The sequence below is a fragment of the Nocardiopsis sinuspersici genome (assembly GCF_001998325.1).
GTDB classification, from domain to species: Bacteria; Actinomycetota; Actinomycetes; order Streptosporangiales; family Streptosporangiaceae; genus Nocardiopsis; species Nocardiopsis sinuspersici.
Genome location: NZ_MCOK01000001.1, coordinates 2,064,690 through 2,120,223, shown reverse-complemented (window position 1 = coordinate 2,120,223; position 55,534 = coordinate 2,064,690). Strand labels below are relative to the sequence as shown.

General features: G+C 72.4%; 56 protein-coding genes (2 of these 56 only partly in view). 31 read left to right on the top strand and 25 right to left on the bottom strand.

Annotated elements, in window-relative coordinates; translation table 11 throughout:
* A protein-coding gene (locus NOSIN_RS08985) for a (2Fe-2S)-binding protein (protein ID WP_170293591.1) crosses the window boundary here: on the bottom strand, positions 1-10 show its 5' portion. 674 nt of this gene lie to the left of the window's left edge; the window shows 10 of its 684 coding nt (coding positions 1-10); it begins with the start codon at positions 8-10; its stop codon lies beyond the left edge, outside the window.
* A gap of 252 nt (positions 11-262) precedes the next feature.
* Here NOSIN_RS08985 and NOSIN_RS08980 point away from each other — a divergent pair, with 252 nt between their 5' ends.
* The 3 genes from NOSIN_RS08980 to NOSIN_RS08970 are packed head-to-tail and all read left to right on the top strand — an operon-like array spanning position 263 to position 3,307.
* Complete coding sequence (locus NOSIN_RS08980) at positions 263-1,591, top strand: sensor histidine kinase (RefSeq protein WP_077690291.1); 1,329 nt, start codon at positions 263-265, stop codon at positions 1,589-1,591.
* Positions 1,588-2,292: a response regulator transcription factor gene (locus tag NOSIN_RS08975; protein WP_077690290.1), complete on the top strand. Its 705-nt coding sequence runs from the start codon at positions 1,588-1,590 to the stop codon at positions 2,290-2,292. The genes NOSIN_RS08980 and NOSIN_RS08975 overlap by 4 nt, the downstream gene beginning before the upstream one ends.
* Positions 2,293-2,335: 43 nt before the next feature.
* Positions 2,336-3,307 carry a DUF4097 family beta strand repeat-containing protein gene (locus tag NOSIN_RS08970; protein WP_077690289.1) on the top strand — a complete coding sequence of 324 codons (972 nt, stop codon included), beginning with the start codon at positions 2,336-2,338 and terminating at the stop codon, positions 3,305-3,307.
* On the opposite strand, the gene NOSIN_RS08965 is transcribed toward NOSIN_RS08970, so the two are convergent.
* Positions 3,304-3,696 (bottom strand): hypothetical protein, encoded by a 393-nt coding sequence (locus NOSIN_RS08965; protein ID WP_077690288.1) that lies wholly within the window; start codon positions 3,694-3,696, stop codon positions 3,304-3,306. The two genes, NOSIN_RS08970 and NOSIN_RS08965, sit on opposite strands and share 4 nt — an antisense overlap.
* A gap of 129 nt (positions 3,697-3,825) precedes the next feature.
* On the opposite strand from NOSIN_RS08965, the gene NOSIN_RS08960 reads away from it, so the two are divergent.
* A complete protein-coding gene (locus tag NOSIN_RS08960) occupies positions 3,826-4,842 on the top strand; it encodes a Gfo/Idh/MocA family protein (RefSeq protein WP_077690287.1) in 1,017 nt (338 codons plus the stop codon).
* Here the strand turns inward: NOSIN_RS08960 and NOSIN_RS08955 are convergent.
* Entirely contained in the window at positions 4,820-5,734 is a 915-nt protein-coding gene (locus NOSIN_RS08955; protein WP_077690286.1) for a GNAT family N-acetyltransferase, read from the bottom strand. The two genes, NOSIN_RS08960 and NOSIN_RS08955, sit on opposite strands and share 23 nt — an antisense overlap.
* A 144-nt stretch (positions 5,735-5,878) precedes the next feature.
* Between NOSIN_RS08955 and NOSIN_RS08950 the strand changes: the two genes are divergently transcribed.
* Positions 5,879-6,454 carry a Uma2 family endonuclease gene (locus tag NOSIN_RS08950; protein ID WP_077690285.1) on the top strand — a complete coding sequence of 192 codons (576 nt, stop codon included), beginning with the start codon at positions 5,879-5,881 and terminating at the stop codon, positions 6,452-6,454.
* A 7-nt stretch (positions 6,455-6,461) separates the two neighbouring features.
* Here NOSIN_RS08950 and NOSIN_RS08945 read toward each other — a convergent pair whose 3' ends face one another.
* Together NOSIN_RS08945 and NOSIN_RS08940 are read right to left on the bottom strand one after the other, a co-directional pair.
* Complete coding sequence (locus NOSIN_RS08945; RefSeq protein WP_077690284.1) at positions 6,462-7,418, bottom strand: helix-turn-helix transcriptional regulator; 957 nt, start codon at positions 7,416-7,418, stop codon at positions 6,462-6,464.
* Positions 7,415-8,626: an MFS transporter gene (locus tag NOSIN_RS08940; protein ID WP_077690283.1), complete on the bottom strand. Its 1,212-nt coding sequence runs from the start codon at positions 8,624-8,626 to the stop codon at positions 7,415-7,417. The genes NOSIN_RS08945 and NOSIN_RS08940 overlap by 4 nt, the downstream gene beginning before the upstream one ends.
* Before the next feature lie 56 nt (positions 8,627-8,682).
* On the opposite strand from NOSIN_RS08940, the gene NOSIN_RS08935 reads away from it, so the two are divergent.
* On the top strand, positions 8,683-9,252 hold the full coding sequence (locus NOSIN_RS08935; RefSeq protein WP_077693504.1) for a CGNR zinc finger domain-containing protein: 570 nt from the start codon (positions 8,683-8,685) through the stop codon (positions 9,250-9,252).
* Here NOSIN_RS08935 and NOSIN_RS08930 read toward each other — a convergent pair.
* Positions 9,233-9,643, bottom strand: coding sequence for a RidA family protein (locus NOSIN_RS08930; protein ID WP_077690282.1), 411 nt, complete (start codon positions 9,641-9,643; stop codon positions 9,233-9,235). The genes NOSIN_RS08935 and NOSIN_RS08930 overlap by 20 nt on opposite strands.
* 259 nt (positions 9,644-9,902) lie before the next feature.
* Between NOSIN_RS08930 and NOSIN_RS08925 the strand changes: the two genes are divergently transcribed.
* Genes NOSIN_RS08925 through NOSIN_RS08915 form a run of 3 tightly spaced genes read left to right on the top strand, consistent with a single transcriptional unit; the run spans position 9,903 to position 12,586 of the window.
* Positions 9,903-10,733, top strand: a complete 831-nt coding sequence (locus NOSIN_RS08925; protein WP_077690281.1) for an ATP-binding cassette domain-containing protein — start codon at positions 9,903-9,905, stop codon at positions 10,731-10,733.
* On the top strand, positions 10,730-11,710 hold the full coding sequence (locus NOSIN_RS08920) for an ABC transporter permease (protein ID WP_236743332.1): 981 nt from the start codon (positions 10,730-10,732) through the stop codon (positions 11,708-11,710). Before NOSIN_RS08925 ends, NOSIN_RS08920 begins: the two co-directional genes overlap by 4 nt.
* Before the next feature lie 12 nt (positions 11,711-11,722).
* A complete protein-coding gene (locus tag NOSIN_RS08915) occupies positions 11,723-12,586 on the top strand; it encodes an inositol monophosphatase family protein (RefSeq protein ID WP_077690279.1) in 864 nt (287 codons plus the stop codon).
* A gap of 161 nt (positions 12,587-12,747) precedes the next feature.
* Here the strand turns inward: NOSIN_RS08915 and ddaH are convergent, their stop codons facing one another.
* Positions 12,748-13,539: a dimethylargininase gene (gene ddaH, locus NOSIN_RS08910; RefSeq protein ID WP_077693503.1), complete on the bottom strand. Its 792-nt coding sequence runs from the start codon at positions 13,537-13,539 to the stop codon at positions 12,748-12,750.
* 136 nt (positions 13,540-13,675) lie between these two features.
* On the opposite strand from ddaH, the gene NOSIN_RS08905 reads away from it, so the two are divergent.
* Both NOSIN_RS08905 and NOSIN_RS08900 read left to right on the top strand, forming a co-directional pair.
* Positions 13,676-14,854 carry an NAD(P)/FAD-dependent oxidoreductase gene (locus NOSIN_RS08905; RefSeq protein ID WP_077693502.1) on the top strand — a complete coding sequence of 393 codons (1,179 nt, stop codon included), beginning with the start codon at positions 13,676-13,678 and terminating at the stop codon, positions 14,852-14,854.
* 71 nt (positions 14,855-14,925) lie between these two features.
* The gene (locus NOSIN_RS08900) at positions 14,926-15,216 is read left to right on the top strand and encodes a YiaA/YiaB family inner membrane protein (RefSeq protein ID WP_077690278.1); all 291 of its coding nucleotides are present in this window, start codon (positions 14,926-14,928) and stop codon (positions 15,214-15,216) included.
* 71 nt (positions 15,217-15,287) lie between these two features.
* Here NOSIN_RS08900 and bioB read toward each other — a convergent pair whose 3' ends face one another.
* Both bioB and NOSIN_RS08890 read right to left on the bottom strand, forming a co-directional pair.
* Positions 15,288-16,349, bottom strand: a complete 1,062-nt coding sequence (bioB, locus tag NOSIN_RS08895) for a biotin synthase BioB (RefSeq protein WP_077690277.1) — start codon at positions 16,347-16,349, stop codon at positions 15,288-15,290.
* A 192-nt stretch (positions 16,350-16,541) separates the two neighbouring features.
* Positions 16,542-17,153 (bottom strand): HAD family hydrolase, encoded by a 612-nt coding sequence (locus tag NOSIN_RS08890; RefSeq protein ID WP_077690276.1) that lies wholly within the window; start codon positions 17,151-17,153, stop codon positions 16,542-16,544.
* Between the two features lie 247 nt (positions 17,154-17,400).
* Here NOSIN_RS08890 and NOSIN_RS08885 point away from each other — a divergent pair, with 247 nt between their 5' ends.
* Positions 17,401-18,828 (top strand): sugar porter family MFS transporter, encoded by a 1,428-nt coding sequence (locus NOSIN_RS08885; protein WP_077690275.1) that lies wholly within the window; start codon positions 17,401-17,403, stop codon positions 18,826-18,828.
* 70 nt (positions 18,829-18,898) lie between these two features.
* Here the strand turns inward: NOSIN_RS08885 and NOSIN_RS08880 are convergent, their stop codons facing one another.
* Positions 18,899-19,147 carry an SHOCT domain-containing protein gene (locus NOSIN_RS08880; RefSeq protein ID WP_077690274.1) on the bottom strand — a complete coding sequence of 83 codons (249 nt, stop codon included), beginning with the start codon at positions 19,145-19,147 and terminating at the stop codon, positions 18,899-18,901.
* Between the two features lie 147 nt (positions 19,148-19,294).
* Between NOSIN_RS08880 and pabB the strand changes: the two genes are divergently transcribed.
* A complete protein-coding gene (gene pabB, locus NOSIN_RS08875; RefSeq protein WP_077690273.1) occupies positions 19,295-21,433 on the top strand; it encodes an aminodeoxychorismate synthase component I in 2,139 nt (712 codons plus the stop codon).
* A gap of 62 nt (positions 21,434-21,495) precedes the next feature.
* Positions 21,496-22,119: a DUF4291 domain-containing protein gene (locus tag NOSIN_RS08870; protein ID WP_077690272.1), complete on the top strand. Its 624-nt coding sequence runs from the start codon at positions 21,496-21,498 to the stop codon at positions 22,117-22,119.
* A gap of 183 nt (positions 22,120-22,302) precedes the next feature.
* On the opposite strand, the gene NOSIN_RS08865 is transcribed toward NOSIN_RS08870, so the two are convergent.
* Positions 22,303-24,102, bottom strand: coding sequence for a bifunctional metallophosphatase/5'-nucleotidase (locus NOSIN_RS08865; protein WP_077690271.1), 1,800 nt, complete (start codon positions 24,100-24,102; stop codon positions 22,303-22,305).
* A gap of 138 nt (positions 24,103-24,240) precedes the next feature.
* On the opposite strand from NOSIN_RS08865, the gene NOSIN_RS08860 reads away from it, so the two are divergent.
* From NOSIN_RS08860 to NOSIN_RS08845, 4 genes are all read left to right on the top strand, one after another.
* A complete protein-coding gene (locus NOSIN_RS08860; protein WP_077690270.1) occupies positions 24,241-24,663 on the top strand; it encodes a nuclear transport factor 2 family protein in 423 nt (140 codons plus the stop codon).
* Positions 24,664-24,865: 202 nt separating this feature from the next.
* Positions 24,866-25,816: an ABC transporter substrate-binding protein gene (locus NOSIN_RS08855; protein WP_077690269.1), complete on the top strand. Its 951-nt coding sequence runs from the start codon at positions 24,866-24,868 to the stop codon at positions 25,814-25,816.
* Positions 25,817-25,874: 58 nt separating this feature from the next.
* A complete protein-coding gene (locus tag NOSIN_RS08850; RefSeq protein WP_236743331.1) occupies positions 25,875-27,518 on the top strand; it encodes a thiamine pyrophosphate-dependent enzyme in 1,644 nt (547 codons plus the stop codon).
* A 123-nt stretch (positions 27,519-27,641) separates the two neighbouring features.
* A complete protein-coding gene (locus NOSIN_RS08845) occupies positions 27,642-28,760 on the top strand; it encodes a 5-methyltetrahydropteroyltriglutamate--homocysteine S-methyltransferase (protein WP_077690268.1) in 1,119 nt (372 codons plus the stop codon).
* Between the two features lie 161 nt (positions 28,761-28,921).
* Here the strand turns inward: NOSIN_RS08845 and NOSIN_RS08840 are convergent, their stop codons facing one another.
* The 6 genes from NOSIN_RS08840 to NOSIN_RS08815 form a co-directional block, all read right to left on the bottom strand.
* The gene (locus NOSIN_RS08840) at positions 28,922-29,170 is read right to left on the bottom strand and encodes a hypothetical protein (protein WP_077690267.1); all 249 of its coding nucleotides are present in this window, start codon (positions 29,168-29,170) and stop codon (positions 28,922-28,924) included.
* Positions 29,167-29,415, bottom strand: coding sequence for a hypothetical protein (locus NOSIN_RS08835; protein WP_143832894.1), 249 nt, complete (start codon positions 29,413-29,415; stop codon positions 29,167-29,169). Before NOSIN_RS08835 ends, NOSIN_RS08840 begins: the two co-directional genes overlap by 4 nt.
* Positions 29,416-29,535: 120 nt before the next feature.
* A complete protein-coding gene (locus tag NOSIN_RS08830; RefSeq protein ID WP_077690265.1) occupies positions 29,536-30,042 on the bottom strand; it encodes a flavoprotein in 507 nt (168 codons plus the stop codon).
* Between the two features lie 16 nt (positions 30,043-30,058).
* Positions 30,059-31,213 (bottom strand): helix-turn-helix transcriptional regulator, encoded by a 1,155-nt coding sequence (locus NOSIN_RS08825; protein ID WP_236743330.1) that lies wholly within the window; start codon positions 31,211-31,213, stop codon positions 30,059-30,061.
* Positions 31,214-31,399: 186 nt separating this feature from the next.
* Positions 31,400-32,158 (bottom strand): class I SAM-dependent methyltransferase, encoded by a 759-nt coding sequence (locus NOSIN_RS08820; protein ID WP_077690263.1) that lies wholly within the window; start codon positions 32,156-32,158, stop codon positions 31,400-31,402.
* A 55-nt stretch (positions 32,159-32,213) separates the two neighbouring features.
* Positions 32,214-33,026: a potassium channel family protein gene (locus NOSIN_RS08815; protein WP_206057585.1), complete on the bottom strand. Its 813-nt coding sequence runs from the start codon at positions 33,024-33,026 to the stop codon at positions 32,214-32,216.
* A 124-nt stretch (positions 33,027-33,150) separates the two neighbouring features.
* Between NOSIN_RS08815 and NOSIN_RS08810 the strand changes: the two genes are divergently transcribed.
* Complete coding sequence (locus tag NOSIN_RS08810; RefSeq protein ID WP_077693500.1) at positions 33,151-33,852, top strand: metal-dependent transcriptional regulator; 702 nt, start codon at positions 33,151-33,153, stop codon at positions 33,850-33,852.
* Between the two features lie 378 nt (positions 33,853-34,230).
* Here NOSIN_RS08810 and NOSIN_RS08805 read toward each other — a convergent pair whose 3' ends face one another.
* The 3 genes from NOSIN_RS08805 to NOSIN_RS08795 form a co-directional block, all read right to left on the bottom strand.
* Complete coding sequence (locus tag NOSIN_RS08805; RefSeq protein ID WP_077690261.1) at positions 34,231-34,923, bottom strand: SDR family oxidoreductase; 693 nt, start codon at positions 34,921-34,923, stop codon at positions 34,231-34,233.
* Positions 34,924-35,004: 81 nt separating this feature from the next.
* The gene (locus NOSIN_RS08800; RefSeq protein ID WP_077690260.1) at positions 35,005-35,730 is read right to left on the bottom strand and encodes a VOC family protein; all 726 of its coding nucleotides are present in this window, start codon (positions 35,728-35,730) and stop codon (positions 35,005-35,007) included.
* Positions 35,731-36,039: 309 nt separating this feature from the next.
* Positions 36,040-37,650 carry an alkaline phosphatase D family protein gene (locus NOSIN_RS08795; RefSeq protein ID WP_077690259.1) on the bottom strand — a complete coding sequence of 537 codons (1,611 nt, stop codon included), beginning with the start codon at positions 37,648-37,650 and terminating at the stop codon, positions 36,040-36,042.
* 328 nt (positions 37,651-37,978) lie between these two features.
* Here NOSIN_RS08795 and NOSIN_RS08790 point away from each other — a divergent pair, with 328 nt between their 5' ends.
* The 7 genes from NOSIN_RS08790 (at position 37,979) to NOSIN_RS08760 (ending at position 45,391) form a co-directional block, all read left to right on the top strand.
* Complete coding sequence (locus NOSIN_RS08790; RefSeq protein ID WP_077690258.1) at positions 37,979-39,964, top strand: GTP-binding protein; 1,986 nt, start codon at positions 37,979-37,981, stop codon at positions 39,962-39,964.
* A 134-nt stretch (positions 39,965-40,098) separates the two neighbouring features.
* The gene (locus NOSIN_RS08785; protein WP_077690257.1) at positions 40,099-40,776 is read left to right on the top strand and encodes a hypothetical protein; all 678 of its coding nucleotides are present in this window, start codon (positions 40,099-40,101) and stop codon (positions 40,774-40,776) included.
* A gap of 162 nt (positions 40,777-40,938) precedes the next feature.
* A complete protein-coding gene (locus NOSIN_RS08780; RefSeq protein ID WP_077690256.1) occupies positions 40,939-41,430 on the top strand; it encodes a MarR family winged helix-turn-helix transcriptional regulator in 492 nt (163 codons plus the stop codon).
* Between the two features lie 169 nt (positions 41,431-41,599).
* Positions 41,600-42,088, top strand: a complete 489-nt coding sequence (locus tag NOSIN_RS08775) for a DUF2243 domain-containing protein (protein WP_143832893.1) — start codon at positions 41,600-41,602, stop codon at positions 42,086-42,088.
* Positions 42,043-42,945, top strand: a complete 903-nt coding sequence (locus NOSIN_RS08770; protein WP_170293584.1) for a cytochrome c oxidase assembly protein — start codon at positions 42,043-42,045, stop codon at positions 42,943-42,945. The genes NOSIN_RS08775 and NOSIN_RS08770 overlap by 46 nt, the downstream gene beginning before the upstream one ends.
* 87 nt (positions 42,946-43,032) lie before the next feature.
* Positions 43,033-44,268, top strand: a complete 1,236-nt coding sequence (locus tag NOSIN_RS08765; protein ID WP_077690255.1) for an MFS transporter — start codon at positions 43,033-43,035, stop codon at positions 44,266-44,268.
* A gap of 277 nt (positions 44,269-44,545) precedes the next feature.
* A complete protein-coding gene (locus NOSIN_RS08760) occupies positions 44,546-45,391 on the top strand; it encodes an alpha/beta fold hydrolase (protein ID WP_269087585.1) in 846 nt (281 codons plus the stop codon).
* Here the strand turns inward: NOSIN_RS08760 and NOSIN_RS08755 are convergent.
* Both NOSIN_RS08755 and NOSIN_RS08750 read right to left on the bottom strand, forming a co-directional pair.
* Entirely contained in the window at positions 45,388-45,777 is a 390-nt protein-coding gene (locus tag NOSIN_RS08755; protein ID WP_077690254.1) for a VOC family protein, read from the bottom strand. The two genes, NOSIN_RS08760 and NOSIN_RS08755, sit on opposite strands and share 4 nt — an antisense overlap.
* Positions 45,778-45,936: 159 nt before the next feature.
* Positions 45,937-46,809 carry a helix-turn-helix domain-containing protein gene (locus NOSIN_RS08750; RefSeq protein WP_077690253.1) on the bottom strand — a complete coding sequence of 291 codons (873 nt, stop codon included), beginning with the start codon at positions 46,807-46,809 and terminating at the stop codon, positions 45,937-45,939.
* A gap of 263 nt (positions 46,810-47,072) precedes the next feature.
* On the opposite strand from NOSIN_RS08750, the gene NOSIN_RS08745 reads away from it, so the two are divergent.
* Positions 47,073-48,221: a baeRF2 domain-containing protein gene (locus tag NOSIN_RS08745; protein WP_077690252.1), complete on the top strand. Its 1,149-nt coding sequence runs from the start codon at positions 47,073-47,075 to the stop codon at positions 48,219-48,221.
* Between the two features lie 112 nt (positions 48,222-48,333).
* On the opposite strand, the gene NOSIN_RS08740 is transcribed toward NOSIN_RS08745, so the two are convergent.
* The gene (locus tag NOSIN_RS08740; protein ID WP_077690251.1) at positions 48,334-49,323 is read right to left on the bottom strand and encodes an exonuclease domain-containing protein; all 990 of its coding nucleotides are present in this window, start codon (positions 49,321-49,323) and stop codon (positions 48,334-48,336) included.
* A 311-nt stretch (positions 49,324-49,634) separates the two neighbouring features.
* Here NOSIN_RS08740 and NOSIN_RS08735 point away from each other — a divergent pair, with 311 nt between their 5' ends.
* From NOSIN_RS08735 to NOSIN_RS08720, 4 genes are all read left to right on the top strand, one after another.
* Positions 49,635-50,552: an ABC transporter ATP-binding protein gene (locus NOSIN_RS08735; protein ID WP_077690250.1), complete on the top strand. Its 918-nt coding sequence runs from the start codon at positions 49,635-49,637 to the stop codon at positions 50,550-50,552.
* The gene (locus NOSIN_RS08730) at positions 50,549-51,415 is read left to right on the top strand and encodes an ABC transporter permease (protein ID WP_077690249.1); all 867 of its coding nucleotides are present in this window, start codon (positions 50,549-50,551) and stop codon (positions 51,413-51,415) included. The genes NOSIN_RS08735 and NOSIN_RS08730 overlap by 4 nt, the downstream gene beginning before the upstream one ends.
* Positions 51,416-51,477: 62 nt before the next feature.
* Complete coding sequence (locus NOSIN_RS08725; protein WP_077690248.1) at positions 51,478-52,749, top strand: sensor histidine kinase; 1,272 nt, start codon at positions 51,478-51,480, stop codon at positions 52,747-52,749.
* The gene (locus NOSIN_RS08720; protein ID WP_077690247.1) at positions 52,727-53,371 is read left to right on the top strand and encodes a response regulator; all 645 of its coding nucleotides are present in this window, start codon (positions 52,727-52,729) and stop codon (positions 53,369-53,371) included. Before NOSIN_RS08725 ends, NOSIN_RS08720 begins: the two co-directional genes overlap by 23 nt.
* A gap of 104 nt (positions 53,372-53,475) precedes the next feature.
* Here NOSIN_RS08720 and NOSIN_RS08715 read toward each other — a convergent pair whose 3' ends face one another.
* The gene (locus NOSIN_RS08715) at positions 53,476-54,552 is read right to left on the bottom strand and encodes a tyrosine-type recombinase/integrase (RefSeq protein WP_236743329.1); all 1,077 of its coding nucleotides are present in this window, start codon (positions 54,550-54,552) and stop codon (positions 53,476-53,478) included.
* Between the two features lie 285 nt (positions 54,553-54,837).
* Positions 54,838-55,534 carry the 3' portion of an alpha/beta fold hydrolase gene (locus NOSIN_RS08710; RefSeq protein WP_077690246.1) on the bottom strand. 158 nt of this gene lie beyond the right edge of the window, so 697 of the gene's 855 nt are visible here — the last part of the coding sequence; the start codon falls outside the window, past its right edge; its stop codon occupies positions 54,838-54,840.

The following is a 55,534-nucleotide window of genomic DNA, read 5'->3' as shown; positions in this document are numbered from 1 at the left end:
CGAAGAGCATGTTGATCCCGCCGACGTCGGCCAGCACCGGCCGCACCGCCACACCCCTGTCGTCCACTCCCGCATCCGCCCTCTCGGCTCCCGGGGGAGGGCGCCGGTAGTGGCAGCACCACCCCCACCTCACGTGCTGATGGTCTCGTGCCGACAGGGCCGTGAAACCTAGATTGGTTCCGTGACCGGTCAGAGCACACACGACAGCGCGGGCGGAGGCGGGGACGGAGCTTCCCTGTCCTCCCCCGCCGGCCTGCCCCGTGTGGCCGAAGCCTACGGGGCCACCTGGCGGGTGCGCCTGGTCGAGGTCCTGTATCTGATGACCTCCCTGGCCCTGGCCCTGTTCTACCTGGTGCCCGCGTTCACGCTCATCGTCTCGGCCACCTGGGTCGGCTCCGCGCTCACCGCCCCGTGGCTGCCCGACGTACCCCGGCGAGAACCCCTCCACCTGGCTGAGGACGCGGTCACCTTCCTCCTGGGGTTCCCGGCCGCCGCGACCCTGCTGGCCCGCCTGGCCTGCCGGGTCCAGCGCAACCGGTTGGACCACGTGTTCGGGATCGTGGAGACCAGCCCGCCCGACCCCCTGGCCGACGACAACCCGCTCCTGCGCGCCTCGCGGTTCCTGCTCGGACGCGACGCCTGGTCTGCGGTCGTCTACAGCACCGTCGCCGGGGTCCACGGCCTCCTGGCCGCGGGCGCGGTGGTGGTGCTGGTGGTGTGCGGCGGAGCGACCGCCGTCGGCGCCCTGATCGGCATCGTGTTCGTACTGGTCCAGGGCGCCCCCGGTGACCTGGTCGGTCCGCTGGTCCTGGTCGTGGCCGGCCCGCTGTGCGCCCTGGTGGGCCTGCGCCTGGCCCCCACCATCGTCGCGACCGAGGTCCTGCTGCACCGCATGCTGCTGTTCGAGGCCCCCGAGGTGCGCATCCGCCGCCGCCTGGTCCACGTCCAGGACAGCCGCCTGCGCATGGTCGACGCCGCCGAGTCCGAGCGGCGCCGCATCGAGCGCGACCTGCACGACGGCGCCCAACAGCGGCTCCTCGCCCTGTCCATGACCCTGACCCGGGCCCGTTCACGTGTGGGCACCGATCCCGATACGGCTCTGGAGCTGATCACCGAGGCCCAGCGCGAGTCCCGGGAGGTCATGGACGAGCTGCGTCAGGTCGCGCGCGGACTCCACCCCCGTGTCCTGACCGACCACGGACTGGGCGCGGCCCTGCCCGTGGCCGCCGGACGCGCCCCGGTGCCCGTGCGGGTCGACGTCGAACTGCCGGAGCGCCCCTCGCCGCGGGCCGAGGGGGTGGCCTACTACGTGGCCTGCGAGGCGCTCACCAACATCGCCAAACACGCCGGGGCCACACGGATCACCGTGGCCGCCGAGCGGGTACCACGCACGTCCCGGCGCGGTGGCCGCGGTGGCGACCTGCTGCGGCTCACCGTCACCGACGACGGCGCCGGAGGGGCCGATCCCGAGTCGGGCACGGGCCTGTACGGCCTGTGGGACCGCGTGGACGCGGTCGACGGCACCCTGACCGTACACAGTCCTTCGGGCGAGGGCACCGTCCTGACCGCCGACATCCCATGGGAGGCATGACCGTGCACACCAGCGCGCACACCACACCGTCCGCCGAGAAGGGCCCACGGGTGGTCATCGCCGAGGACTCGGTCCTGCTGCGCAGCGGGATGGCCCGCCTGCTGGAGGACGCGGGCGTGGAGATCGTCGAGCAGGTCGGAGACGCCGAGGCCCTGCTGCGCGCGGTGGAGGACCACCCCGACGTGGACCTGTGCCTGGTCGACATCCGCATGCCGCCCACCTACTCCGAGGAGGGCATCCAGGCGGGCATCGTCATCCGTCAGAGGCACCCGGAGGTGGCGGTGCTGCTGCTGTCCCAGCACGTGGTCAGCCGCTACGCCGCCGACCTGCTGGGCGGCGGTTCCAGCAAGGTCGGCTATCTGCTCAAGGACCGGATCGCCGACATCGACGAGTTCCTGGGAGTGCTGCGCCGGGTGGCCGACGGCGGCGCGGCCATCGACCCCGAGGTGGTCTCACAGCTGCTCAGCAGGAGCCGGGACAGCGCACTGGAGCGCCTCACCCCCCGCGAGGCCGAGGTGCTGGAGGTGATGGCGCAGGGACTCAACAACGCGGGTATCGCGGATCGGCTGACCGTCACCGAACGCGCCGTGGAAAAGCACATCCGCTCGATCTTCACCAAGCTCGACCTGAGCCAGGACGACCACGACCACCGCAGAGTCCAGGCAGTCCTGCGCTATCTGCGCGGCGCGGACCGGAACTGAACGCCAAGACCAGGGGGCGCGAACCCTCGGGAAAGGAAAGACAGTGACATTCAAGGCGCGGGGCCTGTACGCCTCGTCGAGCAAGGAGCCGCGCAGGTTCCGCGTGGGGCCGTGGCTGCTCCTGGGCGCGGTGCTGGTGGCGGCCCTGGTGGTGGCGACCGCGTTCTCGGTCCTGGGCAGCGTGGGCGTGGACCACGGCGACCGCAGCGACACCTACGACGCTCCCCAGTCCATGGAGATCGAGAACAGCACCGGCGGCGACGTCACCCTCACCGGCGGCGACGAGGGGGTGCGGTTGGACCGCACCCTGCGCGGAACCCCCCTCACCGAGCCGGAGGAGGACATCGAAACGAGCGGTGACGCCCTGCAGGTGGAGGCTCTCTGCCTGGGCGTACCGTTCCTCGGCGGCTGCCGGGTCGACTACGAGGTCGCGGTTCCGGAGGGGACCGCGGTGACCGTGGAAACCGTCAGCGGCCGGATCAGCGTGGAGAACGTCCACGGTGAGCTGAACCTGACCAGCACCAGCGGCCAGGTCCGGGTGGACGACACCAGCGGCGACGTCACCGCCGAGTCCACCAGCGGCAGGATCGACGTGACCGGCGCGAGGGGTTCACTGGTCGCCGAGACCACCAGTGGCCGGATCACCGCGGAGGGCGAGGGTGAGAGCCTGCAGGCCTCGAGCACGTCCGGGCACGTGGACGTGTCCGGGTTCGACGCGCGAACGGTCACGGCCGAGTCCACCAGCGGCGGCGTCCAGGTGGGCGGGGACTTCACCGAGGCGCGGGTCTCCACGGTCTCGGGGAGCATCGGGGTCACCACCGAGGACACCTTCGACCTGCTGAGCATGGAGAGTGTCAGCGGCGGTATCCACGTACAGGTACCCGAGGGCGTCTACGAGGTCACCGGGGAGTCCGCGTCCGGGAGCCGCCACGTGGGGGTGGAGACCTCGTCCGGGGCGGACGCACGCATCGAGGCCGACACCGTCAGCGGCACCCTGAGCGTCACATCCGACTAGGAGGCGCCGACCCGCTCGAAGCGCAGCGCCGCCCAGTCCGAGTCGATCGGCACCTGGGCGGTGCCGTGCCATCCGGAGTCGACGAGGAGGTCCCAGCCCTTGTCGGCGGCCAGGTCGGTGATGATGGTTCCGCCGCGCTGGGGATAGCACATCCACAGGCGGGTGCGCGGGCCCACCAGGGTCAGTGTCCGGGGCGCCTCGCGATCCACGGTTCCCCGGTCCAGGGCGAACATGTGGACGTCGTCGTACTCGGCGCCCTCGACGGGCCCCAGGTCGATATGGATGTCGGGGGGCGGATCCAGCAGCCGCAGGTAGCGCTCCGGAGCGTTGAGAACGAGCAGCCGGTCACCAGGCTGCACCCCGAGCCTCTGGGAGAGGGTCTTCGTCATGTCCTCCTCCGTTCTTGGCCTGTCGGGCGGCCTCACACGCCTCCCTGGACACCGTACGGTCCCAGGGCGGGGAATCCGAGTACCTTCCCCGCCTCGCTCCCGAGATGACCGTGTTTTTAGGATGCTCCCATGACAGATGACAACGGCGGACTGCGCTGGGGCGTGGTCGGGACCGGCGGTATCGCACACTCCTTCGTCGAAGGGCTCAGGGCCACCCCCACGGCCCGCGTCACCGCGGTCGGCTCACGCACCCGGGAACGGGCCGAGGAGTTCGCCGACGCCTGGGGCATCCCCGAACGCCACGGCAGCTACGCGGACCTGGCCGAGAGCCCCGAGGTGGACGCCGTGTACGTGGCCACCCCCCATCCCTGGCACCATCCCAACACCCTGACCTGCCTGAACGCGGGCAAGCACGTGCTGGTCGAGAAGCCCATGGCCATGAACGCCCTCCAGGTGGCGGAGATGGTGGCGGCGGCCCGCGACAACGACCGCTTCCTGATGGAGGCGATGTGGACCCGCTACCTGCCCGCCTCCCGCCTGGTGCGCGACCTGGTCGGGGACGGGGCGATCGGCGAGGTGTCCTGGATCTCGGCGGAGTTCGGCAGCAACGTCCCCTACGACCCCGACCACCGGATCTTCAACGCCGACCTGGGCGGCGGCGCCCTGCTCGACCTGGGCGTGTACCCGCTGGCCCTCGCCTCCCAGTACCTGGGCGAGCTGACCGTCGTGGGCGCCACCCGGCAGCTCTCGCCCGACCGGATGGTGGACACCCACACCACCGTGCTCGTGCGCGGTGAGAACGGCGGCACCGGCTCGCTGGTGTGCTCCTCGCGCACCACACTGCCCAACCGGGCGGTGCTGGCCGGATCCGGAGGGTGGCTGGAGATCCCGCACTTCTGGGCGGCCACCGGAGTGGTGCTGCACCGCGACGGGCGCGAGCCGGAGGAGTTCCACCGGCCCTTCCGCGCCAACGGCTACGAGTACGAGGCCGAGGAGGTCGCGCGCCGCGTGGCCGCGGGCGAGCGCGAGAGCCCCGACATGCCCTGGGCGGAGAGTCTGCGCCTGGCCCGGCTCACCGACCGGATCCGTGACATGGGCGGCCTGGTCTACAGCCCGGCCACCGTCAAGGCCGTGCCCCTGGGATGAGTCCGGCCGGCCCCGACCCGCTGGGCGCGGCCCCCGGGACCGGGTCCACGGGGTCGGCGCCGCGCACGGGGCGGCCGCCGACCATGGGCAGGCTCCGGGCCCGCGCCCGCAGCACACGCGCGGCGGTGGCCCGCGCCAGGACGGGCGCGCTCGTGCGGGCCACGACCAGGACGGCGTCCTTGGGGCCGACCTGGTGGGCGAAGTAGTCGTCGAGCGGGGTGTGGCCGCTGCGGGGCCGGGTGCCGTAGATCTCGCCGTCGAACATGCGGTAGGCGTCGCGGACGAGCAGGGTGTCGGCCTCCAAGCGGGGGCCGTCACCCAGCCACTCCGCGGCCTCGCCCGCGATGCGCCGGACCCGAGCGGGGAGGGGCCGGAGTTCGTTGGGGAAGACGCGGGCGGCACCCAGACCCCTGCGCCACCCGGCGTAGACGGCCGGATGGCGGGTGCGCAGGACCACGTAGGTGCGCCGGAGCGGGTGGAGGAGGACCTCGCGGGCCAGGAAGTGGGTCATCAGTGCGGCGGAGAGGCCGAACCGGCGGTGGGCGGGGACCACGCCCGCGGCGTCCAGGTACAGGGCGCGCCGGGAGGCGAAGCGGTGCCGGTGGTAGCCGCCCCAGCCGACGGGGGAGCCGTCGGGTCCCAGGATGAGCGCCAGTGTGGCGATCTGGTCGAAGAACCCGGCCCTGACACGGGCGCGCCAGTAGCCGGAGTGGTCGGCGTCGAAGGCGCGCGCGGCCAGGTCGCGCAGGGTGTGGTGGAGGCGCTCGCGGCAGGGTGGTGACAGGGCGGCGGGGGAGTCCCAGCGGGCGACGCGGTAGCCGGGACACAAGTCCCGAACGGTGGGCGGCGCGCTCAGACCGCGCAGTTCGGGGCTCTTGTTCTGGACGGACACCTACACCACTGCCTTCGCTACTCCTCGGGTATGGATGACTCCTCAAAGTAGCGGCTCCGGCGTGCGTCCGGGTGGACTTCGCCCAATCGGGGAGTGGCGGGGCTACCATTGCCGCAAGGGAACTTCCACGATCGGTAGGCAGGCATGTGCGCACAACCGGTACCGGACTGGCTCATCCCCCCGACCAGAGGATTCAGAGCCGAGGACCTGGACACCCTGCCCGATCTGCCCCCGCACACCGAACTGATCGACGGAAGCCTCGTTCTCATGAGTCCTCAGATGGGCTTTCACAGTGTGGTGCTGGACCTGGTCACCGCCGGCCTGCGGAGTACGGTTCCACACCACTATCGTGTGCGCCGGGAGATGACGGTCACGCTCGGGCCGCGTCAACGACCCGAACCCGACGTCATCGTGGTGGACACCGGTGCGGTGGACAACCGTCAGAGCACCTTTCCACCGAAGGCGGTGGCGCTCGCGGTCGAGGTCGTGTCGCCGGAGTCCGTGGAAAGGGACAGGCACCGCAAGCCCCAGCTCTACGCCGAGGCGGGCATCCCCCACTTCTGGCGGGTGGAGAGGAACGACAACGCACCCGTGGTGTACGTGTACGAACTGGACCCCGCCAAAGCCTGTTACGTACCCACCGGGATTCACCACGAGCGGCTCAAGGTCGAACTTCCCTATCCCATCGACATCGACCTGACCGAGGTCGAGCGGCTCTGAGCCGGTTTCAGCCCGAAGCCGCCGCCCGCTGGAACCTGGTGGCCAGACGGGCCATGTGCTCACGCAGCTCGTCCGGTTCCTCCACCTCCATGTCCATGTCGAGCATGCCCAGGTAACAGGCCATGTGCAGTAGCGAGCCCCCCGAGCACACCAGCACGCACGAGTGCTCGTCCACCGGCTCGATCGGCCCGTAGCCGCCCGCCGTGCGTTCGGCCTCCTCCGCGGGGACGAACAACCTGATCCGCGCACGCACGGGCCACATGTGCACGGTCATCCGCTCCTCCAGGTAGGCGGCCACACCCTGCTCGGGCGGGTCGCGCGGGGGCACGCGCGGACCGGTCGGCGTGAGCGGGCGCATCCGGTCCACCCGGAAGGTGCGCCAGTCGTCGCGGGCGGTGTCCCAGGCCACCAGGTACCAGCGCCGCCCCCGCGTGACCAGCCGGTGGGGCTCCACGATCCGGCGTGAGGCACTGCCGTCGTGGCTCTCGTAGTCGAAGCGCAGTCGCTCGCTGTCCCGGCAGGCGGCGGCCACCAGGGCCAGCGTGTCGGCGTCGACCGCGGGTCCCCGGGCGGGCATGGGTACGGTGAAGGTCCCCACGGCGTCCACCCTGCGGCGCAGTTTCGAGGGCAGCACCTGCAGGAGTTTGGCCAGGGCGCGCACCGAGGTCTCCTCGATCCCCGACACCCCGCCCTGGGCGGCGGTGCGCAGCCCCACGGCGACCGCCACGGCCTCGTCGTCGTCCAGCAGCAGCGGCGGCAGGGAGGCGCCCGCACCGAGCTGGTAGCCGCCCCCGGTACCCATGGTCGCCTGGATGGGGTAGCCCAGCTCGCGCAGCCGGTCCACGTCCCGGCGCACGGTGCGCGGGCTCACCCGGAGCCGTTCGGCGAGTTCGCCGCCCGGCCAGTCCTTGCGTGTCTGTAGAAGGGACAGCAGGCGCAGCAGGCGCGCGGAGGTCGCTCTCATGAGCGCAGTCTGCCAGGAGTGCAGGACGGCTTCGGTCCTGCACTCACGCGGATGCCCGTGTACACCAGTGCGGCCACCAGGTGGAGTCCGGCCGCCACGGCCAGGCACACGGTCACGGAGGCCTCGGCCAGGGGACCGGCGACGGCGGTGCCCAGCGCGAGGGCGGAGATCTTCAGGCTGGCCCCGGTGGTGAAGACCTGCGCACGCAGGTGCTCGGGGGCCTCCCGGTGTCGGACCGCGAACAGCGAGGCCAACTGCGGCCCCTCGGCCGCGCCCACCAGGGCGGCACCCGTCAGGAGCACGGCGGGGGAGGGGGCCAGGGCCGCCAGGGCCACCAGGGCCGTACCGGCGGCCTGTACCAGGACGCAGACCAGGACCACCGCGTCCGCGCACACGCGCGGCGACCTGCGGGCCAGTAGCAGGTTGGCCAGCAGTGAGCACGCGGCCATGCCCGACAGCAGCAGGGCCCCGCTCTCCTGGGAGCCCAGCACGCGCAGGCCCGTCACGGGCGCGCACACCACCAGCATGCCCGTGCCCGCGATGGAGACCGCGGTCACCGCCGTGGCACGCGACAGGGACCGGTTGCCGAGCACCGCGCGCACCCCGGCGAGCAGGTCGGCCGCCACGGACACGGACGCGGAACGGGGCGCACGTCCGGGCAGGGTCCAGGCGGCGGGTACGGCCAGGGCGAGCAGGACCACGGCCGCGGCCACCGCCGTCCCGGCGCCGCAGGCGGCGGCGACCGCACCGGCCAGGGCCGGGCCGAGCAGACCGGCCGCACCGAAGGTCATGGCATCCCACGTGCTCGCCCGAGCCGACCGCCCGGGCGCCCACACCCGGGGCAGTTGCGCGGTCCACCCTCCCGACAGCACGGGTCCGACCAGGCCGACGGCCAGGGCCGCGCCCACCACCAGGGGCAGGGGGAGGCGGCCCAGGGCGAGGGCGACCACCGCCAGCCCCGCCGCGTACACGGCCAGGGCCACGGCCAACGGGCGCCCGGGGCGGGCACTGCGGTCCAGTGCCATGCCCACCAGGGGCCCGCCGGCGGCCGCGGCGGCGGTGAGCCCGGCGAGCAGGGCCGATCCGGCGCCCACCGACCCGGTGAGCGCCATCCCCCACAGGAGCAGGGCCGGCCCCGAGGCCTCGTCGCCGGTGCGCGCGCAGACCGCTCCCGTCAGGTACCGGACCAGGCCGTAACGCTGTGGCATGCCCAGGACGTTAAGAGGTAACGCCTCAAATCGGAAGAGGCGTTACATTGGGCGCCATGCCCTCCACCAACGCGGTCACCGGACGCTCCGTGCGCGCCGTCGCCGAACGCACCACCGACCTGCTCAACGCCCTGGCCGAGGAGGACGCCGACGCGGCGGCCCTGGCCCGGGTGCTGCGCGCCCACGGCGAGACCGACCCGGTGACCTCGGACGACGTCGGCCGGATGCGCGCGGCCGCCTACCGGATCCGCGCGGTCCTGGCCGCGGAGGACGCCGACAGCGCGGCCGAGCGGATCAACCGTCTCCTGGCCCGCGCCCACCAGCCCCGGCTGACCGACCACGGCGGCACCACGCACTGGCACGTCCACGTGGACTCACGCGACGACGCGCCGCTGGCCGAGTGGTTCCTCGCCTCCTCGTGCCTGATGCTGGCGCTGCTGCTCACCGACCGCCAGCGTCCGCCGGGCGGGGTGTGCGCGGCGCACGGATGCGAGCGGGTGTTCGTGGACTGTGGCAGCGGCAGCCCTCGCCGGTACTGCTCGCGCCGCTGCGCCACCCGCGCCAGGGTGGCCGCCCACCGACGGACGGCCGTCCCCGGCGCGGCGGTCAGCCGTCCCCGGACGTGACGGCGACCGCCTCCACCTCGACCAACTGGTCCTCGTAGCCGAGCACGGTCACCCCGAGCAGGGTGCCGGGCGCGTCGTGCGCGCCCATGTGGGCCCGCACCACCTCCCAGGCCCGGACCAGGTCCTCCCTGCGGGTGGAGGCGACGTACACCGTGGTCCTGACGACGTCGGTGAGGTCGGCCCCGGCGTCGTTCAGGGCGGTGCGCAGGTTGCGCATGACCTGTTCGGCCTGGCCCGCGTAGTCGCCCACGGCGACGGTCCCGCCCTCGGCGTCGAGCGGGCAGGCGCCAGCGGTCCACACCACCCGGGCGGGCGCCCGGACCGTGGCGGCGTAGGCGTATTCCACGGCCTCGGTCAGGGTCTGGCTGCGGATCAGCGTGACCGCTTTCATCGTGCTCCCGGGTGTTCGTCGGTCGGTACGCCCCGGATAACGCGCGTGTCCGTCCTGGAGGTTCCGGCCGCCTCTTCCCGGCAACCGGTTGTTACCGACAAACCACCTCGGGTAGCTTTGCCGCGAGCTTAACTCCCGAACCCCCACGCAGAAAACGACTTCGTCGGTGGACGCCCCTCATCGTCCACCAGACGTTGGGCGTTTTGCCCCCTTGAGGAATGAATTGGAATCAGGAATCCACACCGGTAGCCCAACCGGGGTGACACTCCCAAAGACCGAAGACGTCCGGGCCCCGACCCCACGTCCTCCTGCGATCCGCGCCAAGGACCTGGTCAAGACCTACCCCGGGGTGGAGGCGGTCCGCGGGATCGACCTGCTGGTACGCCCGGGGGAGGTCTTCGGGCTCCTGGGCCCCGCAGGAGCGGGAAAGTCCACCACCATCGCGATGCTGTGCGCACTGGTCCGCCCCACCTCCGGAAGCCTGTGGGTGGCCGGGCGCGACGTGCGCACCGACCCCGCCGGGGTCCGGCGCTCCATCGGCGTGGTGTTCCAGGACACCACCCTGGACGGCAAGCTCACGGTCGAGGAGAACCTGCGCGTGCACGCCGCCCTCCACGGTGTCGCGCGCCGCCGGGTACGCCGTCGCATCACCTCGATGCTGGCCCTGGCCGGCCTGCTCGACCGGCGGCACGAACTGGTGCGCGCACTCCCCGAGGGGGCGAAGCGGCGCCTGGAGATCACACGGAGCCTGCTGCACCACCCCGAGGTCCTGCTCCTGGACGAGCCCACGGCCGGCCTCGGTCCGCGCGACCGCGCCGACGTGTGGGTGTACCTGCACCGCATGCACCGCGAGTCCGGTGCCGCGGTGCTGCTGGCCACCCACCACCCGGCCGAGACGCGAGGCTGCGACCGGGTGGCCGTCCTGGACCGCGGCCGGGTCAGGGACCTGGGCACCCCGGCCCAGCTCCGCTTCCGCCCCGGCGACGATCCCGCCCGCCTGGTACCCCCGCCTCCACCGGGCCTGGACGACGTGCTCCCGAGCCGTACCGGGCACCGCCCGCGCCTTCGGATGAGGAAGTCCCACACGTGAGTACAGCGATGGCGGTCCGGCTGGACGCCGAGGCGCGGGTGGTGGCCGCCGTGTGGCGGCGCGAGATCACCACCCTCCTGCGCGGGCGGCTGCGCCTGGTGCTCGGCCTGGCACAGCCCATGCTGCTCCTGGCCACCCTGGGCATCGGGTTGGGCGCGATCGTGTCCGACGGCGGCTCGGGCGTGGGCTACGTGACCTTCCTCTTCCCCGGCGTCATGGTGATGGCGGTCCAGTCCCCGGCCCTGGCCACCGGCGCCTCGATCCTGGGAGACCGCGAACTCGGCTTCCTCCGCGGGATGCTCATGGCGCCCGTGCGCCGCGAGTCCCTGCTGCTGGGCAAGGTGCTCGCGGGCACCACCGCCGCCACCTGCCACGGAGCCGTCCTGCTGGCCTTCGCCGGAGCCGCGGGCGTGCCCTACGACCCGGCGCTGTTCACCTCGCTCGTGGCGGTGCTGGTGCCGGCCTCGTTCGCGCTGACCTCCCTGGGCACCCTGCTGGCGGTCTGCCTGCCCGGCCCGCGGACCTTCCAGGCCACCACCGGCCTGATCCTGGGGCCGCTGGTACTGCTGTCGGGAGTCTTCTTCCCGCTCAGTGTCCTACCGGCCTGGCTGACCGTGGTCACCGCGCTCAATCCGCTGACCCACGCGGTGGAGGCGGCACGCCACACCCTCACCGCCCACCTGCCGGCCGCCGCCTCCGACACCCTGTTCGCCAACCTGCGGGTGTGGGGCCTGCGGCCGTCGACCGTGGAGGAACTGGTGGCGCTGACCTGCTTCGGCGCCCTGTGCCTGTTCCTGGCCGTGCGGCGCTTCTCCAGGCCCGACCAGCAGGAACACCCGTCGGCGCACCGCCCACCGGGCCATGGCGCACCCGCCCGCTCCTGCGAGCGGAGGTGGCTGTGCCTCCTCCACCGAAACGCCGGCCGACGCGGTCTCCGGCACCGCCTCGCACTCGGACACCACGCCGGACCGGCATGACGAGGGGAACGGATGAAGGACGACGGGGACCTGGATCTCGCGCACCGGATGGCCGACCTCGCCGGACGGGTCGCGATGTCACACGTCGCCGCGGGCGATCACCGGGCCGGGCAGAAGAGCGACGGCAGCCCCGTCACCGCGATCGACCTCCGCGTCGAGCGGGAGCTGCGTGAGATGGTCGACCGAGAGCGCCCGGGCGACGCCTTCACCGGTGAGGAGTCCGGCGGCCAGGGGAGTGGACCGCGCCGGTGGATCGTCGACGCGGTCGACGGCACCAGAAGCCTCCTCTCGGGCGAGCCGGAATGGGGAACGCTGATCGCCCTCGCGAGAGGCCACCGCGTCCACCTCGGCCTGGTCTTCGCCCCGGCCCTGGGCCGGCGCTGGTGGGCGGTGCCGGGGCAAGGCGCGTGGACGGCGGCCGCCACGGGGCCCGCACGGCATGACGCGCCGCCCCGCGCCCCGGGCGTCACGGCCACGGCCCGCCTGGACCGCGCCTCGGTCGGAATCTGGCCGCCTCCACAGCGGATCACCGACCAGGCCCGCACGGCGGCCGCCGGACTCGCCGCCAGGGCGGGGCGCACGGTCCCCCCGCTCGACTGGACCGGCCACGAACGCACGGAGCCCACGCCTCCCAAGCCCTCGACCGGCTCGGGAACCTGCCACGGCGGGCTGCTCGTGGCCACGGGCCGACTGGACGCCTTCCTGCTGGTGGGTGCGGGCCCCTGGGACATCGCCGCCCTCGTACCGATCGTCCGGGAGTCGGGCGGCTCCTTCAGCGACCTCTCCGGCGGGGACCGGTTCGACACCGGAGCGGCGCTGTTCAGCAACACCCGCGTCCACGACGAGGCCCTGGACGCCGTGCGGTCCGCTCCCTGAGGACGTCGGACGTCCCGGCCACCAGGCCACGGCACTGGCGGCCAAGACCCGGCGGGGACGCCACAGCCAGTGGCGGGCTTTGGTCGCAGGCTCGGCCCTTGAGGGCCGAGAAGCCGACCGGACCGGTGGAAGGGGGCCGTCCTGCACCCGGCGACGCGGGCTCAGGCCCCGGCGCCCTGGTCCGGGATCAGGACACTCAGGCAGGTCACACACGCCTCCAGCCTCTCGAACTGGGAGATGTCCACCGGCAGCACCCGCCAGCGGTCGGCGGTCAACTGGTGGATGGTCTCCCGCGCCGCCGCGCTGACCATGACGTCGCGTCCGCCCAGCGGCAGCACGTGCGCGCCCGGCTCCTCGGCGACGCGGCGCACCGGCGGCAGGGCGTCGGCCTCCACCAGGTCGGGCAGGCCCACGAGCGATCCGTCCGGCAGCGCGGTCACCGCCGACTTCAGGTGCAGCGCCGCACCCATCCCCACACGCTCGACCTCCCTGCCCAGCGGTTTGAGCAGCTTTTCGAGCTGGGCGGCGCCCTCGGTGTTGGTACGCCCGCCCACGCCCACGTAGACGGTGGAGCCCACCTGGAGCACGTCACCGCCGTCCAGGGTCGCGGGCGCCTCGACGCGCGCCACCCGCAGCCCGAGCGCGCGCACCACGGGTTCGACCCCCTCCACCTCGCCGCGGCGGGCCTCGGCGCCGGGGCGGGTCAGGACCGCCAGGTCCCCGCACACCACCACGGTGTCCTCCACGAACACCGAGTCGGGGTGTTCGGGCGCGGCCTCGACCTCGCACACCCGCCACCCGGCCGAGGCCAGGGCCTCCTGGTAGATCGTGTACTGGCGTGCGGCCAGGACCGGGTCCACCGCCGCGCGGGGGATGTGGGTGACGATGCCCCGTGCCAGCTCGGGGCTGGGGCGGCGCATCAGGGCGACCCCGTAGTAGGTGTATCCGTCCACGTACACGTCCTCCAGGGTCCTGCCACGGGGATTTTCGGGAGAGCACAACCTATCGCGCACCCGTACCCGTTTCCCGGGCACGGCACGCGGGCCGTCCGGCTTGTCCGTGAACGACCGGAGGGGCAGGGTGGACGTCATGGACGTGATCGTTGTCGGTGGCGGGATCGTGGGAACGAGTGCGGCGTTCCACCTGGCCAAGAAGGGTGTGTCCACCGCGCTGGTGGACACCGCGCACCTGGGGCAGGCCACGGCCGCCGGCCTGGGGGTCATCTACCCGTGGCCCTTCCCCTGGGACTCCGGGCCGGTGTGGGACTTCAAGGCCCGAGCGGCCGAGCACTATCCGCGGCTGATGGACGAGCTCGCCCAGGACGGGCAGGCCACCGGCTACGAGGTGGTCGGCGGCATGTCCGTGGACCTGGAGGGGGACGACGCCGGGTTCGACCTGATGCGCACCCTGTCCGAGCGCCCGGAGTTCACCACCATGGGCCGGGTGGAGCGGTTGGGCCCGGGTGAGCCGCGCGAGCGGTTCCCGCTGGTGCCCGCGCCCTACGGCGGGGTGTTCGTGCAGGGGATGGCCCGGCTGAACGCTCCGGCGGCACGGAACGCCCTGTTCAACGCCGCGGAGGAGCGGGGCCTGCGCTACTTCAAGGGCGAGGCCCGCCTGTTGTGGAACGGCCACCGTGTGACGGGCGTGCGGGTGGGCACCGAGGACCTGGAGGCGCCCACGGTCGTCGTGGCGGCGGGCGCGTGGTCGGCCGGGTTGCTCGCGGCCGCCGGGGTGGACCTGCCCGTGCGACCGGTGCGCGGGCAGGTGACGCACTTCGCCCTGCCCGGACGGGACACCAGGGCCTGGCCGGTGGTGCGCTTCGGCGAGCGCGGATACTACGCGTCGGCATTCGGCCCGGACCGGGTGGTCACCAGCGGCACGCTGGAGCCGGAGGCCGGGTTCGACCGGCGGGTGACGGCCTCTAGCCTGCTGCACAACCTCTCCACCGCGCTGGAGGTGCTGCCCGGCCTGGACGAGGCCACGGTGGCGGAGACGCGCGTGGGCTTCCGTCCGGGCACACACGACGGAAGGCAGCTTTTGGGGCCCGTGGAACGCCTGCCCGGAGTGGTGGTGGCGACCGGGCTGGGCGGAGAGGGGCTGACCTTCGGCCCCTTCCAGGGGGTGGTCGCGGCCCGGTTGGCGATGGGGGAGGAGCCCGGGGTGGACCTGTCCCCCTTCCGCCCCGACCGGCCGATGGCATCCGGCGCCGAGGACCTCGCCGGGGCGGGGGAGGACGTGGGCGTGGCCGAGGGCGGGACACAGCGGTGAGAGGGCACCCGCCGGGGCGGTGAGTAGCCGTACTCAGGCGCGGGGCCGGGGCGGGCGGCAGCATGGACGCCATGAACACCTATGCTCCCCAGCCCCGTTCCACCCCGCAGTTCTTCCTCCAGTCCGCCCTGTCCTTCGGGGTCTCCGCGGTCGGGGTGGGCGCGGGAATCATCTACCTCCCCGTCGACCTGTGGATCCGTGCCTTCCTGGGCCTGGGCCTGCTCTACGTCATCACCTCCACCTTCACGCTGGCCAAGTGCGTGCGCGACCGCCAGGAGGACGTGCTGGCCGCCGAGATGGCGCAGAACCAGCAGCAGATCCCCCTCTGGTACGGCAACGAGCAGCCCGTCCCGCGCTCCTGAGCAGGACGGGCCCGTTCGTCGCCCCGGGACCTTCGAGGCGGCGAACGGAGAGGCTTCGGGCCGCGTCGGCCTCAGGCGTTGGGCGGAAGAGCGGTTCCGGCGCCGCGCCGGCGGGGCCTGAGCAGATCGTGGCGCCGGCCGGGCAGGGTGGGCTCTCCCGCCCCCTGCACGGTGAACCCGGCGTCGGCGATCATCTCCAGATCGGCCCCGCCCGCCTGGCCCTCGCTGGTGAGGTAGTCCCCCAGGAAGAGCGAGTTGACGATGTGCAGCGCCAGCGGCTGCAGGGAGCGCAGGTGGATCTCCCGGCCTCCCGCCAGACGGACCTCCACGTCGGGGAAGACGAACCGGGTGGCGGCCAGGACCCGTAGGCACCGCTGCGGGGTCAGCTCCCAGGTGCCCTCCAGCGGGGTTCCCTCGAAGGGCATGAGGAAGTTGACCGGTACCGAGTCCGGCTCCAGCTCGCGCAGTGCGAACAGGGCGTCCACCAGGTCGTCGTCGCTCTCCCCCATCCCCGCGATCAGCCCGGAGCAGGGGGAGAGCCCGGCGTGCTTGGCCCTGGCCACGGTCTCCACCCGGTCGGCGAACTCGTGGGTGGTGCAGATGTCGGCGTAGCGCTCCCTCGAGGTGTTGAGGTTGTGGTTGTAGGCGTCGGCCCCGGCCTCGCGCAGCCGGTCGGCCTGGCCCTCGGAGAGCAGGCCCAGGCAGGCGCACACCTCCACACCCGGGTGCTCGGCCTTGATGCCCTCGATGGCGGGGGCGAGGCGTTCCACGTCGCGGTCGGTGGGACCGCGCCCGCTGGCCACCAGGCAGACCCGGGTGGCGCCCGCCCCCACACCGTGGGAGACGGCCTCGCGGGTCTGGTCGGGCTTGAGCCAGGTGTACCTGACGATCTCGGCTTCCGAGCCCAGGCGCTGGGAGCAGTAGGAGCAGTCCTCCGGGCACAGGCCGCTCTTGATGTTCACGAGGTAGTTGAGCTTGACGCGGCGCTCGAAGTAGCGCAGCCGGACCCGGAAGGCGGCGGCTACCAGGTCCATCAGGTCGTCGTCGGAGCCGCGCAGGACTCCGAGGAGTTCGTCGCGGGTGGGCTTCTCACGGCGCAGGGCCTTCTCGGCCAGGGGAAGGAATGTGGTCACGGGGACGATCCTGGGTCCCCGGACGGGAGCGGCACAGCCCCGGAAGGAGCCAAAAACGCGGGAGAAGTCTTGTACGGGACGGCTCTTCGCGCTCCGGCGCGCCCGCGTCCGAACGTGGCGATCGCACTCCGCGCGCGTGAGGGGGCGGATGGGGCAGGGAGGAGGCGGCAGGCCCGCCGCGGACGCCGGGGCTCACGTCGAGGCGTCGGCGTCCCAGCGGGCGAATTCCTCCCTCAGCCGGGCGGCGGTGGTGAACAGGTGCGCACGCATGCCCGTCTCCTGGGCGCCCCGCACGTTCTCCCGGCGGTCGTCGACGAAGAGGACGCGTTCCGGCTCGACCCCCAGCGCCTCCTGACACCACCGGTAGGCCTCCGGTTCGGGCTTGACGTGGCCGATCCGGCAGGAGAAGGCGCGCACGTGGAAGTCGCGGAGCCAGGAGTGGTGCTCCTCGTAGTACAGGGCCAACTCCTCGGGGATGTTGGACAGCAGCCCGATCCGTCGGCCCGAGGCCGCGAGTTCCCCGACCAGGGCGACCATGGTGTCGTCGACCGCGTCCCAGCTGGCGATGTCGGCCTCCACCAGTGCGGAGATCCGGTGGTCGTCGAAGCGCAGGCCCAGGTCCTCGCCCACGCGGCGCCAGTACTCGGAGGCGCTCACGTCCGCGCGGTCGTAGGAGGGGCGCCGCGCCCAGTACGCCTCCCAGAAGGCCGGGGCGGGTGCGCCCGCGACCCGGACCAGCCGGTCCCCGCCCTCCTCGGACTGGTGGCACGCAACGACACCGAACAGGTCGAAGAGCACGGTCAAGAGGTCACCTCTTCCTTCGGGGGCCGGGGACGGCGCCGTCCAGATCGTACGCGCTCCGGCCGTCCGCGCCCGGGGCGCACGCGCCCGGAACGTTCGGATGAGGTGTCCCACGGCGCCGTGCCCCATACAGGTTGTGTGCCAAAAGTTGGACATCTTTTGGCCTACGGGCGTTTTGTCCGTGACGCTTCGTCTTCGGCGTGTCCACCCTGGGGTCGCAACTGTTGTGCCACGGGGGAAGGAAGCGAATGTGAGCGGAGCCAGAGAGACCGGTTACGAGGGCGCACCATCGGGTGAGGCCAACATCGTCCACGTGACGATGATCGCCGCCGCCGCGGCCATGGGCGGTTTCCTGTTCGGCTACGACAGTGCCGTGATCAACGGCGCGGTACCGGCCATCCAGGAGCGGTTCGGCGTGGGACCGGCCACGCTCGGCTTCACGGTCGCCTCGGCGCTCCTGGGATGTGTGGTGGGCGCCGCGGCCGCGGGTGCCCTGGCCGACCGGGTCGGCCGTATCCGCACCATGCAGATCGCCGGTGTGCTGTTCGCCGCCAGCGCCATCGGCTCGGCCCTTCCGTTCGGAGTCTGGGACCTGACCGCCTGGCGGATCCTGGGCGGTGTCGCCATCGGCCTGGCCTCGGTGATCGCCCCGACCTACATCGCCGAGGTGTCACCGGCCGCCTACCGCGGTCGGCTGGCGTCGTTGCAGCAACTGGCGATCGTTCTCGGTATCGCCACCTCACAGCTGGTCAACTTCGGTGTCGCCCAGATGGCCGGCGGCAGCGCGAGCGACATGCTCGGGGGGTTCCAGGCCTGGCAGTGGATGCTGGGTGTCGAGGTCATCCCCGCCATGGTCTACGTGGGACTGAGCCTGCTCATCCCCGAGTCGCCCCGCTACCTGGTGCGTATCGGACAGACGCCCCGGGCCCGCCGCATCCTCGCCGAGGTCGAGGGAGGAGGCCCCGAGCGGGTGGACCGGCGCATCGGAGAGATCAAGGAGGCGTTGGGCTCGGAGATCAAGCCGAAGCTGAGCGACCTGACCGGCCGCTACGGTCTGCTGCCCATCGTGTGGATCGGTATGGCCATCTCGGCCTTCCAGCAGCTGGTCGGTATCAACGTCATCTTCTACTACTCCAGTTCGCTGTGGCAGTCGGTGGGTGTGTCCGCGACCAACTCCCTGCTGCTGAGCCTGTTCACCTCCATCGTGAACATCGTCGGTACGTTCGTGGCGATCCTGCTGGTGGACCGGGTCGGCCGCAAGCCGCTGCTGCTGGTGGGCTCGGCCGGTATGACGGTGTCGCTGGCCCTGGCCGCCTACGCCTTCAACCACGCGGTGGTGCAGGGCGAAGAGGTGTCACTGCCGTTCGTGTGGGGAGCGGTGGCGCTGACCGCGGCCAGCCTGTTCGTGCTCTTCTTCGCCCTGTCATGGGGTGTGGTCGTGTGGGTGCTGCTGGGGGAGATGTTCCCGCTGCGCATCCGTGCCGCCGCGATGGGTGTGGCCACGGCGACCCAGTGGCTCGCCAACTGGCTGATCACCGTGAGCTTCCCGAGCCTGCGCGACTGGAGCCTGAGCGGCACGTACATGATGTACGCGTTCTTCGCGCTGGTGTCGTTCTTCTTCGTGTGGAGGTTCGTGCGGGAGACCAAGGGCAAGACCCTGGAGGAGATGCAGGGCTGACCAGCTCAGAGCTCCGTTCCCACCCTCCGACCACCCACGGAGTGGGCGGCTGGGGGGGCAGGCGGAGGGCTCAGCGCTCCAGGTCGATCTTCCTCTGGAGGAACTCCTCCCGGTCGATCTCGCCCCGCGCGTATCTGAGCCGCAACTCCTCCTCCGCCGCGTCCACGGCCTGCGACCCGGGCGCGGCGGAGGGGGACCGCCGGTCCGCACGGGTGTGGCCGTCCAGGGCCGCGCCCGCCACGGACGCGACCGTGACGACGAAGAAGACGCCCAGCGCCACCATGACGAGGATCACGAGCGTGGCCACCATGTAGGTCATCTCCACTCCTGGTGAGGAAACCGCTCCTACTCTCTTGTGTACCCCGCCCGGAGGCCTTTCTCCAGGGGCTCCTCGTACCTGTGGACGACCGCCTCCGCCCGGACCGCCGTAACCTTGGAGTACCGCGATCCGGACGAAAGGGGCGGGATGCGCGTCCTCCTCGTGGACAACCACGATTCATACACCTACAACCTCTTCCAACTCCTGGCGCGCGTCCTGGGCCACACCCCCGCGGTCATCACCAACGACGACCCCCGCTGGGACACCCTCGACCCGGCCGACGTGGACGCCGTGGTCCTCTCACCCGGCCCGGGCCGCCCCCAGCACCCGCGCGACCTGGGCCGCGTCCCCCGCCTCCTGGACCACACCCGCCTGCCGGTGCTGGGCGTGTGCCTGGGCCACCAGGCCATCGCCCACCTGGCCGGGGCGGACGTGGTCTCGGCCCCCCAACCCCGCCACGGCCACCTGACCCGGATCCGGCACAACGGATCGGGCCTGTTCGCGGGCCTGCCACAGGACTTCACCACCGTGCGCTACCACTCCCTGGCCGTCGCCGACCCCCTGCCCGAGCCGCTGACCGCGACCGCGTGGTCGGAGGACGGCGTGGTCATGGGCCTGGAACACCGCACCCTGCCCCGCTGGGGAGTGCAGTTCCACCCCGAGTCGGTGGCCAGCGAGTTCGGCGCGCGGACGGTCGCCAACTTCCTGGACCTGGCCCGCCCGCACACCGCCACGGGCACAAGCCGCCCCTCCGCTCCCGCGGACCCGCCGACCAGGGCCCTCGGAGCGCGGGAGAGCACGCGGAAGAGGCACGCGGACAGCCCACCGGGACGGGAGGCCTCCGGCCCGCACCCCCACGCGAACCACCCCGGCCCCCCGTCACGGACACTCCGGCAGCACCCCGGCCAGACGCCCGAAGGCCCCGTTCCCCGCACACGCGAGCTCCCCCTGGCCGTGGACACCGAGGCCGCCTTCGCCCACCTGTACGGCGACGCCGAGTACGCGTTCTGGCTGGACAGCTCCCGACCCGAGGGCCCCGCCCGCTTCTCCTTCCTGGGCGCCGCCACCGGTGAGGTGCTCACCTACCGGGTCGGCGGCCCCGTCCACGTGCGCGCCCCGGACGGCACCGAGCACACCGAGCCCGGCAGTGTCTTCGACGCCCTGGACCGCCGCGTCCCCCACCCCCGTCCCAGCGGGCTGCCCTTCGACTTCGCCGGAGGCTACGTCGGCTACCTCGGCTACGAGCTCAAGGCCGACTGCGGCGCCGCCGACGCGCACACCTCACCCCACCCCGACGCCGTGTGGCTGCGCTGCGACCGGTTCGTGGCCGTCGACCACCACCGCGGACGCACCTACGCGGTGTGCGCCGACGGCCTCCCCGACGGCGACGCATGGCTGGATGAGACCCTGTCGGCCCTCGCCGACCTGCCGCCCCTGGACCCGCCCGCGCCTTCCGCGCCGGCCACCGACCTGGCCCCGCTGCTGGAGCGCTCGCACGGGGACTACGTCGACGACGTCAAGGAGTGCCTGGCCCAGCTCACGGCCGGGGAGAGCTACGAGATCTGCCTGACCAACCGGCTGCGCCTGGCCCACACCGGCGGCGACCTCGACACCTACCGCCGTATGCGCGCCGCCGGCCCCGCGCCCTACGCCGCCCTACTGCGCCTGGGGGCGATGAGCGTGCTCAGCGCCTCACCCGAACGGTTCCTGCGCGTGGACGCCGACCGCACCGCCGAGAGCCGCCCCATCAAGGGCACCGCGCCCCGCCACCCGGACCCGGACCTCGACGCGCGCGTCGCCGAGGAGCTGCGCACCGGCGCCAAGACCCGCGCCGAGAACCTCATGATCGTCGACCTGCTGCGCAACGACCTGGGCCGCGTGTGCGAGGTGGGCAGCGTCGAGGTGCCCGCGTTCATGTACACCGAGTCCTACACCACCGTGCACCAGCTCGTCTCCACCGTGCGCGGCAGGCTGCGCCCGCGGGTGTCGGCCATGGACGCGGTGCGCGCCTGCTTCCCCGGCGGGTCGATGACCGGAGCCCCCAAGGAGCGCACCATGGAGATCCTGGACCGGCTGGAGTCCTCCGCGCGCGGCGTCTACTCCGGCGCGCTGGGCTATGTGTCCTCCTGCGGCACCGCCGACCTCAACATCGTCATCCGCACCGCCGTGCTGGCCGACGGCGAGATGACCATCGGCGCGGGCGGGGCCGTCGTGCTGGACTCCGACCCGGAGGGGGAGTACGAGGAGATGCTCCTCAAGGCCGCCGTGCCCGCCCGCGGCCGCTGACCGCTCCGGGGCGCGGGAAAACCGTTTGCCGCCGCCGGGGGACAGAGGCCATCTTGAGCCCCATGGACTTCCCCCGACACCAGATCCGGGCGCGTTACACCGACACCGCGGTCACCGTCTACCAGGCCTACAGCCCCTCCATCGGACTGCCCGCCGCCCGCGACGGCCGCTTCCCCTCCGCCTGGAAGCGGGACCGCATGACATGGGTCAAGCCTTCGCTCCTGTGGACGGCCTATCGATGCGGGTGGGGGACCAAGAAGGACCAGGAGACCGTACTGGCGGTGGAGGTCACCCGTGAGGGATTCGAGTGGGCACTGCGCAACGCCTGCCTGTCGCACTACACGGCGAACGTGCACGCGGACCGCCGCACGTGGAGGCGCCGACTGCGCGAGAGCCCCGTACGGGTGCAGTGGGACCCCGAACGCGACCTGCACCTGAGGCCGCTGGAGCACCGCTCCCTGCAGTTGGGGCTGGCGGGCGAGGCCGCGCACCGCTACGCCGACGCGTGGATCACTTCCATCACCGACGTCACCCCGCTCGCACACCGCATCCACACGCTGGTCCAGGCGGGAAAGCTGGAGGCCGCCGCCCGACTGCTGCCCGCCGAGCGCCCCTACCCGGTCGCACCGCACGAGCTGGACCACCTGCGCCCCGCCCCGACCGTGGGGGAGGAGGACACGGCCTGAGCGGGGCGGCTAAACCCTGCTCGGGGAGCCGGTAGACCGAGACGTGGCCAGGGCTGGACATCGGTGGACTCGGTCCTGTGCCGCCGGGGGTCCCCGCGGGCGCACCCGCGGGGACCGAAGGCTCCCGTACCTGCGGTGTCCGAGCACGGGGCGAAGCGCAGCGGAGCCTCAAGGAGACACGACCTAGTCGAAGACGGGAGTGCCCTCGCGGACCAGGCGCCAGTTGACGACGTGGAAGTCGGCCGGGTCGATGGTGCCGGTGGCCGTGGCGTAGTCGATCAGCGCCTGCCTGACCTGGACCTGCGCGTTGTAGACCACCGGGGCGCCGGTGATGTGCGGGAACCCGCCGCCACCCGACTGGCGGTAGTTGTTGACCGCCAGCACGAACCGCTGGTCGTCGGCGACCTTCGCACCCTGGAGCGTGAGCGAGGTGATCCGCCCGCCCACGGGCCGGGACACGTCGATGTCGTACTCCAGCCCGGCGACCTGGTCGAAGTTGTAGTCGGGGGTGCCGCCGGCGTTGGTCAGGCCGCCCGGGTCGACCGCGCCGGAGGCGGACACCTGGTGGAAGTAGCGCGCGGAGTACTCCAGGTAGTCGCGTAGCTGGGCTCCGGTGAGCACGCCGGCCAGCAGGGTGTTGTCGTACACGTACAGGCCGGCGATGTCGCGGATCGAGACGTCACCGGCGGGGAAGACCGCCGAGCGGCTGAAGGGCGCCGCGATCGAGAGCACGGGCAGGGCCGCCTCGGCGGTGTCCTGGATCGCCGCGCGCACCGTCTCGATCTGCACGTGCTGGATGTAGTCCACGATCGCGGTGTCGCGCCAGCAGGCCTGGGCCGCGCTCAGCTCCTCCACCGAGGTCGCCACCACCTGGTTGACGTACTCCACCGCCGTGGCGTGCTGGTCGGCCACCAACTCCACGATCTCGGGGTCCTCCTCCACGGTGTTGCTGTTCAGCGTGACCGCGCTCTTGGAGGTGACCCGCCAGCGGCCCCGCTCCCGGCGCAGCGCCAGGTCCATCACCGACAGCCTCCGCCCCCAGTAGGAGGGCATCGTCATCAGGACCTGCTCGCCGGTGACCTTGTTGGTGACGAAGCGCTCGGAGATGTCGCGGTGGGCGTGGCCGAACAGGATGGCGTCGATGCCGGGCACCTCCTCGGCGACCATCGCCGAGGCGTTCTCGACGGGGACGCCCCCGCCGTAGGAGGAGGTACCGCTGTCACCGGAGTGGGCGCTGACGATCACCAGGTCGGCGCCCTCGCCGCGCATGACGGGCACCCAGTGGCGGGCGCTCTCCACCAGGTCCGCGAACTCCAGTTCCCCCTCGACGTTGTGGCGGTCCCAGATGATGGACCCGGGGTTGGTCAGGCCCAGCACGCCGACGACCAGGGGCTGGGTACCGGGTTTGTCGAGGCAGTCCACCTTCATGCGTTTGAGCACGTAGGGGCGGTAGGCGGGCTCGTCGGTGCCGTGGTGCAGGGCGTTGGCGGCCAGCACCGGAGCCTGCATCTGGTCGATCCAGGTGTCCAGGTGCTCCAGGCCGTAGTTGAACTCGTGGTTGCCCAGGGCCACGGCGTCGTATCCGACGGCGTTCATCGCCCGCGCCATCGGGTGGGTCTGCCCGGTCTCGGTGATCGGTTCGACGACGTTGTAGTAGGTGGCCAGCGGAGCGCCCTGGATGGTGTCGCCGGAGTCGAAGAGCAGGGTGTTGTTGCGGCCGCGCTCGGCGCGGACCTCCTTGATCAGGCTGGCCGCCTTGGCGATGCCGATGTGGTTGCCCTCGCCGTCCTCGAACTCGGCGTCCTTGAAGTAGTCCCAGTTCAGGCAGTGGCCGTGCAGGTCGGAGGTGCCCATGACGGTGATGAGGGCGTCGCGTGCCGAGGACGCGGCCGCCGTACCGGGCCAACCGGCCAGGGCGAGGGCGCCCGCGGCGCTCAGACCTCCGAGGGCGCCGCGTCGGGAGATGCCGGGGTCCGCTGACATGTGTGTCTCCTGGGGGTGGCGGGGGTGGGTGAAACTCCCACAGGCTAGTAAGGCGCCAAGGAGCGCGGAACCGGTCAGGTGTTAACAATCGGTGCACGTTCACCGGCGTGCACCGGACAACCGTGCAGGGAGACGGGCATGTGCGGGAGCGGGGACGGGGCGGGCGAGGCGGTCCAGCGGGTGATCGAGGGGGAGCTGATGCTGTTGGAGCCCCGCGTGCGCGCCTCACGCAGGCTCGCCGCGGAGCTGTTGGACGCCGAGTTCACCGAGGTCGGCAAGTCGGGCAGGCACTGGGACCGGACGTCGATGCTGGCGGAGCTGGCCACCATGGACGCTTCCTCGGGGGCCGCCGGGCCGGAGGCCGAGGCGGGGAAGACCGGGCCGGGGCGCGGCCGGGTGCGGGTCAGCGACATGGTGGGCAGGCTGCTCGCTCCGGACCTGGTGCACCTGACCTATGCCACCGAGGTCGACGGCACCCGTGCCCGGCGCAGTTCGTTGTGGCGCCGGGGCGCGGACGGCACGTGGCGGATCTACTACCACCAGGGCACTCCCGTCCCCTGACCAGTGGGGGAGACGGCGGCGAGAGGCGGGAAAAGCGGCCTTGACCCGGTGAACTGGATCACTTATGTTCGCCTAAAGCACAATTGTTCGCAAAACGTACATCCATGGGTTGTCGCGAGGTTCGGGCGCCCCGTCCTGGTCCACACCGACCGTCGGGTCAGCGACCCCCCTTCCCGACCGCCGACCGACTCAGGAGACACAGATGCGCCGACAGTTGACAGCCCTCCTCGGCATAGCCGTGCTTGTCCCGGCCACGGCCTGCGGCGGTGCCGAGGAAGGGGAGGGAGACGGACTACGACAGGTGACCGCCGGCGCGATCCCCATCGTGGACGTGGCCCCGCTCCACCTGGGAGTCGAACAGGGATTCTTCTCCGACCGCGGCATCGACCTGGAAATCCAGCCGGGCTCCGGCGGTGCCGCCGCCATCCCCGGCGTGATCAGCGGCAACTTCGAGTTCGCCTTCGGCAACGTCGTCTCGGTCATGGTCGCCCGCGACCAGGGCCTGCCCCTGAAGATCTTCTCCAACGGCGTGGCCTCCAACGGCGAGCAGGGCGCCGACTTCAGCGCGGTGTTCGTCCTGGACGACAGCCCCGTCCAGGACGCCGCCGACCTGGAGGGCATGACGGTCGCCGCCAACAACCTCAAGAACATCGGTGACACCACCGTCCGCCAGTCCGTCCGCAAGGCCGGAGGCGACCCCTCCAGCGTCGAGTTCGTCGAGATGGGCCTGCCCGACATGGTGCCCGCCCTGGAGAACGAGCAGGTGGACGCGATCTGGCTGGTCGAACCCTTCACCACCATGGCCGCCGAGGCCGGGCACCGCGAGATCGCCTCCAACCTCGTCGACACCCACCCCGACCTCACCGTGGCGGCCTACTTCACCTCCGAGAGGATGCTCGACCAGGACCCCGAACTGATCGCCGACGTCGAGGCCGCGCTACGCGAGTCCCTGGCCTACGCCCAGGACAACCCCGACGAGGTCCGCCGGATCGTCCCCACCTACACCGAGATCGACCAGGCCCTGCTGGACCAGCTCCGCCTGCCCCGCTGGCCCGCGGAGGTCGACAAGGAGTCCGTCGGCGTCCTGGCCGACCTCATGCTCCAGGACGGGCTCATCGAGAGCGAGGCGGACCTGGAGGCGCTGTACCAGTGAGGGCCTCCTGATCCAGGGCCGCGCCGTGCGCCCCACCAGCACCACCAGAAGGAAAGACGTGCCCGACCAGACCGGCCCCACGGTCCGCGAGCGGACCCTGGACCTCATGCGCGAGCTGGGGCTGACCACGCTCTTCGCCAACCCCGGCTCCACCGAGGTCCCCTTCCTCGTGGACCTGCCCGACGACATCGACTTCGTCCTGGCACTGCACGAGGGGTCGGTGGTGGGCATGGCCACCGGCTGGGCCCTGGCTCGCGAGCGCCCGGCGCTGGTACAGATGCACACCACCGCCGGGCTCGGCAACGCCGTCGGCGCACTGGCCACGGCACGCGTCAACCGTGCGCCGCTCGTGGTCCTGGTCGGCCAGCAGGACCGCCGCCACCTGGCCCAGGAGCCCTTCCTCGCCGGGAGGCTGGAGGGGCTGGCCGGGGACTACCCCGTCGCCGTCCACCGACCCGTGCGCGCCCAGGACGTGCCCGGAGCGATCGTGCGCGCCCACCACCAGGCCGTGCACGGGTCGGGCCCGGTCCTGGTCGTGGTCTGTATGGACGACTGGGAGCGACCGGCCGGCCCCGACCGCTCCGGCGACGCGCCGGTACGGGTCGCCCGTCCCGCCCACGTGGCCGCCGACGACCCCGCGGCCGCCGAGGTCGCCGCGTTCCTGGACGCGGCGACCGACCCGGCCCTGGTGGTGGGCGCGGGTGCCGACGGCGCCCCCGCATGGCGGGCCCTGACCACCCTCGCCGAACGCCTGGGGACGCCCGTGTACCAGGAGAGCTTCGGAGCGCGCGCCGGCTTCCCCCAGGACCACCCCCTGTTCGCAGGACACCTGCCCGCCGAGCGCTCCCGGCTGCGCCGGGCGCTGCGGGGGCATGACGCGGTGCTCGCGGTGGGCGCACCGGTCCTGCGCCAGTACGTCTACGCCGACGGCCCTCTCGTGGACCCCGGCACCCGGCTGGCGGTGATCTCGCAGGATCCGGAGGAGGTCCATCGCGGTCCCGTCGAGTTGGCCGTCCTCGCACCGGTCGCGTCCTTCACCGCCGTGGTCGCCACCCTGGTGCGCGGGCGTTCCCGCGCCGGTGCCCGGGCGGCGGCCCCCGTGGCGGCTTCCGAGGAGTCGGCTCCCCCGGAGCCGGGAGAGCCGCTGCGCGCCGCGCACGTCCTACGGGAGCTGGCACGGCGGATCACACCGGACACGGTCGTGGTGGAGGAGACCCCCTCCAGCCGCCCCCAACTGCACCGGCTGCTGCCCGCCCGGGCGCCCCTGGGCTTCCTGTCCGCGGCCATGGGCGGGCTGGGCTTCGCGCTGCCCGCCGCGACCGGTGTGCGCATGGCCGCCCCGAAACGCCCGGTGGTGGCGGTCGTGGGGGACGGGTCCGCCCTCTACCAGGTGCAGGCACTGTGGAGCGCCGCACGCTACCGGGCCGGAGTGCTGTTCGTGGTGCTCTCCAACGGCCGTTACGCGGTCATGGACCGCCTCGCCGAAAACGGTGGCAGCGGCGGCGGCAAACCGCCCTGGCCCGCCTTCCCCGAGGTGTCCCTGGCCGCCCTGGCCAGCGGGCTGGGCTGCCCCGCGGTGCGGGTCCGTACCCACGCCGAACTGTGCCGGGTCCTGGAGGAGACCGTGCCCGGCCTGGCCGAGCGGGAGGAACCCCTGGTCCTCGACGTCACCGTCGCACCGGATCCCGCGTTCCAGCCCTGAGACCGCGATGTTCTCCGGCCCCGGTGACCGGGGAAGGACGCATCTGCGGACCGACGCCTCCCACGTCCCCGCGACCGAGAACCGACGAACACCACCCGCATCCGAAGGGAAGTCGAAGTCCACATGGCACCCAAGTCCCAACCGCCCTACCGGGCCGACCACGTCGGCAGCCTCCTGCGCCCCGAGAAGCTGCTGCGTGCGCGCGACGACCACGCCAGAGGTGAGATCGGCGACGATCGACTGCGCGAGGTCGAGGACGAGTCCGTTCGCGAGGTCGTGCGCATGCAGGAGGAGGTGGGGCTGCGGTCGGCGACCGACGGCGAGTTCCGCCGGGCCTCCTGGCACATGGACTTCATCTACCAGTTGGGCGGTGTGTCCAAGGTCCAGGACGAGCTGACGGTCACCTTCCACAACGACCAGGGCGACATCGAGTTCACCCCCTCGGGGCTGCGGATCGCCGACAGGATCCGCTTCGAGCGGCCCATCTTCGCCGAGGCGTTCACCTTCCTGCGCCAGACGGTCACCCAGAACACCCCCAAGCTGACCATCCCCTCGCCGAGCATGGTGCACTACCGCGGCGGTTCGGCCTCCATCGACCCGCAGGTCTACCCCGACCAGGAGGAGTTCTGGGCGGACCTGTCGGCGGCCTACGCGGCGCAGATCCGCGCGCTGGGCGAGCTGGGCTGCACCTACCTGCAACTGGACGACACCAGCCTGGCCTACCTCAACGACCCCGGCCAGCGCGGGATGCTCGACGAGCGCGGCGACGACAGCGACCAGCTGCACGTGCGCTACATCCGTCAGATGAACGCCGCCCTGGCCGACCGGCCCGAGGGCATGAACGTGACCACGCACATGTGCCGGGGCAACTTCCGCTCCTCGTGGGTGGCGCGCGGCGGCTACGACTACGTGGCCGAGGAGCTGTTCAACGAGCTGGACGTGGACGGGTTCTTCCTGGAGTTCGACGACGAGCGCTCGGGCGGCTTCGAACCGCTGCGCTTCGTCCCCGAGGGCAAGTACGTGGTGCTGGGCCTGGTCACCACGAAGAGGGGTGAACTGGAGAGCAAGGACGAGCTCAAGCGGCGCATCGAGCAGGCCAGCCGCCACATCCCGCTGGAGCAGCTGTGCCTGTCCCCCCAGTGCGGGTTCTCCTCCACCTTCGAGGGCAACGACCTGACCTACGACGAGCAGGTCGCCAAGCTGCGGCTGATCGTGGAGACCGCCCAGGAGGTCTGGGGGTAGGTCCGGCCTCCGCCGCGGGGACGCGGCACGTGTTCGCCGGGGGCCGCGCGAGCGCCTTCGGCGAACACGCCGCTCCGCGGGGTCAGGCCCCGGCGAGCAGCAGGAACAGCGGCATCCTCCGGCGGCGTGCGTACTCCTACTCCTTCGCCCCGAAGTCTCGTTCAGGAGCGCTCGCGCAGCTTGGCGCGAAGCTCGCCCACCGTGCGCGCGCTCAGGGCGCTCAGCTCGCCGGGAACGGGCACCCGCCGCGTGGCGTACAGCCGCTCAACGGTCCCGTTCCAGGGGTGGCACGGTCCGATGTCCCAGGTGTCGCCGAACTCGGCGTCGAGCTGGTCCACGTGGGGCCGGACGAGGTCGAGGGCCCTCCTCTGCTCGGGGGTGAGCTGGAGGCCCTTACGTGACTGCCTCACAACGCCACCTCGCCCTCACGAAGCGGCCTGCCGATGCGGTGGGGCGGGCACTTGAGGAGCCGCTCAAGCTGCTCGGCGGTGTCGCCGTGCAACGTGGGGTCGAAGGTGCTGTGGGGGTTGAGGTTGGTCGCCACCCAGCCGGAGAGCACGTCACCGTTCCGGCTGCGCCACACCCTCCAGCCCGGGTACTCGCGGTTCAGCCTGTCCAGCTCGTTCTGGTCACGCTGAGGAGTCGTAGAGTCCATGAGAGCGATGGTGGATCCGTCAAGGGGGCGCACTGTTCCAAGATGGAACATCCTCGTCTCCCAAGGTCAGGCAAGCCGAGGGCGTACACCTCATGTACGCCCTTCGAGACACGTACCCCTTCACGGTGTGGGCACCTTGGCGAGGGTGTCGGCGACCTGACGCCACCCCGGGAGGCTGCGGGCGGGGTTGCGCAGGAGGGTGACATGGGGAATCTCCTCCAGGAGGCGGAGGCTGCCGTCCCAGGTGGGGTGGCCTGAGAGCCCGTCCCCGGCCTTGGGGACCAGGAACGTGGGGACGCCGCGCCCGATCATCTCGCAGACGAGCGCAACGGCGAAGGTGTCCGTAATGCCGAGCACCGTCTTGTTCGTGCTGTTGAACGACCAGGGGCAGGCGAGGACCGCATCCGGAGGCGGCAGGCTCCTGCCTGTGCCGGGGCGGCGGAAGTCCACGCGCACCGGTTCCTCCGTCAGAGCCCCCAGTTCGTCGAGGTCGTGGAAGCGGGTGCCCGTCGGCGTACACAGGACGGCGACCCGCCACCCCTCGCCTTGGAGCAGGCGGACCAGGTCGGGGGCGGTCTCCTCCGGCGTCGTGGACGCGCCGGAGAGCGTGAGGTAGAGAGTTCGCATGCGGCCAGTCTGGCCGTCAGATGCGCATGCGCGCTACGAGGCCCCTGAGATCTTCGGAGAGGACCCTGTGGCGGTCCTGAAGGTGGGTCGCGACGGTACGCGCGAACGGGTGGTAGCGGGTCATTTGGGGGGCGACGCGCTCTGCCGTCAAGAGCCGCGAGAGTGCTTGCTTGTTGCGGCCTTGCTCCATGTGGACGCGTGACATGTCGATGAGGTGGTGTGAACGGCGCTCCCTGGCCAGGCTGTTGAGTGCATTCAGGGAGATGGCCGCATCACGCCGGACCGCCTCGTCGTAGTCGCCCAGTTCGGTCGCCACCGCCGCGCCGTGGATCAGGATGTTCGCAGGCGAGAAATACGTGCTGTATTCGTCCAGATGAGGACGGCCCGCCCTCGCGCTGATCTCAGCTGCCTGCTCAAAGTGGTCCCAGGCACTCCCAGCGTTGCCCAGGCGGCCCGCGAGAACGGCCGCCCGCAGGTAAAGCGCCCCTGACACCTCCACGTCGCCGGGCCGTCCCTCCTCGATCATCGTCGTACACCGCTCCAGGAGCCGGACGGCTGCCGTGAGAGCGCCGTGGTTCATGAGCACGAGGGCACGCCGCCACGTGATGATCAGGGGGAGGTGCGGGTCTCGCGAGAGCACGGCGAAGCGAGCCGCCTCCTTGAACATGGAGTCCGCCAGGTCGCTGTAGCCCAAGCGGCGGGACAGCTCTCCGGCCGCGCAGAAGACGTCGGACAGCAGCCGCCACACCCGTGGGTCGTCCGCGTCGTGCGCGTGGAAGCTCAGCTCCTCCATGACCGCTGGGAGGGACGCCCCGAGCTGCACGTGGCGGGCCAGGCGTCGAAGCCGTTTGGCGTTCTCCAGTTCGCTGGCCAAAACCTTCAGGGGACGCGGAGGGCCCTCCAACTCGGGCGACAGGTCCGACCATGCCAGGGCGCGGCGCAGATCGGGAATGGCCTGATGGACACGGTCGGTCGAGGGGGTGTCGCCCCGGTAGGGCTGCCCGTACAGCTCGCTCATGTCCACCTTGAGCGCATCCGAGACGGCCGCGATGAAGGCGGGGGTGGCGGCCTTGTGCCCGGCCTCCACCTGTGCGATATGGGAGCGGGCGTAGCTGGTGCGCTGCGCGAGTCCCTGCTGCGTCAGTCCGCTCCGCTTTCTGGCGCGGGCCACGCGGGCTCCAACGCCGTCCGAGGGCCTGGGGGTTTCGTGCTCGGCCACATGCTCGCCCTCCGTGCAGGAGTGGGATTCCAGCGTAAGCGGTGGCGAGTGAGAGGCGGCGGACTTCCCGATCGCTCTCTCCCGAAGGACGAGTCCGGGAGGCCCGGCCCTCGCTCGCGGACACGCCGCTCCGCGGGGTCAGGCCCCGGCGATCAGCAGGAACAGCGGCACCCTCCGGCGGCGCGCGTACTCCTGCTCCTTCGCCCCGAACAGCTCCCGCGCGGGGGCGCACTCACGCAGCGCGGTGAGGGCGAACCCGGCCCCGTGCAGTGCCCGCACATGGTCCTCCACCGTGCGGTGGTACCACGTCACCGGCTCTCCCATCCACACGCGCCGGCGGGGACCGGTGTCGAAGTAGCCGTCCACCACCCATTCCCGCCGAGGCCCGCCGGTGCCTTCACTGGTGTCGTTGCAGGTCAGCACCGGATGTGGAACCGTGAACACCACACGCCCTCCCGGACGCAGCCACCGCCGCGCCGAGGCGAGCACCGGGGCGACGTCGTCCACGTAGTGCAGCGCCATCCGGGAGACGACCAGGTCGAAACCGCCCGGCGGGGCGGTGAACTCCTCCATGTCGGCCCGCTCGACCCTGCCTCCGGTGTCCCGCAGGCGGGAGCGGGCCCGCTCCACCATCGCCGCGGAGCCGTCCACGCCCAGGTAGCTCCGGCACCCCGCCTCCAGCAGGATCCGTCCCAGGTCGGCGTCACCGCATCCCAGGTCGAGCACGTCCAGCCCCTCGGCCGGCCCCAGCTCCTCCAGGAGCGCGGGCTCCTCCATCACCGTGTTCGGGCTGGACACTCCGCCGTGGCGGTGCTCGCCGTAGCGGTCGGACATCCGGGGCAGGTCGTAGAAGGACGATCCGCGCGGGGGCACGTTCGGGGGGTGGGATGCGCTCATGCTCCGGACACTAAGCCCACCGGCTCCGCCGGGAGGCCCCGGCCCTCCCGGCCGCTCAGGGGGAGGCCTCCGGCCGATCCGGCGGCACCGGCTCGGCTGCTTCGGCGGTGCGGCCCAGCTCGGCCCTGAGCGCGCGGACCTGCTCGGTGAGCTCGCGCAACTGCTCCCGCGTGGCCGTGTCGGTCTCCTGCGCGTGCTTGTCGGAGCCGTCGTCGACGCGCTGGACGAGCCAGGTGGACAGCGTGCCGGTGATGACACCGAGCAGGCCGATCCCCATGATGAAGAGGAAGGCGGCGATCAGGCGACCGGTGCCGGTGACCGGGTAGAAGTCTCCGTAGCCGACGGTGGACACCGTCACCAGCGACCACCAGAACGCGTCGGTGAGCGTGGTGATGTTGGCTCCGGGGGCGTCCTGCTCCGCGCGCAGGATGCTCAGCGAGGCCATGAGGAGCATGATGACGGTGATACCCGCGGTGTACAGGATCACGTTCCCGCGCAGGGAGACCGACATGTGGCGGTGCAGCAGCGACAGGACGGTCAGGAGCCGGACCAGTTGCAGGGGGCGCAGCATCGGCAGCACCACGATCATCAGGTCCAGCAGGTTCCCGCGGATGAACGTCCACCGGTTCGGCGCCAGGTACAGGCGTGTGGCGTAGTCGGCGGCGAAGACCACCCACACGGCCACGAGGAGTACCTCGCAGAACTCCCGCCAGTTCTGTGACAGGCCGGGGTCGAGGATGGGCCAGGCGTAGGCGGCGACGAAGACCAGCGCCGCGCCGACCAGGGGCAGTTCGGTGACGGAGCGCCAGCGGGTCAGACGTTCCTGTGACCTGGGAGGACTGGGAGAGGACGAGCTGTGTTGTTCCACGCTCCGATTCGACCAAACGCTTCCGCGCAGACCAAATCCGGGGAGGGGCGAACCGCTTCGGGGCCGTCCACAGGCACGGTGCACAAATGGTGGCCGATGAGCGGTCCGCGATACGGTTATGGGCATGGAAAACGCACCGACACGACCGTCCACGTCGGTTGAGGACTACGTGAAGGTCATCTACGACCTCCAGGAACGCGGCACCGGACCCGTGACCATCTCCGGTATGGCCGAGCGCCTGTCGGTGTCCAACTCCTCGGTGTCGGGCATGCTCCGCAAACTCAGCGAGCTGGGCCTGGTGGAGCACCGGCGCTACGGCGCGGTCACCCTCACCGAGCCCGGGACCAAGGCGGCGCTTTCGGTGCTGCGCCGCCACCGTTTGTTGGAGACCTACCTGGTCGCCGAGTTGGACTACTCCTGGGACGAGGTGCACGACGAGGCCGAGATCCTCGAACACGTGGTCTCGGACAAGTTCGTCGACCGCATAGCCACCCACCTGGGCGACCCGGTGGTCGACCCGCACGGGGACCCCATCCCCACCCGCGACGGCCACATCGTCCAGCACGAGAGCGTGCTGCTCTCGGAGGCGGACAAGGGTGTCAGCGGGGTGATCGTGCGCGTCAACGACACCGAGCCCGACCTGCTGCGCTACCTGGCCGAGATCGAGCTCGGCATCGGGATGCGCGTGGAGGTGGTCGAGCGCCGGCCCTTCGCCGGGTCGATGCAGCTCACCGTGCGCCCCGACGAGGACTCTCCCGAGCGCTCCCAGTCCCTGGGCCTGGTGGCCGCCGAGTCCCTGTGGATCAGCACCGACGGCAACGGGTAGGGATTTTCCAGGAACATCGCCACCGCCCAAAGCAAATGAATACTGTGGGTGACGAGAACGATCCGACACCCGGAGACATCGAAATGCCCACGGAGGATACGGAGCAGACCTGGTTCCCGCCGCGGGCGGTGGAACCGGTGGCCGAGGTGGTCTCTCCGGAGTCGGAGCTGCGCGACCGACAGCGCGAGCCGCAGTTGTAAACCGAGGCCGGCATCCCCAGCTTCTGGCCGCGCGAAGCCCTCGCCACTGCTGTCCGGGGGTCGCCGAAAGCCAGAGCCATCCGGTACCGGGCAAAGCACACGGCGAGACCGGACCACTCGGAGATCCCCGCTTGTCCTACCTCCCGACCAGGCGAAAAGCGGCGTCGGTCGGTGTGGGTCAGGGGTGGGGGGACGACACGACGACCTCGGTCGGATAACCGTCGGGCGGCGCGGCGATCGTGTCGGCGACGACGGCGGCGACCGTCGCGGGCCGCACGCACGCCGCGGGGTCGAAGTCACGGCCGAAGGCCGCCCTGACCGCGCGCAGCAGCGCCGTGTCGGTGCCGCGCGGGTACACGCTGGTGACCCGTACACCGTGTGCGGCCTCCTCGGCGCGCAGTGCGTCGGCGAGCTCGCGCAGCCCGGCCTTGCTCGCGGTGTAGGCCGACCAGCGCGGAACGCCGTGCACGCCCGGAGCCGCGTTGACGAACACGACATGGCCCCGCGCGGCACGTAGAGCGGGCAGCAGTGCCCGGGTCGCCTCGGCCGGGCCGACGAGGTTCACCGCCAGCACGTCGGACCACGTGTGCCATGAGGTCTCGGCGACGCCGGCCACCGGAGCGACCCCGGCGCAGTGGACCAGGGCCGCCACCCGTTCACGGCCCGCGCCCAGTGCGGCCGGCCCCTCGGGTTCACGCAGGTCGATACGCGCCGCGGTGACGCCCTGATGGTGGTCGCAGAGGCGGCGAAGCCGCTCTCCGTCGCGCCCCGCGGCCGTCACCGGGTGGCCCCGCCGCGCGAGTTCGGCGACCACCGCGGAGCCGATTCCACCGGTGGCGCCGGTGACCATGATCTCGCCCTGAGCGTCCATGACGCGATTCTGCCAGTGCGCACGGGTCCGACGCGGGTGCCCCGGCACGGACGGGAGGGCCGCCCAGGAGAGCCGGTCGTGCTATCGAGGAGTCAACAGACAGAACTCATGGCCGTCGGGGTCCGCCATCACCACCCGGCCGACCTCGCCCTGACCGATGTCGGTGCGGGTCGCTCCGAGGGAGACGAGGCGGTCCGCCTCAGCCTGCTGGCCACCGTCGGCGGGTGGAGCGAGGTCCAAGTGCAGCCGGTTCTTCGTCCCGGTCCTCGGCATCAGTGGCGGACCGCCCCAGGTGATCTTCGGGCCGCCGTGCGGTGAGCGGATCGCGGTTTCCTGATCCTGGTCCCAGACCAGCGGCCATCCCAGCGCCCGGCTCCAGAAGTACCCGGCCTCCTGCGAGCCCTCGCAGGCGACCGCTCCGACGAATCCGCAGTCGGCAAGGAAGTCGTTGCCCGGCGCGATGACGCAGAACTCGTTGCCCTCGGGGTCGGCGAGCACCACGTGGCCCTCCTCCGGAAGTTGCCCGACGTCGATGTGCCGGGCACCCAGTTCGAGCGACCTGGCCACGGTCTGGCGCTGGTCGTCGAGGGAGGTGCTCGTGAGATCGAAGTGCATCTGGTTGGGGCCGGACTTCTGTTCCCGGGTGTCGACGAATCGGATCCGGAACCCGGTGTCGTCGGTCGGCACGAGCGTGACGCCCTCGTCGGGGTCGTCGGTCGTCTCCCAGCCCAGGACGCCGGACCAAAAGCGCGCGAGACCGACCGGGTCGTTCGCGTCGAAGCAGAGCGCGATGAGTCGGGACGTCATTCCTCTGCACACCCTCGATCCGCTGGTTCACAGGGGCGCGACCAGGGCGCGCCTTCGAGCACGGGGGCCGACAACGCTACGCACCCGGAAACCGACAAGCAACCCGATTCGGTCAGGGACGGGGGTCTCGTTTCTCGGAGCCGGATCCCCGGGCTCTGGGACCACGTGATCTCAGGAAGGGCGCCGTGGGACGTCGTGGACACCCGACCGGAATCCAGCGCCGCTGAGCCGCCGCCCGGTCCGGGGCCGGCCGCGGGTGCGCGCCACCCGCCGGTCGGCCCCGGACCGGGCACCACGGCCGGGCCCGTCTCACCCCTGGGCGCGCACGCCCGCGACACCGTCGTCGATGACGAACCGCGCCCGGTCGCTGATGGGCGCGCCCGGCTCGCTCACGTAGTCCACGATCCGGTAGTCGACCGTCCACTCGGTGGGCGTGACGACGTTGCGCACATAACCCCGTTTGCGGTTGATGAACCTGATGTGGGGGTTCTGTCGCAGCTGCACCGCGTCACCCGGGTTCTGGTCCGCGCCGTCGCCGCCGCTGGTGAAGGACGTGCCCACCAGCTCGGTGGCCACCGTCGCCGACTCCGGGGCGTCGAAGTCGGCCTTGACGTCGCACACGTAGTTGGCGTGCACGTCACCGGTGATCACCACCCCGTTGCGCACGCGCGCCAGCCGGTCGCGGACCTCGTCGCGCTCGACGCGGTAGCCGTCCCAGGCGTCGTTGCTGAAGTTGGTCGCCTCGCCGTCGAGGAAGTCGCGCTGGGAGAAGAACACCTGCTGGGCGAGCACGTTCCAGCGGGCCCGCGAGGAGGACAGCCCCTCGAACAGCCACTGCTTCTGCCCGGCGCCCAGCAGGGTGCGTGAGGGGTCGCCGTGCCCGGAGTCGCCCACCTGCGGGTCGCGGTACTGGCGGGTGTCGAGCATGTGCATGTCCACCAGGTCTCCGAAGGACAGCCTGCGGTGGAGGCGCAGGTCGGGGCCGTCGGGCCGCTGGGCGCGGCGCAGCGGCATGTGCTCGTAGTAGGCCTTCATCGCCTGGGCGCGCCGCCGGAGGAACTCCTCGGCCGACACGTCCTCCCCGTTGGACTGCTCGTCGGCCCAGTTGTTCTCCAGCTCGTGGTCGTCGAAGACCACCGCCCACGGGAACGCGGCGTGCGCCGCCTGGAGGTTGGCGTCGCTCTTGTACTGGGCGTGCCGGATCCGGTACTGGGTCAGGGTGCGGGCCTCCACCTGGGGGATGTGCCCTCGGCCGATGCCGCCCTGGGCGCCGCTCTCGTAGATGTAGTCGCCCAGGAAGGCGACCAGGTCCAGGTCCTCGTCGGCCAGGTGCGCCTGGGCGGTGTAGTGGCCGCTGGTGTAGCTCTGGCAGCTGGCGAACGCGAAGGAGAACCGGTCCAGCCGCATCCCCGGGGGAGGAGCGGTCTTGGTCCGGCCGACCTGGCTGATCTCGGTGCCGACGCGGAACCGGTAGAAGTACTCGGCGCCGGGCCGCAGCCCCTGGGCCTCCACGTGCACCGAGTGGGCGGCGTCGGGGCCCGTCTCCACGGTCCCGGAGGTGACGACGCGGCCGAAGCCCTCGTCCTCCGCCACCTGCCACTCGACCTCCACCCGCCGGTCGGGCATGCCGCCGAGTCCGTCCTCGGCGAAGGGGTTGGGGGCCAGGCGGGTCCAGAGCACGACGCTGCTGTGGAAGGGGTCGCCGGAGGCGACGCCGAGGGTGAAGGGCTCGCCGATACCGCTCGGTCTGGCGGCGGTGTCCGCGCGGGCCTCGGTGCTCCACGCGGTGCCCAGAGCGACGGCTCCCAGGGTGGCCGCGCCGCCGACCAGGGCCTGGCGCCGGGTGGTGCGCGCGGTCGGGGCCGCGGGGACGGTCGCGGGGGCGGGGGCTCGGACGGGTGTGCGGGGGGCTTCCGGCATGCACGGTCTCCTGACGGGTTACGGGGGAAGCCCGACCTCGTGACGGATCGGGCGGGGGACCGTGTCCCATCCGGCCACAGGAGGCGGAACGTCCCAACCACCGCGTGGTGAACGTTGGTCCCCCATGGGTGACTAGCAGGTGACGGACCGTTGCGACGCAGGTCAGGGGCACAACACGCCGGGAAGGGGGAAAACCTGTTGATCGCCCCCCGCCGGAAGATCATGATCAGGCGAGTCACCGGCAGTTACACAGCGAGGAGCAACGGCGTGCGGCGATCCGACGGAACCTTCGAGACCAGCATGTGGACACGAGTTCCCGAGGACGCCTTTGCCTTCCGCTCCCGCAACCCTGAACATCGGCATCGTCGCGCACGTCGACGCCGGTAAGACCAGCCTCACCGAGCGCCTGCTCTTCGACGCCGGCGCCATCGACCGCCTCGGCAGTGTGGACTCCGGCGACACGCGCACCGACAGCGGCCGCATCGAACGCGAGCGCGGCATCACCGTGCGCACCGCCGTCGCACCGTTTCGCGCCGGCCCCGTGCAGATCAACCTCATCGACACCCCGGGCCACACCGACTTCGTGGCCGAGGTCGAACGCGCCCTGTCCGTACTCGACGGCGCGGTCCTGGTCCTGTCCGCGGTCGAGGGCGTCCAGGCCCACACCCGGTCGCTGACGCGCGTCCTGCGCGAGGCGGGCCTTCCCACCGTGCTGTTCGTCAACAAGGCCGACCGCCGCGGCGCGCGCCCGGACGGGGTGCTCGCCGACATCAGGCGCCTGCTGTACCCGCACGTGCTGGCGCTCAACCGGGTCCACGGCGCGGGCACGCCCGACGCGCACACGCTGCCCCTGGCACTGGAGGACCCCGCCGTCGCCTCCCGGGCCGCCGAGGTCCTCGCCGAGCGTGACGAGGACCTGCTCACCCGCTTGGTGGAGGACCTGCCCCTGCCCGACCCGCTCCGGCTGCGCGGGATCCTGGCCCGGCAGGTCGCGCACGGGTCGGTGTGTCCGGTGGTGTTCGGATCGGCCCTCACCGGCCGGGGCACACCGGAACTGGTGGATGCGCTGACCTCCCTGTTCCCGGTGAACGCGCCCGGGCCGGGCACGGGGGAGCCGCACGGCACGGTGTTCTCCATCGAACGCTCGGCCTCGGGGGAGAAGACCGCCTACCTGCGGCTGCGCTCGGGCCGTCTGGCCGCCCGCGAGAGCGTCCTCTTCGAGCGTCCCGACGGGGACCCGCACCGGGGCCGCGTCACCCACCTGGAGGTGGTGGGCGCCCGGCCCGGTGAGGGCCGCACCCTGGAGGCGGGACAGATCGGCCGCATCCGGGGACTGCCCGGCATCCGGGTCGGCGACCGGCTCGGTCCCGCGCCCAGCGGGTCGGCGCGGGCGGCCTTCGCCCGCCCCTCCCTGGAGTCGCTCGCACGTCCCCGACGCCCCGGGCAGGGGCCGCGCCTGCACGCGGCCCTGGCCGCGCTCGCCGACCAGGATCCGCTGATCGGCGTGCGCACGGTGCCGGGGCGGGGCGTGTCGGTACTGCTGTACGGGGAGGTGCAGAAGGAGGTCGTGGCCGCGACCCTGGCCGAGGACTTCGGCGTGGAGGCGGTCTTCGAACCCAGCAGCGTCGTGTACACCGAGCGCCCCAACGGTGTGGGCCGGGCCGTGCAGACCTTCTGGGAGCAGCCCCCGGACGGCTTCCCCGCGACCGTGGGGCTGCGTGTGGAACCGGGGGAGAGGGACAGCGGCGTCGTGTTCCGCCGCGAGGTGGAGCTGGGCGCGCTGCTGCCCTCCTTCGACCGCGCCCTGGTCGAGACGGTCCACCACACCCTGGAACAGGGCCTGTACGGGTGGCAGGTCACCGACTGCGTGGTGGTCCTGACCCACAGCGGCTTCACCCCGGGCACCACGGCCCGGGACTTTCGCTGCCTGACCCCGATGGTGCTCATGCGTGCGCTGCTGCGGGCGGGCACGCGGGTGCTGGCACCCGTGCACGCCTTCGTACTGGAGGTTCCGGCCCACTCTCTGAACCGGGTCCTGCCCCGCCTGACGGGGCTGGGCGGGCGGGTGCACGACTCCGTGCTCGACGCGCACACGTGGACGCTGACCGGGGAGATGCCCACCAGCGCCGTCCACACCTTCCAGAGCGCACTGCCCGGACTGACCGGGGGCCGGGGCCTGTGGCTGGGGCGCAGGTCGGGAAGCCGTCCGGTGACCGGCACCCCGCCGCGTCGGGCCCGCACCGACGGCAACCCGCTGAACCGGCAGGAGTACCTGATCCACCTGGGCCGGTCCGGTCCCGGCGGGCACGGCTGACCGGGGGTTCCGCTCGCGCGGCGCCGCGCGAGCGGAACCCCCGGTCAGCCCGCACCACACTTCGGATATCGGCACCCCCGCACAATACTTCGGATATCCGAAGTATGATGTGCCGTGTCGAAAGGAGAGCGACCATGGCACCGGAGAACACCCCGTACCCGAAGGCCGACCTGCGCGCACCCTCACCCTCGGGCCACCTCTACATCGCCCTGTCCGTGGCACCGCCCCACGGCCCCCTCCCGCGCCGCAGCGCCGAGCGCGACGACGCCGTCCAGGAGTGCCTGTCCCTGGCACGAACCCTGGTCGAGCGCCCCGACGTACTGCGCGCCCGGGTCTTCGAGGCGGTCCTGATGCCACCGCTGAGGGGAGCCCCCAGGTTCGACGTCACCATGCTCGTGGAGACCGACTCCCCCGAGGCCCTGGAGGGGGTACGCCGGGCCGCGGCCCCCGACAGGCTCGGCGCCGACCTGGTCATGCCCGCACGCGAGCACGCCCGGATCGGGGACACCGAGCACCCCGCGGACGGCACCTACCTGTTCAACCACTTCCGTGCCGCCGACGGCGACACGGCCGCACGCGTGTGGGAGGAGCTGACCGGCTGGTACACGGCCAAGACCGGCGTCGACAACTCAACGCCCCTGCGCGCCCTGGAGGAGTCGCCCTTCCCCCTGGTCAACTACGCGCGCCTGCCGACGGGCCCGGCATCCTTCCTGCTCAGGCAGCTTCCCCGGCCCAGCTTCCACCGGTTCGTCCGCGCCAGGCTCAGGGCCAACGGCATGACCGCCCTGCCGGTGTTCTACCGTCCGGCCTGACCTGCCCCGCACACCCGCTCTCCGGGAAGCCGCCGCGCACACCGCCGCGAGCGGCCGGACCCGGTCCGCACGCGCGCTCCCGCCCCGCGCCCACCGGTGCGAGCCGTCCGCCGAACGCCGGCCGGCCACGCTCCCGATAGCATCGGGCCCGTGAACCAGGACATGGCCGACCGGGGCGGGACCGGTGACGAGACACACGTTCCGGACCGCGCACTGGTCGAGGGGGCACTGCGCTTCGTGCCCCTGATCGAGGCCTACTACCGGCGCGCCCACTCCGAGATGCCCGAGGAGCTGCACCGGCTGTTCACCGAGAACCGCCTCACCGCCCGGCACGGCGCGGTACTGGCACAGCTCTCCCACGGACAGGAACTCGGCGTGGGCGAGCTGTCCTCCCGCCTGGAGGTGGGCCTGTCCACCGTCAGCGAACTGGTCGGCGACCTGTCCCGGGTGGGTCTGGTGGAGCGCCGCAGCGACCCCGCCAACCGGCGGCGCGTCCTGGTGTCCCTGGCCCCGGAGCACCGCGACCTCATGCGCGCGTTCATGGCGCGCAGGGCCCGGCCGCTGCTGCGCACCTTCGAGCGGCTCTCCCCGAGCCAGCGGGAGGGGTTCGCCGCCGGCCTGGAGGCGTGGGCCCGCGAACTCCACGGCGACTGACGCCCGCCCCTCCACCGGCACCAACCCCGTCCGGCGCGGCACCGTTCTCCGCTCGGCCGCCGATGGCATCGTGGACCCGGGGCGCGCGGTGCACCCCCGGGGCGCCCGGGGGCGGACACACCGCCGCCGCTCCCGCGGACACCGCGACCCTCCGGACACGAGGACCTGCATGGGAACGGGAAGAAGGGGCAAGGAGTACGACACGCGGTGGGGCCGGTCGCTGGCGGCCACAGCCCTGATCGGTATCGGCCTGATGGCCGCGGTCGACGAGATCGTCTTCCACCAGATCCTGGCCTGGCACCACTTCTACGACCGCTCCACCCCGACGGTGGCGCTGCTGTCCGACGGACTGCTGCACGCCGGCGAACTCATCGCACTGGTCGCGGGCTTCTTCCTCCTCGCCGACCTGAACCGACGCCACGCCCTGCACCGGCGTGCCGCGTGGGCGGGCCTGCTGCTGGGCATGGGCGGCTTCCAGCTCTTCGACGGCATCATCGACCACAAGGTGCTCGGACTGCACCAGATCCGCTACGGCGTCGACCTGCTGCCCTACGACCTGGCGTGGAACGGCACGGCCGTGCTGTTGCTGGCCGCCGGAGCGCTCACGGCCTGGTGGGCACGCCGCGCACCCGGGGCCGACCGCCCGACCGCGCCGTGACGGGCCCGGCCCACCCCGTCCACGAGGGCACCGGACCGGCCCTTTGCGCCTGGGGAACGGCACCGGCCCTGGTCCTGCTCGCCATCGCCCTGCTCGCCTACACCGCCGCGGCGCGACGGGCACGGCGCACACCGCGCGGCTGGAACGGCCTGCGCACGGCCTCCTTCACCCTGGGGGTGGCGCTGCTGGCCGCCGCCCTGCTGCTGCCGTCCCTGACACACACCGCCCACCACGATCCGCGCGTCCACATGCTCCAGCACCTGTTCATCGGCATGTACGCACCCCTGGCGCTGGTCATGGCCGCTCCCCTCACCCTGGGCCTGCGCACCCTGCCGGCCACGCGGCGCCGCCCGGTGGCCCGTGTGCTGCGCAGCCGCCCCGTGCACGTCCTGGGCCATCCGGCCACCGCCCTGCTGCTCGACACCGGCGTCCTCTACCTGGTCCACCTCACCCCCCTGCACACGGCCATGCAGACCCACCCGCCGGTACAGGCCCTGGTGTACCTGCACTACCTCGCCGCCGGCTACCTGTTCGCCTGGTCCCTCGCCGGCCCCGACCCCGCACCGCGCCGCCCCGGCACGGCCACCCGGCTCACGACCCTGCTCCTGGCCATCGCCGCGCACTCGTTCCTGGCCAAACTCCTCTACGCCCACCCCCACACCTGGCCGCCGGGGGCCGCGCACACCGCACTGGCGGAGGAGGCCGCCCAACTCATGTACTACGGCGGCGACCTGGCCGAACTGCTCCTGGCCGTGGCCCTGTTCGCCGGCTGGTACCGCCGCCGGTCCCGCACACCGCGCCCCCTGGCCGAACGCGGCGCCCACGCCTATCCTGGAGCCATGTTCCAGCGACATTAAGTCCTTCACCGGTCCTCGGCCCGAGCACGCGGCCCACCGGGCGCACCCCCGCCCCGGCGCCCTCGTCCGCTCGACCGAGAGACCTCCATGACCACCTCGCCCTCGCGCGCGGCCCACGCACGCGCGCTCCGCCTGACCCGGCCCCTGTACGCCTACGCGGCACTGGGGGAGTTCGTCCTCCTCTACCCGCTGTACGCGGTCCTGTTCGACCAGAGCGGCCTGTCCGTCGCCCAGATCAGCTCCCTGTTCGCGGTCTGGTCCCTGACCTCCGTCGCCGTGTCCGTGCCCGCCGGGGCCTGGGCCGACGTGGTGCCCCGCCGCTATCTGCTGGCCGCCGCACCGCTCCTGTCCGCCGCCGGGTTCTCGCTGTGGCTGCTCTGGCCCGGCTACTGGGCCTTCGCCGCGGGCTTCGTCCTGTGGGGCGCGGGCGGCGCCCTGGCCTCCGGGGCACTGGAAGCCCTCGTCTACACCGAACTCGGCCACCGAGGCGCCACCGAGCGCTACGCCCGGGTCATGGGTGTGGTCCGCGCCCTGGACGTGGCCGCCGTCGGAGCCGCCACCCTGCTCGCGATCCCCGTCATGGCCCACGGCGGCTACACCGCGGTCGGCGCGGGCAGCGTCACCGCCTGCGTGCTGTGCTCCCTGGCCGCGCTGGCCCTGCCCGAGCACCGCGCCGGCGCGGCGGCCGCCGACCACGCCGACGGCTCCGGCGAGGGGGAGCCCCGCGGTTACCGGGCCGCCCTGCGCGAGGGGCTGGCCCAGGCCCGCTCCAGCCGCCGGGTGCGCGGCGCGATCACGCTGGTGGTCGTGGTCTCCTCGTTCTGGATGATGCTGGAGGAGTACGTCCCCCTGCTGGCCGCCGAGTCCGGTGTTCCCACCGACACGGTGCCCGTCGTGGTGCTGGTGGTGTGGGTGTGCGTCACGGCCGGGGGCCTGCTCGCCGGCCCCGTCTCCCGCCTGCCCGTGGGAGCCCTCGCGCTCCTGCTGGGCCTGGCCGCGCCCGCCGTCGCCGCCGGCGCCCTGCTCCCGGGGCCGCCGGGGTGGGTCCTGCTCGGTGCGGGCTTCGGTGTGTGCCAGGCGGCGGGCGTGGTCGCCGACGCCCGCCTCCAGGACCGCATCACCGGCACCAGCCGGGCCACGGTCACCTCCGTGGCCGCCCTGGGCACCGACGCCCTCACCACGGCCTCCTACCCGCTGTACGCGGGGGTGTTCACCCTGACCGGCCACAGCGCCGCCTTCGCGCTGTTCGCCGCCCCCTACCTGGTGGCGGCGCTGGTCCTGGGCCGAAGCCGCCCCCGGCGGACCGCGTCGGGCGGCCGCTGAAGAACCCGCCGGGGGCCGTGCCGAAGAGACCGGCACGTTCGGTGGACGGGGCCGAACCCGACGGCTTCCACGGGCGTCTTCCCTGTGGCCGGGCGTCGAACGCCCCGGCACTGCGGGACGGGACGACGCCCGCCCCGCCGCACCGTGCCCGAGGACGGCGGGCCACGGTGCACCGGGCCGCAGGTGAGGAGGGACCGCCTGCGGCCCGGCCCCACGCCCCACCGTGTGCCCCTCCCGGTGAAAGCGCCCCTTGCGCACGTGAATAGCATCGGTTCTTGTGGCACACCAGACGACGAACACCGCGAACAGTGACGGCCCGGGCACCGCCTCCGTGCGCGGGATCAGCGTCACCTACACCGACCGCGGAGCCGGATACCCCGTCCTCTTCATCCACGGCCACCCCTTCGACCGCACCATGTGGGAACCGCAGGTCAGGGCGCTGGCCGGACGCGGCTACCGGGTGATCGTCCCCGACCTGCGCGGGTACGGGGGCAGCACCGTCGTGCCCGGAACCACCAACCTGGACACCTTCGCCCGCGACCTGTCCGCGCTCCTGGACCACCTGGGTCTGGACGTGGTGAGCGCGGTGGGGCTGTCGATGGGCGGACAGGTCGCACTGGAGCTGTACCGGCTCTTCCCCGACCGGATCGACTCGCTGACCCTGGCCGCCACCAACCCCCGCCCCGAGACCGAACAGGGTAGGGCCGCCCGCCTGGCGATGGCCGAGCGGCTGCGCGCCGAGGGCATGCGCGGCTACGCCGACGAGATGCTCGTGGGCATGATGACCGCCGACAACGTGCGGGAGCTGCCAGAGGTGGCCGACCACGTGCGCGCCATGATGTACGCGGCCCCTCCCGAGGGCGCGGCGGCCGCGCTGCTGGGCCGCGCCAGGCGCCAGGACTACGTACCCCTGCTGCGCCGGGTGTCCGCGCCGACCCTGTTGGTGGGAGGCCAGCACGACAGGTTCACCCCGCCCGGCTTCACCGAGTCCATGCACGTGATGGTCCCCGACTCGGTCGTGGAGATCATCGAGGGCGCCGGTCACCTGCCCAACCTGGAGCGGTCCGAACGGTTCAACGAGGTACTGCGCCGCTTCCTGGACCGCTGCCGCGCCCGTGTCTAGGGGCGCTGCTGCACCGACCACCGGTTCCCGTCGGGATCAGCGAAGAACACGAAGGAGTTCCACGGCTCGCCGTGCCCCTCCACCAGGGCGCCCTCACCGGTGAAGTGCTGCACCGGTGAGGCCTGCGCCCCGTGCTCGACCAGGTGGGCGCGCGCGGCCTCCACGTCGTCCACGACCAGTTGGGCGGAGAGCGAGCCGGGCGCACCGTGCTGGACCCTGCGGCTGAGCAGGACCGAGCACCCCGAACCCGGCGGAGTCACCTGGACCATGCGGTCCTCTCCCTCCCCCTTGTCGAAGTCGGCCGCGAAGCCGATCCCGGTGTAGAACTCCTTGGCCCGCGCCACGTCCCCCACCGGGGCGACGACCAACTCGATCTTCCAGTCCATGACGGCCTCCAGGGTTGCCGGGGAAGCCCTTCGACGGCTCCCACCCCCAGTCTTTCCGGCGGTGGTGACATTCGGCGGCCGTGGGAGGCGGTGCCAACGGATCCCCGGTCCCCGCCGCGCGGCCCCGGCCGGAGCCGGGGCCGCGAAGGCCGACCTCCCTCAGGCCCGCTCGACCGGCAGCCACAGGTCGCCCTCGGCGGAGGTGGGGTCCTGCCCGTAGTCCACCCTCAGGATCGAGGGCCCCTCCTTGATCCGGTAGGAGGGATGGGAGGGGAACCACTGCGCGAAAGCGTCCGCCCACATCCGCTGCAGGGACTCCGGGAAGCTCCCCGAGGGGCCCTCGAAGGGAAAGACCACCCAGGTACCCGCGGGCACCCGGAGGACCTCCATCCCCTCCGGGGCGGGCGCGGAGGTGGCCGCCGCCTGGTAGTAGTCCAGTTCGCTGCCCTCCTCCGCGGGCAGGCCGATGTCCGCGCTCACCGACAGGACACCGCGCGGCTCCTGGTCGGACAGCCGCGCCAACTCCCGGTGAACCTCTCCGCCCAGCCCTTGGACGAACTCGGTGATGGCCGGATTCTCCCCCTCGTACACCAGCGGCACCCTGGCCCTGGGTCCCACGAGGCGCAGGGCCTCCTTGTCCACGATCCGGTAACGCATGGTGGTGCTCCCCTCGACGGTCAGGCGAAACGTCATCCGCGGTTGGGAGTTGAGCACCGCGCCGGTCCTTCGGGCCTCACCCGGCCCCACGCCGTGCATGGCGCGAAACGCACGGGCGAAGGCCTCCGCCGACCCGTAGCCGTGGCGGACCGCGATGTCGAGCAGGCCCGCCTCCCCACGGAGCACCTCGGTGCCCGCGAGCGTGAGCCTGCGCCGCCGCACGTACTCCGACAGGGGCATCCCCGCCAGCGCCGAGAACAGGCGGCGGAAGTGGTGCTCGGAGGTGAGCGCGATGCGCGCCATCCCCGCCACGTCCACCGGTGCCCGGGTGTCCTCCTCGACCTTCTCCAGCGCCTGGTTGAGCCGGTCCAGCACGGTGTCCTCCCTTCCTCTTCCACCACCGACGTTAGGGACACGGCCCCCCGCCGCACCCGACAGTTGGGGACCCTCTCCGATCGGGCGCCACTTGTCTCCCGGACCACGGGGTAGTGGCAGGCCAAGGCCGGGAAATCCTTGGGCAAGGAGCGTGTCTGCATCGACGTGGCGCGCACCGAGTGAGCAGCATGGAACCGAGGATGGCCCGCAGACCGACCCCGAGAAGGAGGTGAGCGGGGCGGGGACACACGCCCCGCGGATACATGGAGCTGGGTTTTCTGCGACCTCTGTACGAGAGCGATGCTCCGGTGGCCTCGGTACACCTGGACACCAGCCGCGACAGGACCGACGCCGCCAAGGAGCTTGAGCTGCGCTGGCGCCACCTGCGCGAGGACCTGTCCTCCCAGGGCGCCGACAAGACCACCCTGGACGTACTCGAGGAAGCGGTGAGGGAGAGCTCCTCCCGGGCCTTCGGCAACCACGGCCAGTCCCTGTTCGCCTCCGAGGGGCGGCTGCTGGGCGCCTACACCCTCTCGGAGCCGCCCAGGCAGGACCACGCCCGGCTGATGCCGGTCCCCGATCCCCTTCCCCTGGTCATCGACCGGGGACGCTACCTTCCCTACGTCCTGGTGGCACTGGACCGGGTCAACGCCAAGGTGTTCGCCTACACGGCCAAGCCCTCCACCAAACCGGTCTCCGAACACGAGTTCTCCGGAGCCAACCTGCGCAACATCGACACCATGGGCCGTGGTGGACCCGGCATCCTCAGCGGTTACAACGGCCGCTTCGACGGCAAGCACTTCCCCCGCGAGACATGGCGGGAGAACGCCAGCAGGATCGCCCAGCACGTGCGCGACGCGGTCGCCGAGGTGGACGCCAGGGTCATCTTCGTCGGCGGCGACGAGGAGGCCATCGCCTTCCTGCGTGAGAACCTGGGCGAGCGCAGGCTGACCATCCCGATCAGGCTGGTCCCCGGCGGACGGGGCGGCCCCGACGCGGAGGAGCGCCTGCACGAGGCGGCCGAGGAGGCGCTGCGCGACTTCGTCATCGACGGCCATGACGACATCCTCGCCGACTACCAGCAAAAACTCGCCAACGACCAGGCGGTGGAGGGCGCCAAGGAGGTCCTGCCGATGCTCTCGGAGGCACGGGTGCAGACCCTGCTGCTGGGTGCGGAGCGCGACGGCGAATCCGAGCTGTGGGGTTCGCCCCACGAGCCGATACTGGTCGCCGACAAGCCGGCGAACCTGGACGACGCGGACGCGGCGTTTCGGGCCCCGGCCAGCGCGCTGATGCTGCGCTCGGCGCTGGCGTCGGGCGCGGGGTTCAGCGAACTGCTCGACCACGGCCACACCAGTAGCGGCACCTGCGCCATCCTGCGCTTTCCCAACACCGAGCAGCACGGGGCCTGACCGACACGGGTGGCCGCCCGCCTCCGGAGGGAAGGCGGGCGGCCACCACGCGCGGTAGCGGTCGGGCGGGAAGACCGGCGGACGGGCCCGGACGGGACCGCGCACGGGCCGTTCAGGTCCCGGTGGTCATCCCCAGCAGGGCGAGCAGCTCGGCCTCGCCGACGAAGTCGATGCGCTGGCCGCGCGCACGGTAGTCCTCGGCCCTCAGGTGCTTGGCGGTCTTGCCGGCACCGCCGTGACTCCCCACCACGAGCACATCGGTCTTCCTGGTGACGTTCTTGGCGGGGTGGCCGCCCGCCTCGGCCACACGCCGCCACACCTCGGGCTTGTCCATGGACGCGAGGTCGCCCGAGACGCACACGATGCGCCCGTACAGCGGCCCGGAGGGGTCGGCGTCGGGGGAGGGGGCGGGCAGCGGGGTCTGGGCGTCCCGCTGCCACCTGCCGAAGCGGTCCTCGCCCGGGCCGGGCGAGGACGCCGCCGCGGCCCGCTCCACCACGGGCTCGGGCACCGGGCCCCGCTGTCCGACGGCGGCCTGCATCCGGCGCAGGTCCAGCCGGGCGGCGCGGGCCAGGTCGGCCAGCGAGGAGCTTCCGTACCGGGCCATGGCGGCGATCATGATGTGCGCGGCGGCCTCGGCGTCGGCGTCGGCCCGGTGGTGGTGCACCACCCGGTGGCCGATGTGGGCGCACACCGTCGGCAGCTTGTGATCGGACAGCCCGGTCCAGGTACGCCGCGAGAGCGCCAGCGTGCACGCGTACTCCCACGCCGGGTGGGACAGCCCCGCGTGCTCACAGGCCCGACGCAGCACACCCATGTCGAAGGCGGCGTTGTGCGCCACCAGCGGGTCCCCGTCGGCGAACTCCACGATGCGCGTGTGCACCTGGGACCAGGAGGGGGCGTCGACGACGTCGGCCGCGGTGATGCCGTGCACGGCGGTGTTGTGGTGGGAGAAGAAGTCCGCCTGCCGGGGCGGCCGGATCAGGGTGGTGTACCGGTCCACGACCGCGCCGTCGCGCACCCGCACCAGCCCGACCGCGCACGCGCTGCCACGGTCGTGGTTGGCGGTCTCGAAGTCGATCGCGGTCCAGGTGTGGGACACCGAGCACCTCCTGCAACAGGGAACGGAACGAGGCTATCCGCGCGCGGGCACCGCCGTGCACGGATCCGCCGGACACGACCGGAGGAAACGACGGACGCGGCCGACGCCTCCCATCCCGCGCGCGGCCCGCTCCCTCAGCCGGAACGGAGAACACCGGCGCATCCCTTCCCCGCGGCGCCTCCTGAGGACAACCCCACCCCCCACCGGGCACGCACCGCACCGTGGACGGGCGGTCCGCCCCATGGTCCATCCCGGTCCCCGCTCCCTAGCGTGGTCACCACTCCTTTTGCGACGAGACGACGGGACCGACCATGATCACCCTGCGGGGACTGACCAAACGCTACGGAGAGACCCTCGCCGTGGACTCCCTGGACCTGGAGGTACACCCCGGCAGGGTCACCGGCTTCCTGGGCCCCAACGGCGCCGGCAAGACCACGACGATGCGCATGGTGCTGGGCCTGGACCACCCCACCTCCGGCCAGGCCCTGGTCCGGGGCCGCCCCTACCGCGAACTGGACCGGCCCCTGCACCACGTGGGCGCCGTCCTGGACGCCCGGGCCGTACACCCCGGCCGCAGCGCCCGCGCCCACCTGCTGTCGCTGGCCCGCACCCACCGCATCCCCGACCGCCGTGTGGACGAGGTGCTGCAGACCGTGGGCCTGTCCGAGGTGGGACGCAAACGCGCGGGCGCCTTCTCCCTGGGCATGAGCCAGCGCCTGGGCATCGCCGCCGCACTGCTGGGCGACCCGGACCTGCTGATCTTCGACGAACCGGTCAACGGCCTGGACCCCGACGGTGTGCGCTGGATCCGCGACCTGATGCGCTCCCTGGCCGAGGAGGGGCGCACCGTGTTCGTCTCCAGCCACCTCATGAGCGAGATGCAGCTGACCGCCGACCACCTGGTGGTGATCGGCCGCGGGCGCCTCATCACCGACGCGCCCCTGGCCGAGGTGCTGGGCAACAGCGCCTGGACGGCCGTGCTGGTCCGCGCACCCCACCCCGAGGACCTGGTCACCGCCCTGGAGGGCGAGGGAGCGAAGGTGGAGCTCCCCGGACCGGGCGAACTGGTCGTCACCGGCGTGCCCATCGAACGGGTCGGAGAACTGGCCCACCGGACAGGGGTGGCCCTGCACGAGCTGAGCACCCGTGACGCCTCCCTGGAACAGGCCTACCGCGAACTGACCGCCGACAGCGTGCAGTACACCACCGAAAGCAGGAACCGACCGTGACGACCCCCACCAGGCCCCCGGTCCCCGCCGCCCCCTCCACCGACCGCGCCCCCGGCCCCGCGCGGGCCCTGTCCGACCTGGCCGCGACCACCTCCGCCGAATGGGTCAAACTCCGCTCGGTGCGCTCCACCTGGTGGGGACTGGCCACAGCCCTGCTCCTGATGGCCGTGGTCGCACCGGGCGCGGCGGTCTCGGTCATCAGCAACATGCAGAACGGCCTCGTCCCCTCCGCCGACGTGCCCGCCTCGGAGATGGCGGTCTACGCCACCATGTGGGTCGTGCAGTTCGCCGTCATCGCCGTGGCGCTGCCGGCCGTCACCTCCGAGTACTCCTCCCGCTCCATCCACTCCACCCTGCAGGCGGTACCGGCGCGGGTGCGCATGCTCACCGCGAAGGTCCTCTCCCTGGCCGCCACCGTGTTCGTGGCCACCGTGGTGATGGGCACCGTCGGTACGCTCCTGGCCCACCTGGTGATGCTGCACCCGGTCTTCGAGGGCTACGGCACCCTGCACCCGAAGGACGCCGCCGTGGACGTGGTACGCATGGCCGTGTACCTGACCGCGGTGTCCGTGCTCACCGTGGGAGTCGGTACCGCACTACGGTCGGCGGCCGCCGCCCTGACCACGGTGTTCATGCTGATCCTGGGCCTTCCGGTGATGCTGTTGCTGATGGGCAGCGAAATGGGCGTCCACCTCGCCGGCCGGCTGCCGTTCTTCGCCGGAATCTCGTTCGTGGACAGCGCCTTCGTGATCGGGAGCTTCGATGACGCGCTCTCACCCCCGGCGGGCGGCACGGTACTCGTGTGCTGGGCACTGGCGAGCCTGGCGGTGGGCGCCCTGGTGCTCCGGCGCCGGGACGCCTGAGCACACTGGACACGCCGGCGGGTACGCGCGGGTACGCGCAGGGCGGGGAAGAGGGGACGGAAATGGTCGGACAGGCCGGGGCCGAAGACGACCCCCGCGCATGGGCGCGGTCGGTGGCCGCGCCCCTGAGGCGGGCCGGACGCGAGCTGACGGGCACCCTGCTGGGGCTGTGCACCGCCGCCCTCACCCTGGTCTGGGCCCTGGCGGCGGCCGCGGTACTGGCCTCCTCCCCGGCCCTGGCCCCCTCCGCCCGCAACCGGGCACGCCGCGCGGTGTCCCGGTGGGCGGTGCGACTGAGCGAGGCGGACCTGGCCCGGCTGGCCCGGTGGGCCGGATGCGCCATCGACCCCCGGCCCGAGACCGCCCCGCGCGTGGCCTACCTGCTGCTGCGCCTGCCGGTGGCGCTGGCGTGCGGCTACCTGACGCCGCTGGCGGTGCTGCTGCTGGCGGTGTTCTTCGGCGGCGCCGTCCTGGAGCTGCTGACCGGGGACGGCACCATCGTGCCCGTCACCATGCCCGGCGCGCACCTGTACGTCTCCAGCATCAGTATCGGCCTGGTCCTGGGCCTGGCCGTCCTGGCGGCGACGTGGCTGGTGGCGGCACTGGCCTCGGCCGCCGACCGCGCCCTGGCCCGCCGCCTGGTCGGCCCCAGCCAGGAGGACCTGCTCCACCGGCGCATCGACGAACTCACCCACACCCGGTCGGGGATCGTGTGGGCCGTGGACGAGGAGCGGCGCCGCATCGAACGCGACCTGCACGACGGCGTCCAACAACGGGTGGTGGCCCTGGCCATGCTGTTGGGACGGGCCCAGCGCGGCCGCGACCCCGAGCGCACCGAGCGCCTGGTGCGCCAGGCCCACACCGAGACACGGGTGCTGCTGGACGAGTTGCGGGACGTGGCCTGGCGTGTCTACCCCACCGCGCTGGACACCCTGGGCCTGGAGTCGGCGCTGACCGAGGTCGCCGAACGCAGCCCGCTCCCGGTGCAGGTGCGCGCGCACCTGTCGGCGCCACCGCCCGAGGAGGTGGCCACGGCGGTGTACTTCGTGGCGCGCGAGGCCATCACCAACGCCGCCAAACACGCCGAGGCGCACTCGGTGATCGTGCACCTGGACGAGGAGGAGGCCACCCTGAACCTGCGCGTCCTGGACGACGGCCGGGGAGGCGCCGACCCCGGGGGCAGCGGACTGACGGGGTTGGCCAGGCGGGTGCGGGCCCTGGACGGCACACTGGCGGTACACAGTCCACCGGGCGGCCCGACCACGGTGCACGCCGCCCTGCCGCTGACGACCCCACGGATACGGAGCCCCCATGCGCCTGGTGATCGCCGATGACTCGGTCCTGCTGAGGGAGGGCCTGGTGCGGCTGCTGGAGGAGGAGGGCCACGAGGTGGCGGCCGCGGTCGGCGACGCCGACGCGCTGCTGGCCGCGGTCGCCGAGCACACGCCCGACGCCGCCGTGGTGGACGTGCGCATGCCGCCCACCCACACCGACGAGGGACTGCGCGCGGCACTGCGCATCCGCGCCGAACACGAGCGGGTGGCGGTGCTGGTGCTGTCGCAGTACGTGGAGCGGCGCTACGCCGCCGAACTGCTGGCCGGGGGCTCCGGCCGGGTCGGCTACCTGCTCAAGGACCGCGTGTCGGAGGTGGGGGAGTTCCTGGAGGCCCTGGAGCGGGTGCGCGGGGGCGGTGCGGCCTTCGACCCGGAGGTGGTGCGCCAGCTTCTGGCGCGCACCACCCGCACCGACCCGCTGGCCCGCCTCACCCCGCGCGAGCGCGCCGTGCTGGAGCACATGGCGCAGGGTCTGAGCAACACCTCGATCGCCGAGCGGCTGCACGTGTCGGTGAGCGCGGTGGAAAAGCACGTCAACGCGATCTTCGACAAGCTGCACCTGGACCACACCTCCGGCTACAGCCGCCGTGTGCTGGCGGTGCTGCGCTACCTGGACGGCTGAGCGGGGCCGGGCGGGCGGACACGAAGACGTGCCACCCGTCCGGTTCGGCCGCAGCGAAGGAGTCCAGGGGCGGCGCACTCCTCCGGCGGCTTCCGGCCCGTGGTTCACAGCCCCAGGTGGCGCAGGGGGTTGTCGGTCCAGGCGTCGGCGGGACGGATGTAGGAGTCCACGGCGGTGGAGCGCTCCGACCAGCGTCCCTGGCGGGCGATCCAGGCCCGGGGCACGCGGGCGGCGGCCGCGGCGGTGGCGGGCCCGGCGCGCAGGGAGTGCGCGGTGACCCCTTCGAGCCCGGTGGCCTCGGCCAGGTGTTTGACCACGAGGTTGATCCCGGCCCCGGACATGCGCCCCGATCCGCGCCCGGCCGCGTTCGGGGTGCCGGCGAGGCGGCCGTGGCGGTCGATGGAGCGCAGCAGCGGCCCGGTGGTGATCCCGTTCTCGGCCAGGGCGGCGAGGTAGGCCGCCGCGGTGCGGACCGGGCAGGTGCTCAGGTGGGTGCCGTAGGGGATGGCGACCGTCACGCCGGTGGATTCCTTGTCGGTCTTGGAGGTGGCCACGAACGCCTCCAGTCCCTCGGCGACCACGCGCACGTCGCCCACGTCCAGGGCGGCGAGTTCGCTGCGGCGGGCCATCATGGCGTAGCCGAGCAGGAGCAGGGTGCGGTCGCGCAGGCCCCGCAGTCCCCGGCCTGCGGCCTCCAGCATGAGGCGGAGCTGGTCCACGGTCAGTGCGGGGGCCTGGCGGCGGCGACCGCCCGCCCTGGCCCACTGGCGGGTGTAGGAGCGCAGCGCCATCCGGGCGGCCTTGGTGGTGATCGCGTGTCCGTCGGCGTCGTGGCGGGAGGCGATCGCGCCCAGGGCGCGGTCGATGGTGGCCGGGGCGGCGCCGGCGGTGGCGCGGTGGTCGACGTAGGAGGCCAGCGTCTCGGCGGTGGCCGGGAGCGGGGTGCGGCCCGCCTCCGTGCACCAGGAGGAGAAGGCCTTCCAGTCGCGGGCGTAGCCGGCCTGGGTGGAGGCGGCCCAGCCGTCGGCGACGCGGGCCGCGGCCGAGGCGGTGAGCTCGGCGTCGGCCGGGCGGAACATCGCTCCCGGCACCGGGGCGGCCACCGGGCGCACCACGGGAGCGGTATCGGTTCGGGAGCGGCCTTCGTCGAAGAGCACGGGCTGCTCGGAGTCGGCGTCCACGCCCACCCCTTTCTCGTGTGCCTGATGTCCGTTTCTGGGTTGCGACAAGTCAGCTTATCGAAAGCCAGAACCACCAGAATGGCAATCGTGACCCAGGTCACTCAGGTGGGAGCGTAGGCAACGACGGGCTCGAACGGCTACCGGGTGAGCGTGCCCTCCAGGTGCGTTCCCGCGCTCACCTGATGCCCCACCCGGCCTTCTCCGCCTCAGCGGCCAGGCGTGCCACCGCCCCGGGGCCGGCGGGGCCGTCGAAGAGCGGCAGCCACGGCGCCGACCGCGACCGGTTCACGGGCGGCCGCCTCCCGTGTGCCGGACCAGGGCCGACACGAAGTCGTCCCACACCGGCCCGGGCAGGTCGTGACCGGCCCCCCGCAGGACCAGCAGCTCGGCCCCGGGGATCGCCGCACGCAGCGCCTCGCCGTGCGCCGGCGGCAGGAGCGGGTCCCGGTCGCCATGGACCACGAGCGTGGGCGCCGCGATGTCACCGAAGCCGCCGCGGGCCGGCCCGTCCAGGTCGATGGCGTAGTGGTTGACCAGCGTGGACGTGTAGTTCCTGGCACGCGCCACGTCGCGTTCGACCAGCGCCCGGACCGCGGCCTCGTCGAAGTACGGCGAGTCGCCGGCGCAGGCCCGCGCGTCGGCGATCACGTACTCCACGACCGCGGCCGTGTCGGAGGAACGCGGTTGGGCGGGCATGGCCAGGTCGCCGGAGGGCGGTGGCAGGTCCTCGGCCCCGGTCGAGCTCGAGACGAACGTCAGCGACGCGACCCGGTGGGGGTGGTCCACGCCGAGGATGAGACCGCTCTGGCCGAACATCGACTGACAGACCACATGGGCGCGTTCGATGCCCAGGACGTCCTGGATGCCGAGCACGTCCCGGGCCAGGTCGGTGCAGGAGTACGTCGGCCGACCCGGCGGGTAGCAGGTCGAGCGGCCGGTGTCGCGGTGGTCGAAGCGGACCACGAACCGGCCGCGGGCGGCG

What these genes read in the sequence shown, in the direction of transcription:
- NOSIN_RS08810 (WP_077693500.1), top strand. Translation starts at nt 33,151, where the DNA reads ATGGAAAACGCACCGACACGACCGTCCACGTCGGTTGAGGACTACGTG.
- NOSIN_RS08960 (WP_077690287.1), top strand. Translation starts at nt 3,826, where the DNA reads ATGACAGATGACAACGGCGGACTGCGCTGGGGCGTGGTCGGGACCGGC.
- NOSIN_RS08860 (WP_077690270.1), top strand. Translation starts at nt 24,241, where the DNA reads ATGTGCGGGAGCGGGGACGGGGCGGGCGAGGCGGTCCAGCGGGTGATC.
- NOSIN_RS08940 (WP_077690283.1), bottom strand. Translation starts at nt 8,626, where the DNA reads ATGCCACAGCGTTACGGCCTGGTCCGGTACCTGACGGGAGCGGTCTGC.
- NOSIN_RS08735 (WP_077690250.1), top strand. Translation starts at nt 49,635, where the DNA reads ATGATCACCCTGCGGGGACTGACCAAACGCTACGGAGAGACCCTCGCC.
- NOSIN_RS08820 (WP_077690263.1), bottom strand. Translation starts at nt 32,158, where the DNA reads ATGAGCGCATCCCACCCCCCGAACGTGCCCCCGCGCGGATCGTCCTTC.
- NOSIN_RS08845 (WP_077690268.1), top strand. Translation starts at nt 27,642, where the DNA reads ATGGCACCCAAGTCCCAACCGCCCTACCGGGCCGACCACGTCGGCAGC.
- NOSIN_RS08800 (WP_077690260.1), bottom strand. Translation starts at nt 35,730, where the DNA reads ATGACGTCCCGACTCATCGCGCTCTGCTTCGACGCGAACGACCCGGTC.
- NOSIN_RS08975 (WP_077690290.1), top strand. Translation starts at nt 1,588, where the DNA reads ATGACCGTGCACACCAGCGCGCACACCACACCGTCCGCCGAGAAGGGC.
- NOSIN_RS08755 (WP_077690254.1), bottom strand. Translation starts at nt 45,777, where the DNA reads ATGGACTGGAAGATCGAGTTGGTCGTCGCCCCGGTGGGGGACGTGGCG.
- NOSIN_RS08930 (WP_077690282.1), bottom strand. Translation starts at nt 9,643, where the DNA reads ATGAAAGCGGTCACGCTGATCCGCAGCCAGACCCTGACCGAGGCCGTG.
- NOSIN_RS08870 (WP_077690272.1), top strand. Translation starts at nt 21,496, where the DNA reads ATGGACTTCCCCCGACACCAGATCCGGGCGCGTTACACCGACACCGCG.
- NOSIN_RS08805 (WP_077690261.1), bottom strand. Translation starts at nt 34,923, where the DNA reads ATGGACGCTCAGGGCGAGATCATGGTCACCGGCGCCACCGGTGGAATC.
- NOSIN_RS08865 (WP_077690271.1), bottom strand. Translation starts at nt 24,102, where the DNA reads ATGTCAGCGGACCCCGGCATCTCCCGACGCGGCGCCCTCGGAGGTCTG.
- NOSIN_RS08880 (WP_077690274.1), bottom strand. Translation starts at nt 19,147, where the DNA reads ATGACCTACATGGTGGCCACGCTCGTGATCCTCGTCATGGTGGCGCTG.
- NOSIN_RS08905 (WP_077693502.1), top strand. Translation starts at nt 13,676, where the DNA reads ATGGACGTGATCGTTGTCGGTGGCGGGATCGTGGGAACGAGTGCGGCG.
- NOSIN_RS08775 (WP_143832893.1), top strand. Translation starts at nt 41,600, where the DNA reads ATGGGAACGGGAAGAAGGGGCAAGGAGTACGACACGCGGTGGGGCCGG.
- NOSIN_RS08915 (WP_077690279.1), top strand. Translation starts at nt 11,723, where the DNA reads ATGAAGGACGACGGGGACCTGGATCTCGCGCACCGGATGGCCGACCTC.
- NOSIN_RS08765 (WP_077690255.1), top strand. Translation starts at nt 43,033, where the DNA reads ATGACCACCTCGCCCTCGCGCGCGGCCCACGCACGCGCGCTCCGCCTG.
- NOSIN_RS08855 (WP_077690269.1), top strand. Translation starts at nt 24,866, where the DNA reads ATGCGCCGACAGTTGACAGCCCTCCTCGGCATAGCCGTGCTTGTCCCG.
- NOSIN_RS08780 (WP_077690256.1), top strand. Translation starts at nt 40,939, where the DNA reads ATGGCCGACCGGGGCGGGACCGGTGACGAGACACACGTTCCGGACCGC.
- NOSIN_RS08725 (WP_077690248.1), top strand. Translation starts at nt 51,478, where the DNA reads ATGGTCGGACAGGCCGGGGCCGAAGACGACCCCCGCGCATGGGCGCGG.
- NOSIN_RS08795 (WP_077690259.1), bottom strand. Translation starts at nt 37,650, where the DNA reads ATGCCGGAAGCCCCCCGCACACCCGTCCGAGCCCCCGCCCCCGCGACC.
- NOSIN_RS08835 (WP_143832894.1), bottom strand. Translation starts at nt 29,415, where the DNA reads ATGGACTCTACGACTCCTCAGCGTGACCAGAACGAGCTGGACAGGCTG.
- NOSIN_RS08785 (WP_077690257.1), top strand. Translation starts at nt 40,099, where the DNA reads ATGGCACCGGAGAACACCCCGTACCCGAAGGCCGACCTGCGCGCACCC.
- NOSIN_RS08945 (WP_077690284.1), bottom strand. Translation starts at nt 7,418, where the DNA reads ATGAGAGCGACCTCCGCGCGCCTGCTGCGCCTGCTGTCCCTTCTACAG.
- NOSIN_RS08900 (WP_077690278.1), top strand. Translation starts at nt 14,926, where the DNA reads ATGAACACCTATGCTCCCCAGCCCCGTTCCACCCCGCAGTTCTTCCTC.
- pabB (WP_077690273.1), top strand. Translation starts at nt 19,295, where the DNA reads ATGCGCGTCCTCCTCGTGGACAACCACGATTCATACACCTACAACCTC.
- NOSIN_RS08745 (WP_077690252.1), top strand. Translation starts at nt 47,073, where the DNA reads ATGGAGCTGGGTTTTCTGCGACCTCTGTACGAGAGCGATGCTCCGGTG.
- NOSIN_RS08830 (WP_077690265.1), bottom strand. Translation starts at nt 30,042, where the DNA reads ATGCGAACTCTCTACCTCACGCTCTCCGGCGCGTCCACGACGCCGGAG.
- NOSIN_RS08950 (WP_077690285.1), top strand. Translation starts at nt 5,879, where the DNA reads ATGTGCGCACAACCGGTACCGGACTGGCTCATCCCCCCGACCAGAGGA.
- NOSIN_RS08720 (WP_077690247.1), top strand. Translation starts at nt 52,727, where the DNA reads ATGCGCCTGGTGATCGCCGATGACTCGGTCCTGCTGAGGGAGGGCCTG.
- NOSIN_RS08965 (WP_077690288.1), bottom strand. Translation starts at nt 3,696, where the DNA reads ATGACGAAGACCCTCTCCCAGAGGCTCGGGGTGCAGCCTGGTGACCGG.
- NOSIN_RS08935 (WP_077693504.1), top strand. Translation starts at nt 8,683, where the DNA reads ATGCCCTCCACCAACGCGGTCACCGGACGCTCCGTGCGCGCCGTCGCC.